Raw genomic sequence first — 57,671 nt, 5'->3', positions numbered from 1 at the left:
TTGTTGTAATTCGGTTATTTTAGGAATATCAGAACCATAAATATAAAGATGATTTTCGCGATCAGCAGTAGTGGTGGGTTTGTTACCGTGAATTGGCAGATGCTCAGTTATACATTCTTTTTTAGGTAATTTTCCTGTTTTGATAGCTATATCGATAATTTCCTCAGCCATTTTTCTGTAGGTGGTCCATTTTCCTCCTGTAATGGTAATTAAGCCGGTTTTAGAAACTAAGATTTTATGACTTCTGGAAACTTCTTTAGTACTTTTTCCTTCTTCTTTTGGTGCAGCCAGCGGACGTAAACCTGCAAAAACAGACAATACATCGGCTCTGTCTGGTTTTTTTGCTAAAAATCGTTGCGCTGTTTCCAGAACAAATTGAATTTCGCTTTCCAGAGCGACAGGTTCCAGACTATGACTTTTGATTAAGGTATCTGTTGTGCCTACGACAACCCGATTATGCCATGGAACGGCAAATAAAACCCTTCCGTCTTTTGTTTTCGGAATCATGAGTGCGTGATCACCGGGTAAAAACGATTTGTCAAATACTAAATGGATTCCCTGACTCGGAACGATATATTTTTTATATACTTTATCATTGAGCTTCATTATGGCATTTGTAAAAACGCCTGTAGCATTTATGATGGCAGAACCTTTTATGTCGTATTTGTTTCCGCTTTCCTGATCTATTGCCTGTACGCCAATAACCAATCCTTTATCATCTTTTAGCAGATTGATAACTTTTATATAATTAATGACACAAGCTCCTTTTTCTACAGCAGTTTGGGCGAGATTAATTGCTAATCGTGAATCATCAAATTGTCCGTCATGATAGAGTACACCGTTTACCAATCCGTTTTCCTGCACATTCGGCAGCATTTTGATTGTTTTTTCTTTTGAGATATATTTTGAAGCACCTAAACTTAAGCTGCCCGCCAGTAAATCATAAATTTTTAATCCGATTGTGTAAAAATATCCGCTCCACCGATTGTAATTCGGAATAACAAACGATTGATTTTTGACCAAATGACCGGCGTTTTGAGCCAGTAAACCTCTTTCTTTTAAAGCCTCCATGACCAGGCTTACATTTCCCTGTTCCAGATAACGAACGCCACCATGAACAAGTTTTGTACTTCTGCTTGAAGTTCCTTTTGCAAAATCGACTGCTTCGAGTAAGATTGTTTTGTAACCTCTGCTGGCTGCATCAAGAGCAGTTCCCAGGCCGCTTGCTCCTCCGCCAATGATTATAACGTCCCAATTTTGTTTTTTTTGTAGTTTTGATAATTGTTCGGAACGGTTCATACTTTGGCTTTTATGTTTGTTTTTGGGAAAATGATCTTTAGAGCAAACTTAGCGAAAGGAAATTAAAAATTGATGGAGAAAAATGTTTAACCGCAAAGTACGCAAGGTTTTTTATAAAGAAGACTTTTATAAAGCGGAAAGTTCGCAAAGCTTTGTAAATAAACTTTGCGAACTTTGCGTATATCTTAGCGTGCTTTGCGGTTAAATCAATGAGGAAGTTTGTCCTTAATCAATCCGTAAAACCAGGTTCCGGCAATGGCGCTTATTAAAGTAACTACTATTACTGTAGCTCCAGTACCAATTTGAGCAAAAAGCGGTCCAGGACAAGCTCCTGTAATCGCCCACCCGAAACCGAATAATAGTCCGCCGTAGATTTGTCCTTTGTTGAAAGTTTTGGGCTGAATTTCAATTTTTTCGCCATCAAGAGTTTTGATATTTAATTTTTTTATCAGAAATACGGAGATCATGCCAACTGCAACTGCACTTCCGATTACGCCATACATGAAGAAAGATTCTAAGTTGAACATTTCCTGAATACGGAACCAGCTGATGATTTCGGCTTTTACGAATACAACTCCGAAAAAGATGCCGACGATTAGGTACTTAAGGTTTCCCGATACGGATTCTTTTTGCTGACTTGCGTTGATTCCTTCGCTGTCTGTATTTTTATTTTCTAAATGATTCATTTTCTAAAATTTTAAAGTGAAAGAATATGCGGCAAAATCAAAAGTGCCATGACAAAACCGCCAATCATAAAACAGATGGTGGCTACTAATGACGGCCATTGCAGGTTTGATAATCCCATAATTGCATGTCCGCTCGTGCATCCGCCGGCATAACGCGTTCCGAAACCAACTAAAAATCCCCCCACTACAATCATAATAAATCCGCGAAGTGTCAATAAACTTTCCCACGAAAATAATTGTGAAGGAACTAAACCTGAGTAATCTGTGATTCCGTAAGTGGCTAATTTTGCTGACAATTCGGGTGTGATGACAACATCATTCGGATTGGATAGGAAAAAAGCACCAATCATGCCTCCCAGAAATATTCCGAGAACGAAGAATAAATTCCAGCTTTCTTTTTTCCAGTCGTATTTAAAAAACGGAATATTTCCCGGAATACAAGCCGCACAAATATGTCGCAATGACGAACTGATCCCGAAAGATTTATTTCCGATAATTAATAAAATTGGAACAGTCAATCCAATTAACGGGCCTGCAACATACCATGGCCATGGTTCTTTTATTATTTCAAGTATACTCATATTTGTTTTAAAATTAATGTGTTTTTTTTTCTCACCATATAAGTGATGTAAGTAAATATAAGTTGGAGCTTAATTGCTGAACTTATATTAGCTCATGTAAGCGTTTATTTTTTTTACCATATAAGTGATGTAAGTAAATATAAGTTGGAGCTTAATTGCTGAACTTATATTAGCTCATGTAAGCGTTTGTTTTTTTTTACCATATAAGTGATGTAAGTAATATAAGTTGGAGCTTAATTGCTGAACTTATATTAGCTCATGTAAGCGTTTATGTTTTTTTACCATACAAGTGATGTAAGTAATTATAAGCTGGATTTTAGATTGAGCCGAACTTATATGAACTCATATAATAAGTTTAACTAGCTTATACTTAAAACGCACCGAAATTAAATGAACTTATATAACTTATATGGTAAAAAAATATGTTCAGTCTTTATGCTTTCAAAATTTTGCTCTGACAAACGAAATCTGATTTTGGGACATTTGTTTTTGATATTGCTCCAAATCCGCCTTCAACTTCAGAGAAATTTCTGAAACCTCTTGCCTGCAAAATTGAAGCGGCAATCATACTTCTGTAGCCTCCTGCGCAATGTAAATAAAAATGTTCATTAGGGTCAATATCTTTTACCCAGTCATTAATAAAAGCCAGAGGTTTGCTATAAGCATCTTCGATATGTTCTGCTTCGTATTCGGTTTCTTTGCGAATGTCGATTATTTTGTCTTTTTGAATGTCTACTTCGTTTGCAAATTGTTCAGCTGAAATTCGGTTTACATTATCTGTTTCAAAACCAGCTTTTTGCCAGGCTTCAAAACCGCCTTTCAAATGTCCGATAATTGTATCAAAACCAACACGACTTAAACGCGTTACAGTTTCTTCTTCCATACCGATTGCAGTAACTAAAATAATGGGTTGTTTTACATTGGCAATTAAAGTTCCAACCCAGGGAGCAAAATCGCCGTTGATTCCGATGTTAATGGATTGTGGAATATATACTTTACTAAAATCAGCAGCACTTCTTGTATCCAGAATTAAAGCTCCGGTTTCTTCAGCAACAGCTTCAAAATCTTTTACGTCAATCTCTTTCAGGCCATTGTGTAAAACCGATTCGAAGGTTTCGTAACCCTGTTTGTTCATGGCAACGTTCATGCTGAAATAGGCAGGGGGAGGCAACAAACCATCGGTAACTTCTTTGATGAATTCGGCTTCAGTCATATTGGCGCGCAGAGCATAATTGGTCGCTTTTTGATTTCCGATAGTTGAAACCGTTTCTTTGCTCATGTTTTTTCCGCACGCACTTCCGGCACCGTGCGCAGGATAGACAATTACATCATCAGCCAAAGTCATGATTTTATTTCGTAACGAATGAAACAAAATTCCCGCCAATTCTTCCTGAGTCATTCCGGCTGCTTTTTGAGCAAGATCAGGACGGCCTACATCACCAATAAATAAAGTGTCTCCAGAGAAAATAGCATGATCTTTTCCGTTTTCGTCAATCAGTAAAAAAGTAGTACTTTCCATAGTATGACCGGGAGTATGCAACGCTTTTATAATAATTTTACCAACTTTAAATTCCTGTCCGTCTTTAGCGACAATACATTCAAATTCAGGTTTGGCATTTGGTCCGTAAACAATAGGTGCCTGGGTTTCTTTGCTCAAATCAAGATGTCCGGAAACAAAATCGGCGTGAAAGTGCGTTTCAAAAATATATTTTAACTTAACTCCGTCACGGTCTAAACGATCCAGATAAGGCTGAATTTCCCTAAGCGGATCAATAATGGCAGCTTCTCCGTCTGATGTTAGATAGTAAGCACCTTGTGCGAGGCATCCGGTGTAAATTTGTTCGATTTTCATGATTCAAGTAATAATAATGGGATAACAAAGGTAGTTTTGTTTTTTGGTATAGTAGGTGACTAATGTTACAGAAATATGAATTTTCAGAAAAGCGTTTGACGGTTTTTACCTAAACTTAGTCAAAATTATATGAGTAGATATAAGTTATTCACCTTCAAAATTTAAATGAACTTATATAACTTATATGGTGAAAAAAAATCTGCGTAATTTTGCATTTTCCTAAAATCGTTTTTATGAACACACAAGATTTATTAGATCAAATCGCTTTTATAAAGGAAATTGATAAAGTAAAATACATCCAGCGCAAAACAAAACTGTTTAACAGTGACCGATGTGAAAATGATGCAGAACACAGCTGGCATCTGGCTTTGATGGCAATTGTTTTGTCAGGACATTCCAATGAGCCAATAGATATTTTGAAAGTCGTAAAAATGGTTCTGATTCATGATATTGTGGAGATTGACGCAGGAGATGTGTTTATTTACGATACAGCAAAAAATCATTGTAATACTGATGAAGAACGAATCGCAGCCAATCGAATATTTGGTTTACTTCCTAAAATTCAGGCCAAAGAACTAATTGCAATCTGGGAAGAATTTGAAGCCGGAGAAACCAATGAAGCCAAGTTTGCAAAATCGATGGACAGATTAGAGCCTTTATTACAAAATACTTCTAACAATGGCGGTACCTGGAAAGAGTTTGGAGTGAATTATGATAAAGTTTATGAAAAGAAAAGCGTGATAAAAGAAGGTTCAAAATCAATATGGAATTACGCTGAAGGTTTGATTAAAGAAAGTGTTGAAAAAGGAATTTTGAAGAAATAATTTTCACCATATAAGTGATATAAGTTCATTTAAAATATTTACGTTCAACTTATATTTACTTATATCACTTATATGGTTTAAAACTTTACAAATAAACTTTTTTACAGGACAGCAATTCGGGTTATAATCGGTAAATTTGTGGAACTTCATAAATAAATTACCTTATGGAAGAAATGCTCTTTTATGACCGAATGCAATTTGCCTTCACCATTACTTTTCACTATCTTTTTCCACAGCTTACAATGGGTTTATCGCTCATTATTGTGTACTTCAAGTGGAAATACCTCAAAACCAGTAACGAACAATATAATCATGCCACGCATTTCTGGATGAAGATTTTCGCCCTGAATTTTGCAATGGGTGTTGTAACCGGAATTCCGATGGAGTTTCAGTTTGGAACCAACTGGGCTAAGTTCTCAGAGTTGACCGGAGGAATTATCGGGCAGACGCTGGCAATGGAGGGAATGTTCTCTTTCTTTCTCGAATCTTCTTTTCTTGGAATCTTTTTATTTGGAGAAAAACTTCTCGGACATAAATGGCATTTTGTAACCGGATTATTAATTATGATTGGTTCCTGGGCAAGTGGGTACTTAATTATCGCCACACATTCGTGGATGCAGAATCCCGTTGGCTATGAAATTTTGGAAAATGGAAAATTTGTATTGACGAATTTTAAAGCGTTGTTCCTAAATCCGTGGTTATGGCCTTCGTATCTGCACAATCAGGCAGCTTCTCTGGTAACAAGTTCATTTGTTGTGGCCGGAATTGGCGCTTTTTATATTTTAAGCAGAAAGAATGTTTCTTTCGGAAAAATGTTCCTAAAAACCGGAGTCATTTTCGGATTGATTTCGAGTCTTGTGGTTGCAGTTCCAACAGGAGATTTGCTGGCTAAGAATGTGGTGAAATACCAGCCTGTGACTTTTGCGGCTATGGAAGGAATTTTCCATACCGAAAAGAAAGGTTCAGAGATTGTCTTAATCGGGCAGCCCGATGTGAAAGATAAAAAACTGGATAATAAAATCGCAGTTCCCAATATCCTGAGTTTTCTTACTTATGGAAACTGGGATCAGGAAATTCAGGGACTGGACCAATTTGAAGAAGACCTGCATCCAACCAATATTTCAGGATTGTATTATGCGTATCATATTATGGTCGGACTCGGAACGGTTTTTATTGGTTTGATGGTCATTTCGCTTTTTCAGTTGATCAGAGGAAAATTGTTTGAAACCAAATGGCTTTTGTGGTCGCTCATGTTTATGATGCCGTTTCCTTATATAGCCAATACAACAGGTTGGTACACTGCCGAATTAGGAAGACAGCCGTGGCTGGTGTACAATTTAATGCGGACAGCATCGGGTGCATCTCCAACAGTTTCATCCGGAAATACCTTATTTACCTTATTGGGTTTTATAGGTTTATATCTTTTGCTCGGAATGCTGTTTTTGCTTTTGGTTGGGAAAATTATCAATAAAGGACCGCATCATGTGGAACTTTCAACAGAAAAAATATAAGTATGGAATTTTTTTGGTACGTAGTTTTAATGGGAATTCTGGCTGTCTATCTGGTATTGGACGGCTATGATTTTGGAGCAGGAATTATTCATTTGTTTTTTGCGAAAACAGAGAGGGATAAAAAAGTCATTACCAATTCGATTGGGCCTTTTTGGGATGCTAATGAAGTCTGGCTGATTGCCGCCGGAGGTGTTTTGTTTTTTGCTTTTCCAACTTTGTACGCCTCGTCTTTCAGCGGATTTTATTTGCCTTTGATTATGATTTTATGGCTGCTGATTTTCCGTGCAATTGGACTTGAAATGCGCGGGCAGGTACACAACCATATGTGGGAAGCGATTTGGGACAAAGCTTTCGGAATCGCGAGTTTGCTTTTGGCGCTTTTCTTCGGAATGGCGTTGGGAAATATCGTTCGAGGGGTAAATCTCGGAATGGTAGAAAATGGTGTTTCGACACAGGAAGCGCATTATTTCTTTTTACCATTGTGGAATGCAACTTTTAGCCCGCAGGCAAATGAATTGGGGATTATAGACTGGTTTACGCTTTTCCTCGGAATTGTGAGCGTCGTTGCTTTAACGATTCACGGAGCCAACTGGATAATCTATAAAACCAATTCTGCATTGAACCCACAACTTAAAAATGTGGTTTTTAAATTGAACTTTGTTTTGCTTATTTTGGTTTTTATTTCGCTGGGAATCTGGCATTTTATAGAACCAAAACCGTTTCATAATTTTATTGAAAACCCGATTTTGTGGTTTTTTCCAATATTGACTTTTATTGGAATTGCCGGATTATTCAAAGTGCGTTCGTTTCAAAAAGACGGTTACGGATTTCTGTTCTCAACCCTGTTTTTATTAGGCGGATTTGCTTCAACAGCGGTTTCTATTTTTCCGAATGTTTTGCCTTCAACTAATAAAGTGAATCCGTCATTGACGATTTACAATACAGCTGCCGGAGAATATGGTTTAAATGCCGGTTTAAGCTGGTTTTTTATCGCTTTGTTTTTGGTAATTGTTTATTTTATTATTCAGTACCGTGTGTTTAGTGGGAAAATGGATGATGTTGGGTATGGGGAGCATTGATTTTTTTAGTTTGCCTCGAATTCACGAATTTCAATAATATGAATAGCCTCCAGTTTTAACTGGAGGTTTTTGTATGCATTTGTATTAACGCTTTAGCCAAACTTTACGATTTTGGCTAAAGCCTTTTTTTGTATAGATTTGTTAACCTCCAGCTGAAGCTGGAGGCAATTAAGATCTTGAAATAATTGTATTTTCTGATTTTGCGTTAAGGATAGAAGCGATATCCTTTTTCTTGCTTCTGTAGCAAGGAAAAGATTTAGCGTATAGCCTGGCCGTAGGAAACGCCAAAAAAAACTAAATCAGCTTACTTAAAATTTAGTTTACTAAAAAAGAACACAAAAAAATACCTTATGATTCGTCAATCAATCTTACTTACAATTTTTATTATAGCCTCTGGTTTTAATCTTCATGAAAGGAATTCAAATATAGATCTAGTCAAGTCAAACATTTGGCATATTGCAGGTCCTGTAAACGAAAATTACGAAACAATAAACGCTGTCAGACAAAAAGAAGGTGTTGTAAGGGTAACGGCTAAAGAGAATCCGGTTGGCGAAATTGAGCTGAATGTACTGATAGCATCATCAGCATTGAATGATGGAGTTCCGACTAATTTATCCGATAATTCACGTTTTGTAAAAATTATTTATAAATCAACTCAGCTTATTAAATTACAGGCACGCGAAGGAAATGAAACAGGAACTGGCTGTGTTCATGGAGGATCTCACCCAAGAGTTGATTTACCTGCATCTCCCAACAAATTCAAAACCATAAAAATTCCATGGACCCATTTCAGGCAGGACGGATTGCCAGACGGAAAACTTTTGAATATCCACAATCTTTGTAAATTCAATTTTGTCAATTATCACCCGGTTTCAGGAACTGTGCTGGAAATAAGATCTGTATTAATTGAAAACTGATATCTTGTAAATTACAAGCCTGAAAATTTCTAATTTGCCCATGTGTGCGTTAGGGATTACTTCACAATGATTTTATTTTTTCATCGGAGTTCAGTGAACTTCGTTTGAAGCTTTATCTCCCGATTTAGAAAAACCAGGCTTTTTCAACCGTAGTTTTTGTTAATTGGGAATTTAGCCGATGAGCCTCCCGATAGCTATCGGGATAGGTAACGCCCAAGATATAGAAGTTCGATGATTAAGAATAGAAAGATTTTTTAGTTTCATCTTTGCCAAAATTTAGAACTTTGACAAAGACTACTCTACAAGTGAAACTAAATTCAAAATATTTAAATAAAAACTATTTAAATCCACTGGAAAAACTGAAGTTTAAAGAAAAACCTCTTTTGCAATAATATAAACGCCCATTACCAGAACAAACCACCCGAAAAGAGGCTTCAGTTTTGCTCCGTCTATTTTTTTAGAAAGCTGGCTTCCAATTAACATTCCAACAAGTGCCATTGCTGAAATACCGAATAAAAAAGGATAATTTATGGGTGTTCCAATGTATAAATCGCCTGCGAAACCTATGGATGAGTTGATGGTTATGATTAATAAGGAAGTTCCAACGGCCTGTTTCATTGGTAAATTGGCAAAAAACAACAAGGCAGGAATAATCAAAAATCCTCCTCCGGCACCCAGAAAACCCGTTACAATTCCGACCACAAAACCTATTAGGCTTAATTGCAGGTAATTGGTTTCGGTGTTTCTTATTTCGGGCTGTTCTTTTTTAATCATCGAAATAGCTGCCGTAATCATCAGTACTGAAAAGACAATCATAATAAGGAAGTCTTTTGAAACTGAATAGGACGCGATGGAGAATAATGTGGCTGCTATTTGTGGAAAAATAACTTCACGTATTATCAAAATTGAAACTACAGACGGGATTCCAAAATACAAAGCCGATTTGAGTTTCAAGTTGCCCATTGTGTAATGGCTGTAACTTCCGGACATGGCTGTCAGTCCAACAATAAACAGGGAGTACGAGGTAGCCTGCTCAGGATTTACCTTAAACAAATACACTAGTATAGGAATAGTAAGTATAGAACCGCCACCGCCAATTAAGCCCAGCGAAATCCCGATAATTATTGAAGCAAAATAACCTGCGTATTCCATTGCATTTGTTTTGATGCAAAGTTGGTTTGGAATTTAGAAACCTACAGTAACATTTATCACATAAGCACTAGTAAACACGAATTTCGCCAATTATCACTATTTTTTAGATGTCGTATAGACAGTAATGGAAATGCTTTGAGGCTCCCGACTCTTGTGAACGAACAAAAGTGTTCGCGCTAATTTGTGAAATTTGTGTTTAATAATTCTATCTGGTTTCGGTTTAGTTTGACCAGTCCGCGTTGTTCCATTTTTTTGAGCAATCTGGATACGACTTCTCTTGAGGTATTAAGTTCGGTTGCAATTTCCTGATGTGATAATTTGACTTCAGAGCAGCCACAGGCATCTGAATGACGTTTCAGGTAAAATTCCAAACGCTCATCCATAGAACGGAAAGCGATATTATCTACGACTTCCAGGACTTCTTCAAAACGGCTTCGGTAAGTTTCGATAACAAATTCGTACCAGGTGCGGTGTTCCATCATCCACTTGTCCATCATTTGAAGCGGAATCATCATTACTGAGACATCTTCTACAACTTTCGCCATAATCTTGCTCTTTTCGCTTTTTGCTGTACAAATCATCGAGATAGCGCAGGCTTGGCCAGGTTGTAAATAGTACATTAAAAACTCACCGCCGTCTTCGCCTTCTCGGTAGATTTTGATTTTTCCTTTAGTAATCAAAACTGTGTTTTTAATATATTGCCCCGTACGCATCAGGATAGTTCCGGTTTTAAAATCCTGCAGAATTCCATTTTTTTCAATGGTTGAAATAAGTTCGCTGGAGAAATTAGGGAATATTTTTTTTAATGAATTTTGCATTTCATAGTAATGATTTTGTTTCATCAGACGGATAATTGGAAAGCTTCCTTACTCTGATATACCTTAGTTTTGTATCTTAAATTTTATCAAAAGGATTAAAAAATATATTTTTTGTAAAGATAAGATATTGAATTGTTATAAAATATCAGAAAACTATTTTTAAGAAAGGAATTACTGAAATGAAAATATCCTATTTTCTGTCGCCATTACAGTATGTTTTTTTGAAAATAGTGAGTAAATTTGTAAAAAACTAAGTATTATACTTCTTCTAAAACGTTTTCTGTGAATAATAATCGAAATCGTATTTTGTACGTATTTTATTTAGTAAAAACATTTAATTTTACAAAAAACACAATGCTATGAATTTATCACAAGAAGATTGGGTTGCACAATTAGAGTCTGATGAAAATGCAGTTATACTTGATGTAAGAACTGAAGACGAGTTTAACGACGGCTATATTGAAAATGCTGTTAATATTGACATCAATAAAGGTCAGGCTTTTATTTATGAAATAGAAGAACTGGATAAAAACAAAAATTATTATGTGTATTGCCGCTCCGGGGCGAGAAGTGCAAAGGCTTGTCAGATCATGAATGAATTAGGGATAGATAATGCCTATAATTTACTTGGCGGAATCCTGGATTGGGAAGGTGAAACCGTAAACCCATAAAAATGAAAGAGGCGGCAGAGCCTCTTTTTTCATTTAAAGACGAATAAATAACCAAAATTAAAATTACCAGATTATGAGTTTTATACCCGAGGAATATCAAATGAAAGACCTTCTGAATCAGGATACTTATCTTGTAAACGGAGAATTAAAAAATTGGACAGGTCAGACAACACCTGTATTTTCTACCATTTCTTCTACAGAAAAATATGCGCCGACATTATTAGGATCTATTCCGTTCATGGCAGAAAAAGAAGCTGCTGAAGTTGTAGAAGCTGCTACTGCGGCTTATGATAAAGGACAAGGTTTATGGCCAACTATGAAAGTGATTGACCGTATCAAATGCATGGAGAATTTCGTTAAGCAAATGAAAGAAACCCGCGAAGAGGTGGTGAAACTTTTGATGTGGGAAATAGGAAAAAACCTTGGCGATTCGCAAAAAGAATTTGACAGAACCGTTGAATATATTCAGGATACTATTGACAGCTACAAGGAATTAAACGGACGCAGTTCCCGCTTTTCAAAAGTTCAGGGAGTAAACGCAATGATTCGCCGCGGACCTCTTGGGGTTGTGTTGTGTCTTGGACCTTATAACTACCCTCTAAACGAAACTTTCTCACTATTGATTCCTGCCCTGATCATGGGGAATGCAGTAATTTTTAAACCTGCAAAATTTGGGGTTTTATGTATTTCGCCATTATTGGAAGCTTTTAGAAGCAGTTTTCCAAAAGGAGTCATCAATATTGTGTACGGAAGAGGCCGTGAAGTAGCTTCTCCAATTATGAAATCAGGAAAAATTGATGTTTTGGCATTGATTGGAAACAGTAAATCGGCTATTGCTTTGCAGGATCAGCATCCAAATAAAAACAGACTGCGTTTGATTTTAGGTCTGGAAGCTAAAAATCCTGCGATTATTTTACCCGATGCCGACTTAGATTTGGCAATTCAGGAATGTATTACAGGTTCATTGTCTTTTAACGGTCAGCGTTGTACGGCTTTGAAAGTATTGTATGTTCATGAGTCTATAGCTGAAGAATTTAATAAACGTTTTTCTGAAAAAGTAGATGCTTTGGTATTCGGAAATCCATGGGAAAAAGGAGTTTCTTTAACTCCGCTTCCTGAACCTGAGAAACCGGAATATATTCAGGGATTAATTGATGATGCTACAGGTAAAGGAGCAAAAATCCTTAATGAAAAAGGAGGAAAGCACTCAGAAAATTATATTTTCCCTGCTGTTCTTTATCCTGTAAACAAAGAAATGAGAGTGTACCATGAAGAGCAGTTTGGACCGGTAGTGCCAATTATTTCTTTTAAGGATATCAGCGAACCTCTTGATGATATGGCCGAATCAAATTACGGACAACAGGTAAGTTTATTCGGAAAAGACATCAAAACTTTAGCACCGCTTATCGATGCTTTGGTAAACTTAGTGTGCAGGGTAAACCTGAACAGTTCCTGTCAGAGAGGTCCGGATGCATTCCCGTTCACAGGGCGTAAAGATTCTGCTGTAGGAACTTTGAGTATTCCGGATGCATTGCGCTCGTTCTCAATCCGTACTTTTGTGGCTTCAAAAGATATTGCTTATAACAATGAAATTCTTCAGGAGTTATTAAACAGCAAAGAATCTAATTTCATCAATACCGATTATATTTTATAATTTTTTTAAGGTTATATATTAATTTCAAAACCGTCTTTTTCTTTTTAGAATCAGACGGTTTTTTCTTTTCGATATGTTTGAATTGGCTCTCATTGTTTACTCTTTAAGATCTAAAAAAGTGTGTATTGTTTCGGGAAAGTGTGTAATAAATATACATTTATAAAAGTGAATTTTTGTTAAATGGCTTATTGTCAGCTGTAAATTCAAATGGCACACACCTTGCTCATTGAGATTGTAATTAATTTACTCAAGATAAAGAATTAAAAAATAATGCCATTTAGATAAAAATACAATCCAGAATGAAAAGCGAAACAATTACTTCAGGACAGCTTTACGACTCAGGTCTTAACGAAGCAAATAAAGAGCAGTACTCAATAAATAATAAAACGACTAGTGCAACTGGTATTGCAATACTTACAGGTACTTTTTTAATGATGATTACCGGAGGTTTTCTGGTTTTTAAATTCCAATCCGAGTTTGATCAGTTTCATATTGACAGAATAAATTCTGCATGGGGTTATCCATTTTTAATTGTGGCCACTATTTTATTTCTTTTTAAAGCCGGAGTTTTTCTGTACAAGTCATTTCTTTATTTTAAATACAAGCCTATAGAATCTGTTTCAGATGATTTACTGCCAACCTGTACAGTTATAGTTCCGGCTTATAATGAAGGGAAACTGGTGTGGGAGACTTTACTAAGTTTAGCAGATAGTGATTATCCAAAAGATAAAATGCAAATTCTGGCTGTTGACGACGGAAGTAAAGACGACACCTGGTATTGGATTCAGCAAGCCAAAATGCAACTTGGTGACCGGTTATCAATTTACCAGCAACCACAAAATAAAGGAAAACGTCACGCCCTTTACAGAGGATTTAAATTAGGTACTGGAGATGTTTTTGTAACGGTGGACAGCGATTCGATTGTAAAAAAAGATACGTTGCGAAATTTGGTAAGCCCTTTTATTCACAATGAAAAATGTGGTGCCGTTGCCGGAAATGTTCAGGTTTTGAACAATAAAAAAGCTTTGCTTCCCAAAATGCTTAATGTGAGTTTTGTAATGAGTTTTGAGTTTGTACGTTCTGTAGAAAGCGTATTGGGGTCTGTATTCTGTACTCCTGGTGCTCTAGCTGCGTATCGAAAAGCTTCCGTATTTGCCTGCCTTGAAGAATGGATCAATCAGACTTTTATGGGAGAACCTTCAGATATTGGTGAGGACCGTGCGATGACCAATATGATTTTGAAACAGGGATATAAGGTTTTATTTCAAAGAAATTCAGTGGTACTTACAAATGTTCCGGAAGGATATACCGGACTGTATAAGATGTTCATCAGATGGGGCAGAAGCAATGTAAGGGAAAACCTGATGATGGCAAAATACGTTTTCAAAAACTTCAGAACCGAATCTAAATTAGGAACAAGAATCTTATATTTAGACCAAACTGCAAAAATTATAATGTCTTTGCCATTTTTATTCTTCATGTTCTTTTTTATATCAATCCATCCGCTGTTATTTTTTAGTTCAACGCTTTTAAGTATATTCATAATATCAAGTTTTTCGGCTTTCTTTTATGCTAAAAAGTATAGCTTTTCTGAATCAATGTGGGCTTATTCATATAGTGTGTTTTATAGTTTTAGCCTGTTTTGGATTACTCCGTATGCTATTATTACTGCACATAAAAAAGGATGGCTGACCCGTGGTTTGTCTGAAAAGAAAGTAGAAGAATATGTTACTTTAGAACAATACAGTCCGTTAGCTAAATAAAGCAGAAAATAAACTAATTTAGAACCGTCTTTTCCGCATGGATCAGACGGTTTCTTTTTATTTTGTATATGGTAATAAAATCAATCAGGCCCTCAGACACCTGGCAAATCAGACACGAAGTTATGTGGCCGGGTAAGCCTTTAGAATTTGTTCAGCTGGATGAAGATGAATCCGGACTGCATTTTGGTGTTTTTACATGAGAAAAACTGGTTTCAATTGTATCTTGTTTTATTTTTGATGATGAAATGCAGTTTAGAAAACTAGCCACTTTGCAGGAGTTTCAGGGTCGTGGAATAGCCTCTGAATTGTTAGAATATATTTACGAACTGGCAAGGAAAAAAGATTTAAGAAGAGTTTGGTGCAATGCAAGATTAGAAAAAAAATATTTCTATGAGAAATTGGGTATGAAAGATACTTTTGAAATATGTATTAAATCAGGTCAGGAATATACAATCATGGAGATGTGGCTCTAATTTTATAAATGTGAAAAAAATCCTAATTGAGCCTGATTTATAGAAAACTTCAATTAATTATAGTAATTTAACCACAGACAAATTAATACTTTAGTTTACTATGGAGAATTCAAAAATTAAGGCTTTTATACCACTTTTATACCTTGTCTGGTCAGACGATCTTTTAACGCAAAAAGAGTTTTCGACTTTACAGGAATTTATTATTTCTCTAACCCTTCTTTCGCCCGAAGAACAGCAGTTTCTGCTTTCGAAAGTAGATATTTCGAATCCGCCTTCGCGAAATGAACTCACACAATGGAAATCGGATATTGAGAAAAGTATTAAAGATAAATCGGCTATAAAATCGATTTTTGATATCGCTGTAGCACTTTCGGACAAAGATTTGAATATTTCAGGATTAGAATTAAATTTCACAAAACTCGAAAATGATCTGGGAGTTTTAGGCGAAGAATTGATTCAGAACTTCAAAACGAAAGCAGGTTCTTTTACTGCCAGTTCCCAAACTCACGATAATTTTGATGTTCAGAAAATTACTGAGCTACTGGATGGTAACGAAGCTGCCATTATTAATAAAGTAAAATCGGTGATTTCAAGACCTGAATTTGCCTATGAAACTTCTACTGATATTAACATCTATCGTCAGACAGTTTACAATTGGTGTAAAATTTTAGCTGATGAAAACCTGGGCAATATGGCGTATCCAAAACGATATGGCGGAGGAGAGAATATCGCAGATTATTTTGCTATTATGGAAACCCTGAGTTATCATGATTTAAGTCTGGTGATAAAATTCGGAGTACAATTTGGACTTTGGGGAATGAGCGTTCAGTCGCTGGGAACCGAAAAACATTATTCAAAGTACCTTAAAGATATTGGCGAATTAAAAATCCCGGGCTGTTTTGCAATGACCGAAACCCATCATGGATCAAATGTAAAAGGACTTGAAACAACAGCAACTTATAATCATGCCGATTCAACTTTTACGATTCACACTCCCCATAAAAATGCTCAAAAAGAATATATAGGAAATGCAGCTGTTCATGGGCAGATGGCGACCGTTTTTGCCAAACTGATTATCGATGGTCATGATTATGGTGTAAATGCCTTTGTGGTTCCGCTGCGAGATACAAACGGAAATACTTTAAAAGGTATTACTATTGGCGATTGCGGTCATAAAATGGGACTGAATGGTGTTGATAACGGGACTATCAGTTTTGATAATGTGGTAATTCCGAAAGAAAATATGCTGGATCGTTTTGCTTCTGTAAATGACAAAGGAGAGTTTGAAAGCCCGATTCCGAGTGATAACAGGCGTTTCTTTACGATGTTAGGCACTTTGGTTGGAGGTAGAATCGGAATCCCGCGATCGGCTTTGGCAGCAGCCAAATCAGGACTTACAATTGCCATTCGCTACAGTGACCAGAGAAGGCAATTTGGTCCGGAAGGAGGTTTAGAAGTGCCTATTTTAAATTACAGAATGCACCAGCGCAGATTGATTCCGCATTTAGCAAAAACATATGCCGTCCATTTTGGATTGCAATATCTGACAAATCGTTTTTTAAACAAAACCGAAGCAGAAATGCAGGAAATTGAAGCTCTGGCTGCCGGAATGAAATCGTACTCTACCTGGAGTACAAGAGATATTTTGCAGGAATGCCGTGAAGCCTGTGGAGGAAAAGGTTATCTGTCTGAAAACAGAATTGACGCTTTGAAAAATGATACTGAAATTTATACCACTTTTGAAGGTGATAATACTGTTTTAATGCAGCTGGTAGCCAAAAATCGTTTAGCCGAATTCAGAAAAGCATTTGGAGAACTCGGATCTTTCGGCATCATCAATTATGTGTATGAAAATGCTAAAACGGCTTTCGCAGAAAAAAATCCAATTGTAACCAGAAGAACGGATGATGAACATCTGCTGGATTCAGAATTTCATCTACAGGCTTTTATACACAGGGAAAAAACAATTTTGGCATCTGCAGCAAGACGTATTAAAAAGTTAGTAGATGGCGGTTTAGAAGCTTATGATGCCTTTAATGTGGTACAGCATCAGATGATTGAAGTTGCTGAGGCGTATCTGGACCGATTAGTACTGGAGCAATTTCAAATTGCAGTTTCTAAAGTAGGAGATGAAAAAACAAAAGCAATATTGGCAAAATTAAATCAGCTTTTTGCGCTTTCGCAGATTGAAAAAAACAAAGCCTGGTTTTTGGAAGACGGATACATGGAGGCTGTAAAAACCAAATCGATTCGTAAAATGGTTAATCAGCTGTGCTGGGATATAAGACCGGATGCGGTTTCTCTGGTAAATGCTTTTAATATTCCGGAAAGCTGCCTGGCCGCGCCAATTGCCAGTTATAATTAAAATCGTTAGCATTTAATGTAAAATAAAAAATGAGCAATAGAGCAATTAAAATTTATATCTAAATTTAAAATAACCTATTAATAACTAATAATTCCTAACCCATTGACCATTTCATGACCGATATTAAACCGAAAAAACATTATGAAATTTTAGACGGCCTTCGTGGTGTAGCTGCGATTTTAGTGGTTGCTTTTCATGTGTTTGAAACATTTGCATTAGGAAACCGTTTTAAGCAAATTATCAATCATGGTTATCTGGCTGTGGATTTCTTTTTTCTTTTATCTGGGTTTGTTGTAGCGTATGCCTATGATGACCGGTGGGGGAAAATGACACAATGGGAATTTTACAAACGGCGCTTGATTCGTCTGCAGCCTATGGTAATTATGGGAATGGTCATTGGAGGCGCTTTCTACTACTTTCAGGCTTCAGATGAATTATTTCCGGAAATTGCAGAAACTCCGGTCTGGAAGTTGCTTTTGGTAATGCTGATTGGTTTTACTTTGATTCCGGTTCCAAAAACGATGGATATTAGAGGCTGGGGCGAAATGCATCCGCTTGACGGGCCAGCCTGGTCTCTTTTTTTCGAATACATAGCGAATATTTTATATGCATTGTTTTTTCGTAAATTTTCAAACAAAGTACTTGGTTTTTTTGTTTTACTATTTGCTGCGATGCTGATTAATTATACTGTTTTTGGTCCAAAAGGAGATGTTATTGGAGGCTGGTCCCTGAATCTGGAACAAATGAATATTGGGTTTACACGTTTGTTGTATCCTTTCTTCGCCGGAATTCTGCTGTCACGTTTAGGAAAATTAATTCACATAAAAGGAGCTTTCTGGATATGTAGTGCATTGATCACGATAATTCTGATGATGCCAAGAATTGGAGATGCAAACAGTCTTTGGATGAATGGTTTATACGAATCTTTTTGTATAATTCTGTTATTCCCTCTAATAGTTTCAATTGGTGCCGGTGGCGAAATAAAAAGTCCGTTCTCACTCAAAATCTGTAAAGCTTTAGGCGACATTTCATACCCACTTTATATCACACATTATCCGCTGATCTATTGGTACACAGCCTGGGTTGTAGATAATAAAGTCCCTTTGGAAGACGGATATCCAATGGGAATCGGCGTTTTAATTGCAAGCATTGTACTTGCTTATTTATGTTTGAAATTGTATGATGAACCAGTCCGTAACTGGTTGCAGAATAAATTTCAGAAACGAAAAATGATTTTATCTGAAAAGTAGTTTTAAATTTATAATCTAAGATGTTTTTTCAAATATAAAAATGGAAGAATTAGACGAAATACATAAAATGCCAATCTATCAAAAGGCAGAACAGATTTTTAAACTGACTGAAGGATTAGTTCAGATCATTCCAGAAGAAAATGTTTTTTTGCAGGAAACAACAGTTCGTTTTATGATTGAAAACGCATTTACGATTCCTTCAAAGATTGCAGGAGCAGAAGGAGGAGATTTGTACGATTTAAGAATGGAAAATGCGGCAATTATCCGCAAAGCTGCACGAGAATTATCTGTTTATGCAGGAAGTTTGCGTTATGAAGAAGTCGTTGCGAATACAGATTACATTGATTTATTAAGAACTACAATCGATGAATTTCGTTTGTTGTTTATTGATTGGGTGGCAGGATTTGATAAATGGAATTATATTAAAGACAGTTGGGGTTTGTTTAATCCGCCGGGAGTAGATGCACATGATAAAGATCCTGACAGTGATATCCCTTTTGATCCAGATGAATATTTTGAATCAGGAGATGAGGATGATGAATAATATAAAAGTGATGTTTTTTTTATTCATCCCTTTTATTTTAATGAAATTTATCTGTATAGGCATCCGGAAGTGTTTAAACATATATGATTGAGTATATTTAAAAAATATAACTATTGACTTTCAGCCATTCTTTACAATCATTAGTCCAAAACTGACTTGTGTCTTTTGCTCCTAATCCAAAGCCGTGGCCTCCTTTTTCATAAATATGTAGTTCGGCTGATACATTGTTCTTTTTTAAACCCAGATAATAATTGATACTGTTTTCAGGTAAAACAGCATTATCGTCTGAGGCATGGACTAAAAAGGTAGGGGGAGTTTGTGGTGTTATTTTTTTGTCGTTAGAAAAATTCTCAATAGCAGTCTGTGAAGGTTCTTTGCCTAATAGATTTGCCTGGGAACCTTGGTGGGTAATATTGCTATCCATTGAGATTACCGGATAAATCAATATTGAAAAGTCTGGGCGCGCACTATTATTAAATTTTGATTCATATACTTTGTCATCAAAATGTGTTGCCAGGGTTGAGGCTAAATGCCCTCCTGCTGAAAAACCTATTGTGCCAATTTTATTAGGATCAATATTCCATTTTGCTGCATTAGCGCGAACGTAACGAATGGCTTCCTGAGCATCCTGCAAAGGACCAACGGATTTGTTTTTCATGATTAAATCGCTGGGTAATCGATATTTGATAACAAAAGCAGTAATTCCAAGCGTGTTTAACCATTCTGCGACCTTAGTCCCTTCTTTTTCCATTGACAAATGTGCATATCCGCCACCCGGAAAAATAAGAATTGCAGTATGGTTAGGTTTTATTTCTTTTGGAAGAAAAACACTTAATGTGGGTGCAGTAACGTGACTTATACGTTGGATTTTACCTTCGTTTACAACTACTTTTTCCTTATAATCAGGAGTAGTTACTTCATTTGGTATTTTGTTCCAAAGAGGTAAGACTTCATTTTGACAATGTATTTTAGTAAAGATTCCAAATAACAAAAAGAATAAATAAAAACTCTTTTTAAAAGAAATGTTTAAGAATGTTTTCAATTTTATATGGTATTAAATTTTTAATTACTTAAGTACGTTGTGACGATATATGAATAGTTGAAATATTATTCAATTCACGGATTATTTGTTGAGAAATCAATAAAATAATTTGTGAATAACATATTTTAGATGCAATTATATCAATGTTTTAAGTGAACTTCAGGGAAGCTTGATTTAACAAAAGTATTATTTATTATGTAATATTATATGTGTTTTTTTGATATATCTATTTTATTTATAGTCTGAAATAATTTTTTAAGTAATTTATTTGGAATATAAGTATTTAAACTTATATTTGTGCAATCGATTACATTTTTAGGTTTTTATTATAATTAATTATACTTTTGAAATTTTATAATTAATTAACGAAATCGATTTACATAAATTAAAAAAAATACCAGTTTTTAAATTAATTAAACGGTTTTTATAAACCAAACAAACATAGTTACTATGAGTCAAACCAACAAATCTATTGGAAATTATCGCTGGAGTATATGCGCATTGTTATTTTTTGCAACAACCATTAATTATTTAGACAGGCAGGTTCTTTCATTGACATGGAAAGATTTTATCGCTCCTGAATTTCACTGGACTAATAATGATTATGGAAATATTACAGCACTGTTTTCTATTTTTTATGCTGTTTCTTTATTATTTGCAGGAAGATTTGTTGATTGGTTAGATACAAAAAAAGGATTCTTATGGGCAATCGGAATATGGTCTATTGGTGCTTGTTTGCATGCATTTTGTGGAATTGCAACTTCTGGAATCATAACAGGAGAATGGTTTGTGGGTTTTGAAGGTGCGAAAAATGCTATCCATACTGTAAACGATACAGCAATGGTTATTAACGTGAGCGTTACCTTATTTATTTTTGCCCGTTTTGTTTTAGCAGTTGGTGAAGCAGGAAACTTTCCTGCAGCAATCAAAACAACAGCAGAATATTTTCCTAAGAAAGACAGAGCGTTTTCAACAAGTATTTTTAATGCAGGAGCTACCGTTGGAGCTTTGGCTGCTCCAATAACTATTCCGTTCATTGCGGAGGCTTTTGGATGGGAAATGGCTTTTATTATAATCGGAGCTTTAGGTTTTGTATGGATGGGGTTTTGGGTTTTTATGTATGACAAACCAGAGAAACATCCAAAAGTTAGTGCTGAAGAACTGGCTTATATACAGCAGGATGATATTGCAGACAGTAAATTAGAAGGTTATGTGGCAGAAACTAAAACAAAAGTTTCTCTTGCTGATTGTTTCAAATACAAGCAGACCTGGGCTTTTGCTTTTGGTAAATTTATGACAGATGGTGTGTGGTGGTTTTTCTTATTCTGGACTCCTGCTTATTTGAGTTCTGTTTACGGAATGGATTCTACAGAAGCAGCTTTCCCGCTATTTGTTTTGTATATGATTACGTTATTGTCAATTATAGGGGGATGGCTTCCAACTTATTTTGTTGAAAGTAAAGGTATGAATCCGTATGAAGGAAGAATGAGAGCGATGCTTATTTTTGCTTTCTTTCCATTATTAGCTTTAGTTGCACAGCCATTAGGTTATATTAGTTACTGGGTACCGGTAATTATTATAGGTATTGCAGGAGCTGCTCACCAATCCTGGTCTGCCAATATTTTTACTACTGTTGGGGATATGTTTCCTAAAAAGGCAATTGCGACCATAACAGGAATTGGAGGTTTGGCAGGAGGTATTGGTTCAACTTTAATAAACAAAGGCTCTGGAGTTTTATTTGATTTTACTCAAAGAAACTGGAGTTTGGTCAACGGACAGTCTTTTTTAGAAAAATATCCTCAGTTTTTAAGTCCGGAAACAGAAGCTGCATTTTTAAAAGAAAAAGGTGTTGCTAATTTAGGTGATTTTTTAAAATTACTATCAGATTCAGGAGATACAGTAGTTAATGGTATAAACTCAGGATATATGATTATTTTTTCAATATGTGCAGTTTGTTATTTAACAGGATGGATTGTAATGAAAATTTTAGTGCCAAAATACAGACCAATTACGGATCTTTAAAAGATTTCATGCTAACTATTAACCAACCAAACCAAACCGCATTATGAACGAAACCAACGCAGCGATAGGAAAATATCGCTGGACCATCTGTAGCTTAGTTTTCTTTGCTACAACCGTAAATTATTTAGATCGAAATGTAATTAGTTATTTAAGACCTTTTTTGGCAGAAGCCTTTCATTGGACTCCGGAACAAGAGGTTATAGATTACTCAAATATAGAAATAGCTTTTAAAATCGCCTATGCATTAGGTATGCTGGTTGCAGGGGGGATTATTGATAAATTAGGTACAAAACTAGGTTACGCATTAGCAACTGGGCTGTGGAGTTTAGCGGCTGTTGGTCATGCACTTGCAACGGGTACTGGAGGATTTATAATTGCCCGTGTATTCTTAGGGATTACAGAAGCAGGTAATTTTCCTGCGGCGATAAAAGCAACAGCTGAGTGGTTTCCTCAAAAAGAGCGTGCTTTAGCTACCGGAATTTTTAATTCAGGAAGCAATATTGGGGCAATAATTGTTCCTTTATCGGTACCATTTATAGCTGAAAATTATGGTTGGCAATGGGCTTTGATAGCAACTGGTGTTATAGGGTTTATATGGCTGATTTTGTGGTTTATTTTTTATGAAGTGCCCGAAAAACAAAAGAGATTATCACAAGCTGAACTTGAATATATAAATGCTGATAAAGCTGATGTAATTGAAGCAGAAAATACTGAGAAAGTTTCCTGGCTGAAATTATTGAGTTTTCGTCAAACTTGGGCTTTTGCAATTGGAAAATTGCTAACTGATCCAGTTTGGTGGTTTTATTTGTTTTGGCTGCCTGATTTCCTGATGAAACAATATAAGCTTTCGGCTACTGAAATTATTTGGCCTTGTGCATTGGTTTATATAATTGGAAGTGTTGGTAGTATTTTTGGAGGCTGGCTTCCTTTAAAATTGATTGAAAAAAACTGGCCCGCTTATAAAGCTCGTAAAATAAGTATGCTGCTTTATGCATTTGCAGTTTTACCGGTTTTATTTTCGCAATATTTAGGAACTATAAATATGTGGTGGGCTATTTTGGTAATTGGATTAGCGGTTTCAGCCCATCAGGCCTGGAGTGCTAATATCTTTACAACTGTGTCTGATATGTTTCCTAAAAAAGCAACTGCTTCGGTTACAGGAATTGGGGGAATGTTTGGAGCTGTTGGCGGAATTTTATTAACTGCGTTAGTTCAAAAAAATATGTTTGTTTATTTTACCAAAATAGGTAAAATTGAAACAGGATATTTTATAATGTTCTGTATTTGCGGATCTTCTTATTTATTGGCCTGGCTTATCATGCATATATTAGTTCCAAAAATGAAAAAAGTAGAAGTGTAATTATTACACAAATAATTTTCATTTCTATTATGATATTTAAATATAAAAATATAATTTTGTGCAATCGATTACATTAAAAATTAAATTATGACAAAATATAGTTCCAGATACGCATCAAACCCAGAAGCTGTAAAAAAATATGACACTCAGGAGTTACGAAATGAGTTTCTGATTGATGATTTGATGCAGGAAGATGAAGTGGTATTGGTGTATTCTCATTATGACAGATACATTACCGGTTCTGCTGTTCCTGTAAAAGGAGATTTGATTTTAGAAACTATTGATCCTCTTAAAGCACCTTATTTTTTAGAGCGAAGAGAGTTAGGAATTATAAATGTGGGAGGAAGTGGCTCAGTATTGGTTGAAGGAACATCTTATGAGTTAGGTTTTAAAGATGCTTTGTATATCGGAAGCGGAAATAAAGAAGTTGTTTTTAAAAGTGATGACAAAAACAATCCTGCAAAGTTCTATATAAATTCTGCTCCTGCACACACAACTTATCCAACGGTAAAAGTCAGTCTTGCTGAAGCAAATAAACTGCATTTAGGAACTGTTGAAACTGCAAATCACCGTACTGTTAATCAAATGATTATCGGTAGCGTGGTTACGACTTGTCAGTTACAGATGGGGATGACTGAATTGAAGCCAGGAAGTGTATGGAATACAATGCCTGCACACGTTCACGATCGTCGCATGGAGGTTTATTTCTATCTGGATATTCCTGAAAATCAGGCCGTATGCCATTTTATGGGACAGCCTCAGGAAACAAGACATATCTGGATGAACAATCATCAGGCAGTAATTTCTCCGCCCTGGTCTATTCACTCAGGTTCCGGAACCAGTAATTATACTTTTATCTGGGGAATGGCAGGTGAAAACTTAGATTACGGAGATATGGATGTTTGTAAAATCACAGACTTAAGATAAGAATCATGACAAGTTTATTTGATATAAAAGGAAAAGTTGCCCTTATAACAGGAAGCACTCACGGATTGGGAATGGCAATGGCAAAAGGATTAGGTCAGGCCGGAGCTACTATTGTGGTTAACGGAAATTCTTCTCAGGAAAAAATTGACAATGCTGTAGCCGAATTAAAAAGTGAAGGGATTAATGCAGTCGGTTACAAATTCAATGTAACAGAGGAAAAAGAAGTTAGTGCGGCTGTATCTAAAATTGAAAGTGAAGTTGGACCTATTGATATCTTAATCAATAATGCCGGAATCATTAAAAGAATCCCTTTACTGGAAATGGAAGTTGCTGATTTCAGAGAGGTTGTGGATATTGATTTAGTAAGTCCGTTTATCGTTTCTAAGCATGTAGCTAAAGGAATGATCGAAAGAAGACAAGGAAAAATCATTAACATTTGTTCGATGATGAGTGAATTAGGAAGAAATACGGTTTCTGCTTACGCTGCTGCAAAAGGAGGTTTGAAAATGCTGACTAAAAACATGGCAACTGAATGGGCAAAATACAATGTTCAGATCAACGGAATCGGACCTGGGTATTTTGCTACTGAACAAACCAAACCAATCAGAGTTGACGGACATCCGTTTAATGATTTTATCATTAGCAGAACTCCGGCTGCAAAATGGGGAGATCCTGGTGATTTAGCCGGTGCAGCGATATTTTTATCATCTAAAGCCAGTGATTTCGTAAACGGTCACATTTTATATGTTGATGGTGGTATCCTTGCTACAATTGGAAAACCCTCAAACGAAGAATAATTCTCTATTATATTAAAAGACATGAGTTCTAATAAAACATACATAAACGATAATTTTTTACTTGAAAATAAATATGCTGAAGAGTTGTATCATAACTACTCCAAAAATCAGCCTATCATCGATTATCACAATCATTTGAATCCACAGTTTATTGCAGAAGATAAAATTTTCAATAATATTACAAATGTGTGGATAAACGGTGATCACTACAAATGGCGTGCAATGCGTACATTAGGAATCAATGAGCAGTTTGTTACAGGAAATGGTTCTGATAAAGATAAATTCCTAAACTGGGCAAAAACAGTTCCGTACACAATGCGTAATCCTCTGTATCACTGGACACACTTAGAATTAGCACGCTATTTTGATATTTACGATTTGCTGAATGAAAAATCAGCTGAAAGAATATATGAGGAAGCTTCTGCAAAAGTAAATTCAGCAGAATACAGTACACGCAATTTGCTTAAAAAAGTAAATGCTGAACTGGTTTGTACTACTGAAGATCCTATTGATACTTTAGAGTTTCATCAAAAATTAAACAGTAATCCTTTTGAAACAAAAATGAGTACGGCTTTCAGGCCTGATAAAGCAATTTTGATTTCAAATGATGGTTACAATGCTTATCTGGACACATTGGGGGATGTGTCCGGAGTAGCAATCAATACTTATGCTGACTTACTTTCAGCTTTAAGAATAAGAATTGATTTCTTTAATGCAAACGGATGTAAGTTAAGCGATCACGGTCTTGATCAGATTTATTTCGAAAGCTTTACTGAATCTGAAGTAAATGCAATCTTCAAAAAGAAAAGAGAAAACCAAACCATAACTCCGGAAGAAGCATTGAAGTTCCAAAGTGCTGTATTGTTGTTTTTATCTGAAACATATCATGAATTAGGGTGGGTTCAGCAATTTCACTTAGGAGCTTTGCGTAACAACAATGCCCGTATGCACAGAATTTTAGGGCCGGATACAGGTTGGGATTCTATCGGGGATTATCCACAGGCTCAAAAACTATCTGCTTTCTTAAATGCATTAGATAGTAAAGATAAATTAACTAAAACAATTATTTATAACTTAAATCCTGCTGATAACGAAGTAATGGCTACCATGATTGGTAACTTTAACGACGGAAGTGTGAGAGGAAAAGTACAGTTCGGTTCTGGATGGTGGTTTTTGGATCAGAAAGACGGAATGACTAAACAATTAAACGCCCTTTCAAACATGGGATTAATCAGCTGTTTTGTTGGAATGCTGACAGATTCAAGAAGTTTCTTATCTTTCCCAAGACACGAATATTTCAGACGTATTCTGTGTAATCTTCTTGGAGATGAAATTCAGAGAGGTGAACTTCCTGCTGATATGGAATGGATCGGGAAAATGGTTTCTGATATTTCATATAACAATGCAAAAGAATATTTTAAATTTTAATTAAATATCGACAATGAGTAAAATAGTTGCATTCGGCGAAATAATGTTGCGTTTTTCAACGGAAAGACATTTACGTTTTTCTCAGGCTAAAGCATTTACAGCGTCTTACGGCGGAGGTGAATTTAATGTTTGTGTTTCTTTGGCGAATTACGGAATTAATGCTGAATTTGTTACCAGATTGCCTGAGAACGAAATTGGTTACTGTGCAGTGCAGGAGATGCGTAAAATGAATGTTGAATCTAAAAGTATTGTTTATGGCGGAGAACGTTTAGGAACATATTATTTAGAAACCGGAGCAGGAACCAGAGGAAGCAATGTGGTGTACGATCGTGCGCACAGCTCTATGGCAACTATTCAGAAAGGAGATATTGATTGGAAGAAAGTACTGGAAGGGGCAACCTGGTTCCATTTTAGCGGAATCTCTGCTGCAATTTCACAAAGTGCTGCAGAGGCATGTCTGGAAGCGGTTCAGGTGGCACATGAATTAGGACTAACTATTTCTTGTGATTTGAATTACAGATCAAAATTATGGCAATATGGTAAAACTCCAAGTGAAGTTATGCCTGAGTTATTAAAATACAGTCATGTTATTTTAGGTGATATTGACACAGCATATTTTATGTTGGGGATTCCTAAAGTAAATCCGGATTATCAGGATGAAAAATCATTACCGGCTTTATATTCTAAATTATATGAACTTTGTCCTAATTTACAAACTGTAGCGACTACGTTGCGTTATTCAGTTAGTGCTTCACATCAAAGAATTGGCGGTGTTTTATTTGACGGAAAAACTATTTTTAATGCGGCTGTACAAGAAGTTACTCCAGTAATTGACAGGGTAGGTAGCGGTGATGCCTTTATGGGAGGATTGATCTATGGATTAGTTCAATATAAAGAGGATAAACAAAAGGCATTAGATTTTGCAGTAGCTGCTTGTTGCCTGAAACACACCATTGCCGGAGATTATAATTTAGTTACATTAAAAGAAGTTGAAAATATGGCAGGAGGAAATTCTGCGGGATTAGTATCAAGATAAATTAAGTATGGCAAAGTATTCAAGAATTGAAGTAGCTCAGACAATGAAAGATAATGGAATGGTTCCTTTGTTTTTTCATTCTGATATCGAGTTAAGTAAAAAAGTATTAAAAGCATGTTATGATGGCGGCTCCAGATTAATGGAATTTACCAGCAGAGGTGACTTTGCTCATGAAGTCTTCGGAGCTTTAAATAAATATGCTTTGGCAGAATTACCCGGAATGATTTTGGGTGTTGGTTCAGTAACCGATGCTGCTTCAGCTTCATTGTATATGAGTTTAGGGGCAAATTTTATTGTAACACCAGTTTTCAGAGAAGATATTGCTATTGTTTGTAATAGAAGAAAAGTATTGTGGTCACCTGGCTGCGGAACTCTTACAGAAATTGCAAGAGCTGAAGAATTAGGCTGCGAAGTGGTAAAATTGTTTCCTGCGGATACTTACGGACCAGAGTTTATTAAAGCAATAAAGGGACCATGCCCATGGACGACAATTATGCCTACAGGAGGTGTTTACCCAACTGAAGAAAGTTTGTCTTCATGGCTGAATGCAGGTGCTACATGCGTAGGACTCGGATCTCAGCTGATTTCTAAGGACTTGCTTGAAAAACAGGATTTTGAAGGTTTGAAAAATAAAGTAAGTGATGTTTTAAACATCATAAAAAATATTAGAAAATAATAAATAAGGAATAATCAGTTTGTTTCTTATTTGGAAAGCAGTTTTTTTTAGAGTTTTAAAGGTTGTAATTGAACATTACGCTTGAAATAAAACTTGTCACTCCTCACAGCAAGTTTTGTTTGTTTTTTACAAGTGTAATGTTTCTTTTACAATAATAAAACAGGTAAGGAATTAATGAAGTTATTTATAACACTTTTAGAGAAGGTTTAAATATGAAAAAATTAAATAGAGTAAATACAGGATTAGAAAAAAAATACCCAATTAAGGTAGTACAATTTGGTGAAGGTAATTTCTTAAGGGCTTTTGTTGATTACGCTTTTCACAAACTGAATAAAGAAGTTGGTTTTAGTGCGGGAATTGCAATGGTTCAGCCATTGAAAGACGGTATGGTAAACATGATTAATGATCAGGATGGTCTTTATACCTTGTTTATGAACGGAATCAAAAAGGGAGAAAAAATTCAAGATATTGAGTTAATAGATAATATTGTAAAAGGTATCAATCCATACACTGAATTTGCTGATTATTTAGCATTAGCTAAAGAAGAGGAACTTCAGTTTATAGTTTCAAACACTACTGAAGCTGGAATTGAATTTATCGGTACTGACACTCCTGATATGCAGCCACCTGTTTCATTTCCTGCGAAGCTGACTGTTTTGCTATACGAAAGATTTAAACATTTCAACGGAGATGCTTCTAAAGGTGTAACGATAATTCCTTGTGAATTAATTGATTATAACTCAGAAACTCTCAAAAAAATAATCTTGCAATATGTTGATTTATGGAAATTGGAAGATGAATTTAAAACCTGGGTTTCAGAAGCTTGTTCTTACCACAGTACTTTGGTTGACAGGATTGTTCCTGGATATCCAAGAGCTAATATTGAGGAATACAATAGCAAATTAAATTATGAGGATAATTTAATTGTTGCTGCTGAACCATTTTTCCTTTGGGCTATTGAAGGCGGAGATGATTTGAAAGCAAAATTGCCATTCCATAAAACAGATTTGAATGTCAAGATTGTTGACGATATCCGACCTTTCAAAATGATCAAAGTTCGAATCCTAAACGGTGCACATACTGCAATGGTTCCTTGTTCACTTTTGTTCGGTAACAAATTGGTAATGGAGACTGTCAATGGAGATTTTACCGGAAAATTCGTGGACAACGTTATTAGTGAAATTAGCGAAACCCTTGCTATGGACAAAAATGAAATAGTTGCCTACTGTGAAGAGGTAATGGATCGTTTCAAAAACCCATTTATCAAACACGCATTAGCTGATATTGCCCTAAATTCAATCTCAAAATTCAAAGTAAGAGTATTGCCAAGTTTATTAGGGTATTATAACACAAACGGAAAACTTCCTGTAAATTTAACTTTTTCATTAGCTTGTTTAATCCAATTCTACAAAGGAACCTGGAACAACGAGACATTGCCTGTAAAAGATACTCCTGAATTAGTTGAAGCATTCAAAAATGCCTGGCAATTAGGAACTTTGGATTCAGTTGTAGCTGCTGTGTTAGGTAATACAGAATTCTGGGGCGAAGATTTAACAAAAATTAAAGGTTTATCTGAAGCATTAGTAGTAGCTTTAAATGAAATTGAAGCTAACGGAATTGAAAAAGGCTATGCTAATTTTAGCTCGAAATTCTAATTAGAACCTTTTTAAAATTATTATCATGCAAAAAAAATTAATAAAAGTAAATCCAGCTGATAATGTAATTGTCGCTTTAACCGATTTGGTACAAAACGAACAAATTGCATTTGAAGGAACTACCGTCATACCAACAACTGATGTTAAAGCAAAACATAAAATCGCAGAAAAAGATTTTGCAATTGGTGATGAAATTATTATGTATGGCGTTTTGGTAGGAAAAGCTGTAAAACCTGTAGAAAAAGGAGGAGTGATTACGACCGAAAACGTTAAACATCAAAGTGAAGAAGTTTTTCGTAAAACTGGAAATTTAGGTTGGACTCCACCAAATGTTGATCGTTGGAAAAACAAAACTTTCAACGGATATCATCGTACTGATGGACAAGTTGGAACCAAAAACGTTTGGTTGTTTATTCCATTGGTTTTTTGTGAAAATAAAAATATCGAAAAACTAAAAGATATTTTCGAAAATGAATTATTGCCAAAAAAGGATGTTTCGTATAAAAATTTATTACGCTCTTTAATTGAAGAAAAAAGCGTTGAAGAGGTTTCCGATAAATATAGAAATGAAAATCTTTTAAATAATATCGAAGTAAAATTTATCAATCACCAAGGTGGTTGTGGCGGAATTCGACAAGATTCGGAATTGCTGGCAAAATTACTTGCAGGATATGTGAATAATCCAAATGTTGCCGGTGCTACTATTTTAAGTTTGGGCTGTCAAAATTTGCAGGTAGATATTTTTAAAAATGCATTAAAAGCGATTAGTCCAAATTGTGATAAAGAGATCTTGATCTACGAACAACAACAAATTGGGACAACTGATGAAATGTTTCAAATGGTGATTAAAGATTCTTATGAAGCCATTAAAAGAGCCAATAAAATAGAACGTAAACCTGCACCTATATCAAAATTAAGTATTGGTTTGGAATGTGGCGGATCTGACGGATTTTCTGGAATATCTGCAAATCCGGCTTTAGGAGTTGTTTCAGATATTTTCGCAGCTTTGGGAGCCAAATCCATTTTGGCAGAGTTTCCGGAATTATGTGGTGTTGAACAGGAATTGATGAACCGATGTGTGACCGAAGAGAAAGCAGACAAGTTTTTATCTTTGATGAAAGCTTTTGAAAAATCAGTTGTGGATGCAGGTTCAGGGTTTGATATGAACCCGTCTCCGGGAAATATTAAAGACGGATTAATTACCGACGCCATGAAATCTGCTGGCGCATCTAAAAAAGGTGGAACTGCACCTATTGTAGATGTTTTGGATTACGGCGAATACATTTCACAACCGGGTTTAAATCTTTTAAATACGCCAGGAAATGACGCGGAATGTACTACAGGATTAGTTGGAGCGGGAGCGACTGTTGTTTTATTTACAACAGGTCTAGGAAATCCGATGGGAAATCCGGTTGCACCTGTGGTAAAAATTGCTTCTAACACGGCATTAACCAACAGGATGTCGGATATTATCGATTTCAATGCCGGAACTGTAATCACTGGAGAAAAAAACATCACCGAAGTTGGTGAAGAACTAGTTGATTACATTATAGAACTGGCAAGTGGAAACGTTGAAACAAAAGCAGATCAGCTGAAACAAGATGTATTTATCCCTTGGAAAAGGGGGGTTTCTTTATAAAAATTTTTCACCATATAAGTTATAGAAGTAAATTTTATAAACTATACTTAGTAAAAAAGCAGCTCATTTATGTGCTGCTTTTTAGTTTTGAATACAACTTAAATTTACTTTTTAAGCAGCACTGTAATTAAATTGCGCGCAAAAGTAAAATAAACTTATATAACTTATATGGTGAAAAAAATTAAAAGGCAGTTCTTGTAGAAGATTTACGGATATGTAATTCAGGGGCTAGAACTACTTTTTTTTCTATTTTAATAGTATCAGTTTTGCCAACTTGTTCTAAAAACACACGAGCTGACATTCTGCCCATTTCAAGAGGTGATTGATCAACGGAAGTTATAGATAGTTCCATAAATTTAGTGAAAGGCTCGTTACTAAATCCGGCAACACAAAATTCTTGCGGAATGTTGATGTTTCGTTCTTTTAGTTCCTGAATTGCTCCTAAGGCAGCAAAATCACTCGAAGAAAATATAGCATCTGGAGGAGTTTCAAGTTCTAATAAAATGGTAATTGCGTTTTTTCCTGCTTCAACACTACTTTTACACTGGATAACATATTTTTCATTATATGGAATTCCATTGTCTACTAGTGCTTGTCTGTATCCTAAAAATCTATTTTTAAAAATTTCTAATGACTGATCTCCGGATAAATGTGCGATATATTTACATCCCTGATTGATTAATTGTTTTGTGACAATGTATCCTCCTTTAAAGTCATTGATGGTTACTGAGCTTACACCGTCTATGAGCTTGCTCCTGTCAAAGAAAATCAAAGGCACGTTCTTTTTTAATACATTTAAAAAAGCGCCATCATTTTCATTATTAACAGCGGTAACAGACATTAAAATGCCATCAACCTGAGCATCAATTAAAGCATAAAGATTTTCATTTTCTCTTTTTGGATCTTCATGAGTCTGACAAATAATAACCTGATAACCGTGGGGATAAAGCTCTTCTTCAATACCTCTGATTACAGATGCGAAAAAGTTACTGTCAACGCGAGGTACAATCACCCCTATATTGTTGCTTCTTCCACTTTTTAAAGCCAATGCAAGTTTGTTTGGTTTGTAACCCATCAAGTCAGCTGTTTCCTGAACTAATTCTCGTGTGCTTTTTTTTATTTTCGGACTTTTATTTAAAGCTCTTGAGACAGTAGCAGCAGTTATGTTTAATCTCTTGGCAATATCGTAAATAGTGATTTTTTCGCTCATTCAAAAAATATTCCTTTTGTTATTTGGCACAAAAATACCTTTTTTTTGAATAATCAAGTATAAAATGTTTTCGTTTGAAAAAAACTTATTATTATAAGAATAATATAGCTTTAATATAAGTTTTTTCTTTTTTCTTTTAAGGTTTATGGTAATTGCTTTATTGTAATTATAATTACAAAACCTTTAATAGAATTAAATAATACGCAGTCAATTATTGCTAAAATGTTAATGCAGGAATAGAATTTTTAATCCCATAGGAATTATGAATTTATTCTGGATGTGGATTTACGTATATGTAATTCTGGTGCTAATACTACCTTTTTTTCTATTTTAATAGTATCTGTTTTGCCAACTTGTTCTAAGAAGACGCGAGCTGACATTTTTCCCATTTCAAGCGGAGACTGATCAACGGAAGTTATGGATAGCTCCATGAATTTAGTAAAAGGCTCGTTACTAAAACCAGCAACACAAAATTCTTGAGGGATATTAATATTTCTGTCCCTTAATTCCTGAATTGCTCCTAAAGCAGCAAAATCACTTGATGAAAATATAGCATCTGGAGGTGTTTCGAGCTCTAATAGAATGTTGATTGCGTTTTTTCCTGCTTCAACGCTGCTTTTGGACTGAATAACATATTTTTCATTAAAAGGGATTCCGCTATCCAGTAAAGCTTGTTTGTAACCCAGAAATCTGTTTTTAAAAATTTCTAACGATTGATCTCCGGAAAAATGTGCTATGTTTCGGCATCCCTGATTGATTAATTGTTTTGTTACAATGTAACCTCCTTTAAAGTCATTGATGGTAACTGAGCTTACACCATTTATCTGTTTACTCCTGTCAAAGAAAATCAAAGGCACGTTTTTTTCTAATACATTTTGAAAAGCATCGTCATTTTCATTAGTAACAGCGGTAACAGACATTAAGATACCATCAACCTGTGCATCTATTAAAGTATAAAGGTTTTCATTTTCTCTTTTTGGATTTTCGTGAGTCTGGCAAATAATAACCTGATAACCGTGAGGGTAAAGCTCTTCTTCGATACCTCTGATTACAGATGCAAAAAAGTTGCTGTCAACACGGGGTACAATAACACCTATGTTGTTACTTCTGCCACTTTTTAAAGCCAGAGCCAATTTATTTTGTTTATAGTTCATTGAAGAAGCTGCTTCCAGAACTAATTGCTTTGTACTTTCTTTTATTTTCGGACTGTTATTTAATGCTCTTGAAACCGTAGCTGCAGTGATATTTAGTTTTTTTGCAATATCATAAATAGTTATTTTTTCGCTCATTCAAAAGTTACATTTTGATTATTTTAACACAAAAATACATTTTTTTTGCACACTGCAATATAAAATGTTATCGATTACCAATAAATCTTTTGCTTATAAATAAAATATCACAATAATAAAAAATTGTGTTTATTTTTATAGTAAGTGTAATTAATTCTTTAATAAAAAATAAATATTTGATTTTTTTAGAAATTAATTTGTTGGTTTGATTCTATTTTTCTACTTTCGTGTAATCGATTACATAGTTAATGAAATCTTAATTCCTAAATAGTAATACTGCAAAATGAGTGTATATAAGGCTTTGAAGGCGAATTTAGCATTGTTGGTTATAACAGGTGCCCTGGTTGTTATGTCCTGTGGTAGTAAAATATCAGGCAAATCAGTTGGTAATCCATGGGAAAAAATGGATTTAATTGTTAAAAGTATTCCTCAGGTAAATTTTTTAAATAAAGATTATAATATAAAAGATTTTGGTGCAGTTGCAGATGGTGTGACTTTTAATACAGTTGCTTTTGAAAAGGCAATAAAAGTTTGCGCTGTAAACGGTGGTGGGAGAGTGGTTGTTCCTGAAGGCAAATACTTAACCGGGCCTATACATTTAGATAGTAATGTGAATTTGCACTTGGAGGATAATGCAGAAATTTTGTTTAGTACAAATCCGAAAGATTATCCCATAGTTCACACTTCTTGGGAAGGAACAGAGTTGATGAATTATTCTCCTCTTATTTATGCTAAAAATAAAACAAATGTAGCTATAACAGGTAATGGTACTTTAAATGGTCAGGCCAATAGTACTAACTGGTGGGTTTGGTCAGGTGGTAAAAGCTACGGTTGGCAAAAAGGTATTCCTTCTCAGAACGATCCAACTAACCGGGAAGTTTTGGTTGATATGGCCGAAAAAGGTATTCCGGTTTCACAAAGAGTTTTTGGTGAAGGGCGTTATTTAAGACCTAATTTCATTGAATTCTTTGAATGTAATACTGTTCTAATAAAAGATATTAAAGTAATCAACGCTCCTTTCTGGATTCTGCACCCAATAAAATCTAATAACATAACTATTGACGGTGTTACGGTAAATAGTCATGGTCCTAATAATGACGGGTGCGATCCTGAATATTCACAAAACATAATTATTAAAAATTGTGTGTTTAATACCGGAGACGATTGTATCGCTATAAAATCCGGGAGGGATGCAGATGGAAGACGAGTTGCAATACCGAGTAAGAATATCATTGTACAAAACTGTAAAATGGTAGATGGTCACGGTGGTGTTGTAATAGGAAGTGAAATATCCGCTGGTGTAAATAATGTTTTTGTTGAGAATTGTGTTATGGATAGTCCAAATTTAGACAGGGCAATTCGTATCAAGACAAATTCCAGACGAGGAGGGATTATTGAAGACGTATATGTTAGAAATCTCGAAGTTGGAACGGTTAAGGAATGCGTCTTGAAGTTAAACATGTTTTACAATGTATACGGCTCTCAGACAGGAAATTTTATTCCGGTTATCAGAAATGTGAGTTTAGAAAATGTAAAAGTAAAAAAAGCAGGTAAATATGGCGTCTGGGCCGAAGGATATAAAGAATCTCCAGTGGAAAACATTACACTGAAAAATGTAGTTATCGAAAAAGCCGACTCCGTTTACTTATTGAAAAATATTAAGAATTTTAATTTTATAAATACCTATATCAATGACAAAAAAGTAGAATCAATTAAAAACTAAAAAAAAAATAACTATCAATTAACCATTAAAAACAAATTATGAATATTAAACAATTATTGAAAAAAAGAATAAAATACAATCTCGTATTTTTGTTCTTTCTTAATTTTCTGTTGGGTAATACTATGTATGCTCAGTCAACAGTTATAGAGGGTAAAATTACAGACGCTACCGGGCTTTCCCTGCCAGGGGTGAATGTTGTGGAAAAAGGAACTAAAAACGGTACGTCAACTGATTTTGAAGGAAGCTTCAAAATAAATGTTTCAAACAGTAAAGCTATTTTAGTAATAAGTTATCTTGGTTTTAAGACTCAGGAGGTAGCGGTAGCAGGAAAATCTAAAGTGAATGTTAGTCTTGCAGAAGAATCAAACACACTTACAGAGGTTGTTGTTGTAGGGTATGGTACTGCGAGAAAATCTGATGTTACAGGCGCTATCAGTACCATTAAACCAGAAACAATTACAGAAAGGAATACAACTAACCCTTTAGAAGCAATTCAAGGAAGTACGCCAGGGGTGCAAATTACATCTAGTACAGGTCGTGCTGGAGACGGATACAAAGTTGTAATTAGAGGTAGTAACTCTTTGTTGTCTGACGCTACTCCTTTATATGTGGTAGATGGTGTGCCTACTGATAATATTGATTTCTTAAATCCACAAGATATAGCCAGAATGGATGTTTTGAAAGATGCTTCTTCTGCTGCAATTTATGGTTCTAGAGGAGCAAGTGGAGTTATTATAGTAACAACTAAAAGTGGTGTATCAGCAAAAAGCGGTGTTAGTGTATCATTAGAATCATCTTATGGTACTAAAAACGCTGTACGATTACCTCAAATGATGTCGGGAGCTGAATGGTGGAAATTTCATCAGGTAGCATACATGAGTGCAACACCATTAACTCAAACTCCTTCACAACTTGCAGCATTGGCAGGGAATCAAAGCCCTTTATTAGTGTCGAGAGCTAATAGTGGTTATGATTTCGATTGGTATGATGCTGTATTAAAACCAGGTATGACCGCAAATAATTATATTAATCTATCCGGCAGAGCTGATAATGGCTTAAGCTATAATCTGGCATTTGGTATTCAAAATGATGAAGGGTTAATAGACAAAGATTCAATGGATAAATATTCTTTCAAGTTAGGAGTTAATCATAAAATAAATGACAAATTTTCAACAGGAGCGAATCTTACAATAGCTCGAGTTGAATCGGAGCTAGGAAGTGATTTGGCAATGCAGGAAGCATTTAGATTAAGTCCGCTTATGTCACCTTATGCGGTAGATGCAGCAGGAAATGAAACGAATGAATTGTTTTTTCAACCAGGTAAATTAACATATCCTGATGGATCATGGGCAATAAATAAAACAAGTTCAGTGAATCCATTGGTTGAAATTAAAAACTCTTCTCAAACTGAAAAAAGCTGGCAGACTATCGGAAATGTATATTTTCAATACCAGGCTTTAAAGTGGTTGTCATTCAAAACTACTTTTGCTGCTGGTGTCCTTAATGGTGTGAATAGTACAGCTTTTGGAGCTCAATCTAATGCAGGGGTTGCACTAACTAATAAAAATTCAGCTTCTATTAAGAATATTCAAAACTTCAATTATACTTGGGATAACCAAATTGATATGAAACATACTTTTAATGAAGATCACAGTGTAAGTGCGCTTTTATTACAAAGTTTTTATTCTAATACAGATGAAAATTCATTTATGTATTCAAATAACCAACCTTTTGATGTAGGTTCAAATAATATGGGATCTGGAGTACAAACAAGTTATCAAATTACCTCTTTTTATGCTAAAAACACTTTAAATTCATATGCAGTACGTGTAAATTATGGATATAAAGATAAATATTTAATTACTGCATCAAGTCGTTGGGATGGATCATCTGTTTTATCAGAAGGTAACAAATGGGAAAGTTTTCCATCAGTAGCTTTAGGCTGGAACATTAGTAAAGAATCATTTTTAGCAAACGGTAATATTGTTTCTAACTTGAAATTACGTGCGAGTCTTGGTTATACTGGTAATGATAATGTTGCACCGTATACTTCACAAGCTTTATTAGATCAACAAACATTTTATGCTAATGGAGCAAATGTAGTACCTGGGTGGCAATCTAAAAACTTAGCTAATACGACTTTGACTTGGGAAAAAACCAGAGAATTAAACTTTGGATTAGATTTTGGTTTTTTATCTAATAGAATTACCGGTAGTGTAGATGTATATGATCGCTTATCTGATAAATTGATTTATTTGCAAAAGTTACCTTATGAGACTGGTTGGAATAATACCTATTCTAATGTTGGATCAGTTAGTAACAGAGGGATTGAAGTTGGTCTTACAACTAAAAACATCAAATCAAGTTTAGTGGATTGGGAAACAACTTTTACCTTCACAAAAAATGAAAACATGTTAGAATCGATATATAACCAGGATAGAGTAAGTGATATTGGAAATAAATTAATTATAGGTTCAGAATTAAACCCTAACTACAATTATGTTTATGATGGAGTTTGGCAAGAAAGTGAAGCGGCAGAAGCAGCTACTTTTGGCAATATGAAACCTGGAATGGCAAAACCAAAAGACATTAACGGAGACGGTAAATTTGATGCAAATGACAGAACTGTAATTGGTAATGCAAACCCTGAATGGCAAGGAAGTATGTATTCCAAGCTGAAGGTTGGACAATTTGATTTTAATTTTTCTGTGTTAGCAAGTCAGGGACAGACAGTATTAAGTACTTTTCATCAAAACTTCGGGGATACAACTGATAGAGGGCGTCAAAAATTGGCCATGGACTATTTTATTCCAACAAACGGATCCGGAATAGAAGCGAACGCTAATAATACTAATCCACGTCCTGGTCCTGCTGCTACTGGTGCAGGTACTTTTTGGGCTTCAGGAATGGCTTTTTACAGAGAAGTTGATTATATAAAAATTAAAAATATCTCTCTTGGTTATACACTTGATAGTGAGTTGTTAAAAAAGATGAAGCTAAGTAATCTTAGAATCTATGTAAACGTTTTAGATCCATTTGTATTTACAGACTTTGATGGATATGATCCAGAATGGGCTGGCGCTTCTTTTGGAGTTAATCGTCCGGCATCAGTCACTACACAGTTAGGTATAAGTGTTAAATTTTAATAAGTTTTAAGATGAAAAAAACAATAATATTATTAGGGTTAATCGTTACTTTATTTAGTTCTTGCAACGATTATATTGAAGAAGAAAGTCTTTCAAATGTTCCAGCAGATCCTACTTATAAAACAGCTTCTGGATTTCAATTATTAATTAATTCGAATTACGCATCTCTCAAAAATATTTATGGTGGAGCGCCATGGTTATTTTGTTCTGGTACAGATATGTATGCAGAAGGTAGAACACCAGAACCAGCAGGTCTTGCAGATTATACACTTTTGATACCTTCTTCAGTGGGTGTTGAACAATTATATCAATCCTGTTATCAGGCAATTCAATCGGTAAACAAAACAATTTATTATTCAACAATGACGGAGCAAAATGCAAATGTTCCAACGTTAGTAGGTGAAGCAAAATTCATTAGAGCGAATGCTTATTTCTTGTTAGTGCAAACTTATGGAGGTGTGCCAATTGTTGATGATAATATCACTTCAGCTATGCTTACTTTTGATAGAAATACTGCTGAAGAAGTTTATACACATATCATCAAAGATCTTGAAGAATCTCTTGCCAGTGTAGGAACTGCTGCTTATGCAACTGCCGGTAAAGTAAATAAAAGAGCGGTAAATGACTTGTTGGCAAAAGTTTATTTAACAAGAGGATATGAGACATTTGGAACAGCTAGTGATTTTACAAAGGCTGCAGCTTATGCAGATGCAGCTATAGCTGGACAGGCTTTAAATATTCCTTTCGCTGATTTATTTAAAGCAACGACTACTTCAAATAATGATTTAAATGCTGAAACTATTTTTTCAGTACAATATTCTGTAGCTTCAACAAGCACTAGTCCTACTACACTTGGTAATAACCAATTTTATTATTTTGGACCATACTTAGGAGGGTCAGAAACGAATGGTGCTCCTTTGAGAAGTTATAATTTGTGTCCAACAGGATATGCTTTAGGACTTTATGAAAAAGGTGATACCAGATGGAATGCAACTTTTATGACCGAAATTTTTGAATATAAGAGGCCGACTGATGGTAAGATTGTATTATATACTCCTTATTATGATTCCTCAATTCCTGTAGCTGATTTAAAAGTTAGACATTTCTATGAGCCTAAATGGTTTACCGCCACAGATAAAACTAATTATTTGGCCACAGCAAAACTTTCTGCAAATTTTGTTTATCATCCTTGGGGCGAATATACTGCTGAACATACTTTAATAGATAACAGAGATTGTTATACTATCCCTGTTAAAAAGTTTGATGACCCTACGCCTACAACTCCTAATACTGCAGGAAATGTAAGTACAAGGGATATCATTTTAGCACGTTTAAGTGAAACTTACTTGATAGCTGCAGAGGCTTATTTAAAATCAGGTCAGCCAGGAATAGGATTAGATCGTCTAAATGAAGTAAGAAGAAGAGCTGGTGTAGTAAATGCTACAGCTGGACAATTTAATATCGATTATATCTTAGATGAAAGAGGAAGAGAGCTTTTAGGAGAATATAAAAGATGGTTTGATTTGAAACGTACTGGTACTCTTGTGGCAAGAGCTTCTGCTCATAACTATAAAGTTAAAGCGGCTAATTTTGTTGGAGTAGGCGGTCAGCTTAAAATATTAAGACCAATCCCACAATTGGCTTTAGATTTAAATCAGAACAAAGATTTTCCACAGAATCCTGCATACTTTTGATTTTGAATGAAATATTGTTTTTTTTGAATTAGTTTTAAAAAGGAGTTTGGCATTTTGCCGGACTCCTTTCTTAACTAAATTTAGGTACTGTTTTATTTATGAAAAAGATCTTTTTATCCGGATTGCTTTTTTTATCAAATACTATTTGCGCACAAAGCACTTATAGTATTGATTCTTCGTACACTATAACAAGTACCTATACTAAACTGATAAAAAAATATCCTTTTATAAAAGTTGCAGAAGAAGTAAAAAAGAAAAATGTCGCAGAAATTAGTGATGTTGTTTACCAGGATAAAAATAGAGCCTTACATTTAGATGCCTGTTTTATTGCCGTAAAAAAAAGAAACCCTGCTGTAGTCATGATTCATGGCGGAGGCTGGAGATCAGGTAATAAGAGTCAGATGAAAGCAATGGCACAGGAAATTGCCTCAAAAGGGTATTCTTGTTTTGCAATAGAATACAGATTGTCGCTTGAAGCTAAATATCCTGAAGGGATTTATGATGTTAAAAATGCAATTAAGTTTATAAAAGATAATGCAGGAAAATTCAATGTAGATCCAGACAAAATTGCTGTTTTAGGATGCTCTTCGGGAGGTCAAATGGCTGCTTTGATTGGTACTACAAATGGAAATTCATCTTTTGATGATACTTTGAATAAAAGTAAATCTTCATCAAAAGTAAATGCAATTATTAATATAGACGGCGTTTTAGCTTTTAAACATCCTGAATCGTCAGAGGGTGAAATGGCTGCTTTTTGGTTAAAAGGAACTTCGGCAGAGAATCCTGAAAACTGGAAAAATGCTTCAGCTTTAACTCATACAGGCAAATACACACCGCCAATATTATTTATAAATAGCAGTGTTCCCCGATTTCACGCAGGAAGAGACGACATGATTGCAATATTAACTCAAAATCATATTTATAGTGAGGTGCACACAATTAACGATTCTCCTCATTCCTTTTGGTTTTTCAATCCGTGGTTTAGTGAAACAGTTGTTTATACAGTTAACTTTTTAGATAAAATTTTTAAATAAACTACGTTGCAACCAAGAAGTAATTCGAATATTTATTCTCAAATTAAAATCTGAAAAAACATGATATTTTTTCTAAAAATTGATTTCTGTAAAAAGATACTGGTTCTGCTACTGCTTTGTTATGGTAAAACAATTGCACAGAATAGGGAGCAAAGTCAGGCTGTTATTTCTGATGAATTAAAATGGTCAGAAAGAATGGCACTGTCCATAATTAAAAGACATCCTGAAGCATGGAGAATTGATAATCACGAAGCTCCAAAATGGGATTATAAAATTGGTATGATTTTGACTGCCTATCAGAAGTTGTATAATAAGACAAACAATCCAAAATATTATGATTACGTAAAAGGATATGCGGATGTGTTTATTGATGAAGCAGGTACGATTAAAAAATTTGATCCTCAAAATCATAGTCTTGATAATATAAACGCAGGAAAAATACTTTTTGACTTATACTATAAAACAAAAGAAGAAAAGTACCTGACTGCATTAAAAACACTAAGAAATAATTTTGACGACTACCCAAGAACCCCATCTGGCGGATTTTGGCATAAAAAAATCTATCCTAACCAAATGTGGCTTGACGGATTGTATATGGGAGAACCTTTCTACGCAAGATATACCGCTGAATTTGAGGGTGGAGAGAAATTAAATGATGTTGCCCATCAATTCGAACTTCTTCATAAGTATACATTTGATAAAAAAACAGATTTGTATTTTCATGCATGGGATGAAAGCAAACAAATGGCATGGGCTAATAAAGAAACGGGAACGGCTCCTCACATTTGGTTGAGAGCACTTGGATGGTATGGAATGGCTTTAGTCGATGCGTTGGATTATTTTCCGGAAGAACATCCAAAGCGAAATGAATTGATTGTATATTTGAATGAATTAGCAATTGCGGTGAGTAAGTATCAGGATAAATCCGGGTTATGGTATCAGATTCCGAATTTGCAGAAGCAAAAAGGAAACTATCTAGAATCTTCAGGTTCATCAATGCTGGTGTATGCTCTTGCTAAAGGAGTACACAAAGGCTATTTGCCTGCAAAATATGAAAAAGTTGCCAATAAAGGCTTTGATGGATTAATAAAGAATATTATTAAAGTAGATAAAGATGGTGAAGTCCATATTACTCAGGTATGTGGAAGCGCAGGATTAGCAGGGCATCCTTATAGAGATGGTTCATTTGAATATTATATGAGCGAAAAAATCGTAACCGACAATTCTCATGGATTAGGAGCTTTTTTGCTGGCAGCAATAGAATTAGATAAATAAATTTCAATTAAGTCAAAAATAAATTACTATGTCAAATAAAACACTAAACAGTTTAAAAGTCGCAACACTTTTTGTTTCATTCGCATTTTTTAGTTGTAAAACCGCTTCTCCCGAACCTGCAAAAACTGCTGATTCGCAAAATCAGACTATAATTTCAAAAGACCTAAAGTGGTCTGATAAAATGGCGTTAACATTAATGAAGCGCCATCCTGAATCCTGGCAGATTGATGATGCAAAAGCCCCAAAATGGGACTATGTACATGGTCTTGTTTTGTATGCATTTCAGGAATTGAATAAAACAAATCCTGATGTAAGGTATTCTGCTTATATACAAGGATATTTAGATACATTGATTCAAAATGACGGTAACATCAAAACATATGAAATAGAAAAACACAATATCGATATGATTGTTGCCGGGCGTTTGCTATTTAATGCTTATGAGAAAACAAAAGAAGATAAATATTTAAAAGCAATGCAATTACTGCGTCAGCAGTTAACAGAGCAGCCTAGAACGCAATCCGGGGGGTTTTGGCACAAGAGAATCTACCCGAACCAAATGTGGTTAGACGGTTTGTATATGGGAGAACCTTTCTATGCTCAATATACAGTTACTTTTGAAGATGGAAAAAATCTTGATGATGTTGCGCATCAATTCGAACAAATTCAATTGCATGCAACAGACCCGGCAACAGGCTTATTGTATCACGGTTGGGATGAAAGCAAACAAATGCCATGGGCTAATAAAGAGACCGGAAATTCACCAAACTTCTGGTCAAGAGCTCTTGGCTGGTATGTAATGGCTCTTGTTGATGCGTTAGATTATTTCCCTAAGGATCATCCAAAACAAAAAGAGCTGGTTGGCTATTTGAATAATGTTTCGGAAAGTTTAGCGAAATTTCAGGATAAATCGGGTTTATGGTATCAGGTGACAGATAAAATGGGTAAAGAAGGAAATTATCTTGAAGCTTCAGGTTCGTCAATGTTTGCTTATGCATTTGCAAAAGGGGTTAATAAAGGTTATCTGCCTTCAAAATTCAAAAAACTGGCAAACAAAGCTTTTGACGGATTAACTACTCAATTAATGAAAGTTGATGCTGACGGAACTATTACCCTTACTCAGGCGTGTCAGGTAGCAGGACTTGGAGGAAATCCTTACAGAGACGGTTCTTATGAATATTATGTAAATGAAAAAAAGAAAGACAATGATCCTAAGGCGACAGGACCATTTATATTAGCTGCATTGGAATTAAACAGATAAAAGCAGAATACCTTTCAAATGAAATTTATAAAAATTACATCTCTTTTTCTTTCCCTTGCAGCAATACAAACCTTAACAGCACAGGAAAATAGCGAAAACAATTATTCGAATGTATGGGTTGCAGATCAGGGAAACGGAACTTATAAAAACCCTGTTTTATACGCAGATTATTCAGATCCTGATGCAATCAGAGTGGGTGATGACTATTATATGACAGCTTCATCATTTAATTGTATTCCTGGTTTGCCTGTTCTTCATTCAAAAGATTTGGTGAACTGGAAATTAATTGGACATGCGCTTTCAAAACAAAAACCTTTAGATGTGTACAATAAAGTTCAGCACGGAAACGGTGTATGGGCTCCATGTATTCGTTTTCATAAGAATGAATTTTATATTTATTATCCTGATCCCGATTTTGGAATTTATGTGGTCAAAGCCAAAAAAGCAGAAGGTCCCTGGTCTGAACCGGTTATGGTAAAAGAAGGAAAAGGGCTGATCGACCCAACGCCATTATGGGATGAGAATGGTAAGGCATATCTGGGTTATGCTTTTGCAGGCAGCCGCGCAGGAGTAAAAAGTGTGTTGATGGTTTGTTCGATGAATCCGGATGGTTTATCTGCAAATAATGATGATGTTATGGTGATCGACGGACATTTGGATGAAGCTACTATTGAAGGTCCTAAATTCTACAAACGTAACGGTTATTATTATATTTTTGCTCCGGCTGGAGGAGTAGCGACTGGCTGGCAAACGGTTATGAGATCCAAAAATGTTTTTGGTCCTTATGAAAAAAGAAAAGTAATGGATCAGGGAAAAACTCCTGTAAACGGCCCTCATCAGGGAGCCTGGATTCAGACCCAAACTGGTGAAGACTGGTTTATTCATTTTCAGGATCAATTTGCTTACGGAAGGGTTGTTCATTTGCAGCCTATGAAATGGAAGAACGACTGGCCGGTAATTGGAATCGACGAAGATCAAAACGGTACAGGTGAGCCTGTTATGGTGTATAAAAAACCGAATGTGGGTAAAAAAATATTTCCTGTTGCAACACCGCCTGAAAGTGATGAATTTAATAGTCCTAAGCTTGGGCTGCAATGGCAGTGGCATGCAAATCCGCAGATAACATGGGGACTTCCTACGTCAATGGGGTATTATAATTTAAATTGTATTCCTGTTCCTAAAGAGTATAATAACCTGTTTGATGTTCCCAATTTGCTTTTGCAAAAATTACCTGCAAATGAATTTACTGCTACGACAAAAATTACGTTCAATTCCAGATTCGATGGAGAATATATGGGCTTGGTCATTATGGGCTTGGATTATAGTTTTTTATGTCTGAAACAGGAGGAAGGAAAATTATTTCTTTCTCAAAAAACTGCTTTAAAGGCTGATAAAAAAGGAATTGAGTCCGAAAGTAACCGAATTGCAATAAAGGACAGAACACTATATCTGCAGGTAAAAGTGAAAGCGGGAGGAATCTGTAATTTCTTCTATAGTGAAGACGGACAAAAATTCAATCCTGTAGGTGGAAGTTTTACGGCGAGAGAAGGAAAATGGATTGGCGCTAAAATAGGATTCCTTGCACTTAGGGAAGGAATTATAAATGATGCAGGAAGCGTCGGGATAGACTGGTTTAGAATAAATAAATAACTAAATACTGAATAAAACTAAATTAACAAACTAAATTAATGAATCAACTTAAAAAAACCGCTTTACTATTTTTAATTACAAGTAGCTTTTGTGTAAATGCTCAGGAAAAAGCCAAAAAATGGCCCGATTTAATTGTAAAAAGTTACTCTGCCTGGTTCGGTTCTGAAGAAGGAAAAAAAATAGGTGAAAATGTCTTGCTTTACCAAAGAGATATCGGGGGCTGGCCTAAAAATATTCCGATGCTGAATGAATTGACAGAAGAAGAGAAAGCAAAACTATTAGCGCTAAAAACTTCAGGAAAAGATTGTACAATTGACAACAGGGCTACGACGCAGGAAATACTTTTTGTATCTAAAATGTATACGCAGACAAAAGATGAAAGATATAAGGATTCATTTTTAAGAGCTATTGATTATTTGCTTTCTGCACAATATCCTAATGGTGGCTGGCCTCAATACTTTCCATTAAAAAAAGGATACTATACACATATCACTTACAATGATAATTCTATGGTTGATGTTTTGAATGTATTGAGAGAAGTAGCAAATAAAACAGAATATTACAGTGTAAAACCTGCGCAGGAAACTGTGGATAAAGCTAAAATTGCTTTTGAAAAAGGAATTGATTGTATCTTAAAAACCCAATACAAACAAAACGGTGTCTTAACTGTGTGGTGTGCGCAACATGATGAAGTTACGTTTGCACCTGCTAATGCCAGAGCTTATGAACTAGCTTCATTGAGCGGAAAAGAATCTGCAAAAATAGTGCTGTTATTGATGTCAATTGACAACCCTTCACCGGAAATTAAAACAGCCGTTAAAAGTGCTTACGACTGGTTTGAAAAGACAAAAATCACCAATCTGAAAGAGGAGCGTATTTATGATGAAAATGGAAAAGTTATTGGTAAAAAAATGTATCCAATGGAAGATGTAGCTCCAATTTGGCCAAGGTTTTCTGAGCTTGATACGAATGAACCTTTCTTTTGTGACCGTGACGGAATTAAAAAGAAATTTATAACTGACATTAGCGAGGAAAGAAGAAATGGTTATTCATGGTATTCTAATGAGCCCAAAGAAGTCCTAAAAAAATATAAAAAATGGGCAAAAAAAAATAGTTTAGAAAAAACAGATTCAGAGTAATCTATTTTTCTTAGTGTAAATCAGGATCTGACCTGTAAACATATAAATCATGAATATTAGACTTCTCTTCTTTGTACTCTTTTCAGTAGTGGCTTTTGCTCAGGAAAATGATTTTCCGACAGCGAAAGTAAATTCAATTATCAATGACATTCAGTTACCAAAAATCACTTCGTATCAGATTAATGTAGCTAAATTAGGTGCAAAAGGGGATTCAGTTTCAAACAGTAAGCCTTTTTTCGATAAGGCGATGGCGTTGTGCAAAAAGAATAACGGTGGTACTATTGTGGTTCCAAAAGGAGTTTATTTTTTAAAAGGGCCAATTCATTTTGTCAGCAATGTAAATTTGAAGATTGAAAAAGGGGCAAAAATTAAATTCAGTGATACCCCGGAAGATTATTTGCCAATGGTACTAACCAGCTGGGAAGGAACAATGCTCTACAACTACAGCCCCTTAATTTATGCCTATGATTGTACAAATATTGCCTTAACCGGTGAGGGAACTATTGACGGTGAAGGAGGCAAAACCTGGAAAAGTTTCAAAGCACAAGAAGGGAAAGGCAAAGAGCTGAGCCGCGAAATGAATCATAATGGAGTTTCCCTAAAAGACAGAAAATTTGGAACAGGCTACTTTTTGCGTCCGCAAATGATCCAGTTTTTTAACTGTAAAAACATTTTGGTCGAAAATATTCGTATTGAAAATTCTCCTTTTTGGTGTTTGCATTTATTAAAATCAGAAAGTATAACTATTAGAGGAATAAGCTATAAATCATTAAATTACAATAATGATGGTATAGATCCTGAATATGCAAAAAACGTTTTGATTGAGAACGTGACTTTTAACAATGGTGATGATAATGTAGCCATAAAAGCAGGAAGAGATCATGAAGGAAGAGCGAATGCGGCTACTCCAAGTGAAAATATTATTATTAGAAACTGCAATTTCAAAGGGCTTCATGGAGTAGTTATCGGTAGCGAAATGTCTGCAGGTGTAAAAAATGTATTTGTTGAAAACTGCAAAACTGTTGGTTATCTAAAAAGAGGCATTTATCTCAAAACCAATGCAGACAGAGGCGGTTTTATAAAAAATATTTTTGTTCGAAATATTCAATTAGATGAAGTAGAAGATTGTCTTTACATCACGGCCAATTACCACGGTGAAGGAAAAGGATACCAGTCTGAAATTTCAAATGTGTCTTTTTCAGATATATCTTGCAACAAAGCATCTGCTTCGGGAATCGTCATCCAGGGTTTTGCGGATAAAAAAATCAAAAACATCTCTTTAAATAATATCGAAATTAAAAGGGCTAAAAATGCCATATCAAGTACAAATGCTGAGAATGTATTGATGAATGAAGTTTTCATCGGAGAAAAAGCTACAGTTCCTTCAGCGGCAAAATAGTTTAGTAAATAATAAAAAATGAAATATTATATTTTAATCTTGTGGCTTATTTCAGCTACTTGTTTTGGACAAAAAACCACAGTTTATACCATTGGAGATTCAACAATGGCGAACAAAAAAGACCCTGATAAAAATCCGGAACATGGCTGGGCACAGGTATTACAATCATTTTTTAAAGATGATATCGTTATCGATAACAGAGCTCTAAACGGAAGAAGTACCAGAAGTTTCATCGCTGAAAAGCAATGGGATGCGGTATATAACAAGCTTAAAAAAGGCGATTATGTTTTTATTGAGTTTGGACATAATGACCAGAAAAATATGGATTCCCTGCGTTATACCAATCCGCATACTGCCTACAGACATAATTTAATCCGTTTTGTAACAGAAAGCCGTGCAAAAGGAGCAATTCCAATTTTACTGACTTCAATTGCAAGAAGAAATTTCAATGAAAAAGGTGTGTTAATTGGTACTCACGGAGATTATCCTTTAGAAACAAGACTGGTTGCACAAGAATACAAAGTTCCGTTTATAGATTTAGAATATTATACAGAACTATTGGAACAGTCTTACGGTCCTGAGAAATCGAAACAACTTCATTTGCATTTTAAAGAAGGAGAAAATTCTTTTTATAAAGAGGCAAAAGCTGATGACACACATCTTTCATTAAAAGGTGCAACAGAAATCGCACAAATAGTGGTTAATCAAATAAAGCTTTTGGAAGACCCTTCTGTTGCAAAACTTAAGAAAGGAATTAAATAAGCTAATCTATCTTCTGTTAAAAGCAAAAAAACGTATCCGGAATATCTTTTTGGATACGTTTTTTTAGTTTAAAAAAAATCTACAGATGTTTAATACCTGATTATTTTTTTTGTAAAGGGCTTATGATCTGAACATTCTGAAAAACTATTGCCCCTTTTACCACACCTGCAATAGTGCTTCTTAAAGCGTCAATAATCTGCATTTTGAGTTCACTTTTCGGATAAATTAAGCTCACCTCTCGGGCTGGTTTTGGCTCTTTGAAGTTGCGAAGTTTTAATTTGTCTGAATCTTTTAAATCCATAGTGTGCAGATACGGAAGCAGTGTTGTACCTAAGCCTTCGTCTGCTAATTTTATGAGCGTTTCGAAGCTACCGCTCTGAATCTGAAAATTGTTTTGGTCAATATCAGTTCCGTTTTTGCATAAATTCAGGATACCATCTCTAAAACAATGTCCATCCTGCAAAAGCAGAATTTCATTGATATTTAAATCAGAAACTTCAATTTCTTCTTTTTGAAAACTCGAATGATGTTCAGGAATGTAGGCTACAAAAGGTTCAAAGTACAACACAATTTCCTTGATTTTTTCGTCCTCAAGTGGGGTTGCAGCAATAGCAGCGTCCAAATGGCCGTTTTTTAATTTTACAATAATCTCATCTGTATTTAATTCTTCAATTAAAAGCTTCACTTTAGGATATTTCTTTATGAAATTATTTAAAAACATCGGTAAAAGCGTAGGCATGATGGTTGGAATTATTCCAAGACGAAACTCGCCTCCGATAAATCCTTTTTGCTGTTCCACAATATCCTGAATTCGGTTTGCTTCATTTACTATATTTTTAGCCTGATTTACAATTTTATGACCAATATCTGTAAGCTGGATGGGTTTTTTGCTTCTGTCGAAAATTAAAATATTAAGTTCTTCTTCAATTTTCTGTATCTGCATACTTAACGTTGGCTGAGTAACGAAACATTTTTCTGCTGCTAATGTGAAATTTTTATGTTCAGCTACTGCCAAAACATATTGCAATTGAGTAATTGTCATTTGATAGTATTTTGTGATGCAAAAATAAGAAAATATAATTTTTAGCTATCTTTTTTTCGGATAAGTTGTTTTAAATTTGTAAAAAACATACTATAAAATGGAATAATATGAAGACAAATATTTTAGGATTACCAGTTAAAGAATCAGAATTACTAGTGAAAGAGCTTAATGTTTTATTAGCCAACTTCCAGGTTTATTATCAGAATCTAAGAGGAATTCACTGGAATATCCGGGGAAAGCGATTCTTTGATTTGCATGTTAAATTTGAAGAATTATATACAGATTCTCAATTAAAGATTGATATGATAGCAGAAAGGGTTTTGACAATTGGAGGAACGCCATTACACACTTTTGAAGATTATATTAAAAATAATAAACTTACGATTGGAAAGAATATTTCAAATGATGAGAAAGCAGTTCAGTTAATTGTAAATTCATTATCCGATTTGTTAAAAATTGAAAGAGATATTCTTAATCAGTCAGCTGAAATCAATGATGAAGGTACCAATTCTATGATGAGTGACTTCATTTCAGAACAGGAAAAAACAATCTGGATGATGAATGCGTGGCTGGAAAAAGAAATGTAAAACACTAAAAAGTTAGTTGTTTAAAAGGCTGGATAACCGATAATGGTTATTCAGCTTTTTTGTAAATGTTAAAATTCTATAAAATTTTTCCCATTAAGACTTTGAATTTACAGGTTTAAGAGTATTTTTGTTTATATGAAACAATTGGCTCGTATATTATTATTTATATTTATCGCCTTTTTAGCTACACCAACTGTTGTTGCGGTAATTAAGAAGAGTAATAATACGGCTATAAACCTAAATATTGCAGAAGAGGAGAAATCTCATAAAGAGGTTAAAATTGCGGTTTATACAGATGCTTTTGTTCATGAGTTTCTTTTATCAGTTTCTACAGAGTCAAAAATCATATTATCCGGTAATATTGTTAAACTGGATAATATTTCTCCAAGCATTTTCGCACCACCGCCCAACCTGGTTTAATACTTCCGGTTCAGACTAAACTGTATTCATGCGGATGCAGTAAATTTAACGTATCAATTTTTTAGTATTATGTCAAAAAAAATTAATCTTTTTGCCAACCTCAAGTCTGATTTTGCTTCAGGTTTAGTGGTTTTCCTGGTGGCTCTTCCATTGTGTTTAGGTATTGCAATGGCTTCAGGTGCTCCGTTGTTTTCCGGAATTATTGCAGGTGTTATTGGAGGTATTGTGATAGGTTCTTTGAGCCAGTCACATATTAGCGTATCGGGTCCCGCAGCTGGTTTAACAGCAATTGTTTTAACCGCTATAACTGATTTTGGGGCTTTCGACGTGTTTTTAATGTCTGTTTTTATTGCCGGATTAATTCAGTTAGCATTAGGATTTTTAAAAGCAGGAAGTATTTCAAATTATTTTCCAACAAATGTCATAGAAGGGATGTTGGCGGGTATTGGTATTATTATAGTCCTGAAACAAATACCTCATGCTTTTGGTTATGATGCAGATTATGAGGGGGATCAGGCTTTTATTCAAAATGATGGGAGCAACTCTTTCTCCTTTTTATTTGATGTGGTTAATCATATTCAGTTAGGAGCTGTCGTAATTTCATTAGTGTCGCTGGTTGTACTGATTTCATGGGATAGAGTTCCTTTTTTAAAGAGATTAAAATTGATTCCGGGAGCTCTTGTAGCCGTTGTACTCGGAATAATTTTAAACGAAATTTTTATTTCCACAGGAAGTTCATTAGCTATTGGAAAAGAACATTTGGTTTCATTACCGGTCCCAAAATCTTTTGAAGATTTTAAGTCTATTCTGATTACTCCAAATTTTGCAGCGGTTTCTAATCCACAGGTTTGGGTAGTAGGAGTTACAATTGCAATTGTTGCCTCAATCGAAACATTGTTATGTATTGAAGCAACAGACAGAATGGACGTCCAGAAACGTTATACCGATACCAACGTCGAGTTAAGAGCTCAGGGAGTAGGTAATCTGGTAAGCTCTCTTATTGGAGGTTTGCCAATGACATCAGTAGTGGTTAGATCGTCTGCAAATAATAATGCGGGTGCAAAATCTAAAATGTCTGCTATTATTCATGGAGTACTTTTATTAATCAGTGTATTGTCAATTCCGGCAATATTGAATAAAATTCCTTTGGCTACATTGGCTACGGTTTTGATTTTAGTGGGATATAAACTGGCTAAACCTGCAGCATTTATACATTTTTGGAAAAAAGGAAAATATCAGTTCATTCCTTTTATTGCCACTTTAGTCTTTGTTGTAGCTACAGATTTACTTAAAGGTGTAGCATTAGGAATCATCATTAGTATTATTTTCGTATTGCGAGGAAACTTAAAAAGAGCTTATATCTTTAAAAAAGAAGAATATGAAGATGGCGACATCATCCACATCGATTTGGCTCAGGAAGTTTCATTTTTGAATAAAGCAGCTATAAAACAGACGTTGAATGATATTCCTGAAAATTCAAAAGTAATTATAAATGCCCATGATACTGAATATATTGCACACGATGTCCTCGATCTGATTCGCGAATTTAAAGAAACACGCGCTATTGATGAAAATATCAAAGTAAAACTGAAAGGTTTCAAAGAAGCGTATGAGTTAGAAAATACACCTGATAATAATAACCATGTTTCTATCGAGCATTATTATGATGTGGCTAAAAGAGTTTTAGTTAAAAAAGAAGAAGTCAAAGAAGATTTTTAAAACAAATTAAATCAATAAAAGTATTTCTATGACTTGAGAAGTATCAAAATTTAGATAACTTTACATGGAAATGCCATTCAAAAAAAATTAAAAAAATGAAAGAATTTTATAAGCAGTTATTAGAAAACAATAAAAAGTGGGTTGAAACTTCATTAGCAAAAGACCCTAACTATTTTGCTGATTTGGCAAAAGGACAACAGCCACCATTATTATGGATTGGATGTTCTGACAGTCGTGTTCCGGCAAACGAAATCGTTGGCGCAAAACCAGGAGAAGTCTTTGTACACAGAAACATTGCTAATATGGTTGTTCACTCTGATATGAATATGTTAAGCGTTCTGGATTATGCAGTGAATGTTTTGAAAATAAAACATATTATTGTTTGTGGACACTACGGATGTGGTGGTGTAAAAGCAGCAATGGGTAACCAGTCTGTAGGGATTATTGATAACTGGCTGCGTCATATTAAAGATGAGTACCGCCTACATGATAAATATCTGAATTCTATTGAGGATGAAGATGCACGTTTTAATGCATTTGTCGAAATCAATGCTAAAGAGCAGGTATATAACTTAGCTAAAACTTCAATCGTTCAGGGAGCCTGGAAAAGTGGTCAGGACTTAATGCTTCACGGCTGGGTTTACGGATTAAATTCAGGTTTTGTAACAGATTTAAATGTAACCATCAGTTCAAATTCAGAACTGGATCAGGTTTACCAGTTCAATAATTTATAAAAACAAAAATCGCCTCAAAAGGGCGATTTTTTTATTCATTTTCGTCAAGATTTTCATTGAAAGCTGACGGTAACATCGTTGGTATGAACTTTATTAAAATTGGCAATAGCAGACTCCCTCCAGGAAGTAAAAAGATCGTAAGAGACGGAATAGTTTTGCAAATATCCAAAAGCTGTTTTTTTACTTTTTTCTTTTCTTTGGCGTCCAGATCCCTTGTCGTAGAATAAGCTAAAAGCACCATTAATTCTTTGCTTTGGACAATTTCCTTAACCAATCTGTTTTTGTTTCTAATAATCAGTTGTACAACCATGTGGGTCATCTGATCATAGAAATGTTTTACCGGATTTGAATAATTGAAATACGGTATTTTATTTTTATGCGTTGTTATAAAGGTGTTTGTGGTTGTAATACTACTAGTTACAAATTCATCCGGGACATTCATCATGGAACCTAACGAATATAAAAAGTAGGCTTCTTCATTTTCAACAATACCGTCACTCCATAAAGCCATTCCGGCCATGTCGATCAAATAATATTGCTCGAGTTTGTTTTTGAAATAATCTAGATTTAAGGTTTCTAAAGTTTCAACGGTAACTTTTGAGAATTTCGAATATCGTATAGAAGCTTCAAAAAGTTTAATCAATAAATCATCATGCTGAGATTTTATGGTTTTAGTTTTTAACGCCAAACCAACTATTCCCAAAACAGTTTCTTCAATTCTTTTAAGATATTTTTCAGGAATTTCTCCTTGTTCCAAATATTTTCTAAACGCAAGGACATCAATAAACAACAGCGCATTGGTTACCAAATGTGAGAAGTTTTTGCTAATGATGCTGTCATTGGTTTGTACCCTTTGATCAATTATATTTTCCAGCGAAAGCGAAGGAGTATCTTTTGGAAGCAGTATTTTAAATAAATTGAATCCTTCGGGACTCATTTCTTTATAAAATTTTAAAACCTCTGTCAGAAAATTAGCTGGTTCAGAATTCTTCTTTTCCAGACAGAAAACATTGTATAAGGTATTTAATAAGGCTGTTTTTGAAATCTCGGTTTTAAACCAGCCTTTTATCTGAATTGGAATTTGTGTATTAATGGAAATGATATGACCGTAAATAAAACCGGTTTCCCTTACTTTATAGTAAAACGAGTCAGCTGTTTCAAAAGGAATTGCTTCTGAAAATTTTTGTTCACTAAAAAACTTATCTATCCAGCCTGGTGCCGATGGGTTAATCATTAACTTTAATTTGAGAGTACAAAGCTATATCTTTTTCTTATGGAAAGATTATTTTTTAAATGAAATAACCACTAAATTTTGTGAAAATAGTGGTTATTGAGATTTTATGTTTTTTGATTATTTGATAATTCCGGCACAAGCAACACGTCCTCCCGCATCTCCTGTAGGCTGAGTAGTGAAATCGTCAGCTCCCTGATGAACAATCAATCCCTTTCCTAAGATATTTTTGGTTTCGTCATCACCTCCAATAGCCCATTCGTCTGTTGTCAGGGTAATAGTTCCGTTGCCATTTGCATCTGCTGTAAAATTCCCTATATCACCTTTGTGGTATTCTCCAGTTCCCCATTTTCCATGTTTTTTGAAGGTTGGGTTCCAGTGACCTCCGGCAGAACTTCCGTCAGCAGCAGAACAATCTGATTTTTCATGGATATGTATAGCGTGAACTCCTGGCTGTAAACCGGCTATTTTTGCTGTAAAAGTGACTTTACCGTTTTTCTCTGTAAAAGTTGCTGTTCCGGTAACTGTGCTATTGCTTTTTGGCTCTAAAGTCACTGTTAAATTTTTTGCATCGTTTGATTTGGTACTTGTCTTACAACCAATTATTAACGCTGCAATTATTGCGAAAGAAACAATTATTTTTTTCATAAGTGAGGCATTTAAATTAAAATTCAAGTAAATTTAACTTAAAACCTATGAAATTCGTTAACTGTTTACGTTAAAAAAATCTAAAACTATTTGTTTTAATTTAATTCACTTTAGAAGGTGAACTCGAAAATAATCTTTAAATTAGTAGTGGTATTTAATAAAAAATATCCGCTTTTATTTTTTCTAATTCATTAATATTTAAATTTTTAAGATATGTTAAAGAATATTTATATACTTACATTTTGCGGTTTTCTGTTAATTTCCTGTAATGTTTTCAAAGGCAAAAAAAAAGATACAGTTTCTAAACTGGAAGGCACGTGGGAATTAAACTACATTACCGGACCAAGAATTGCCTTTGATGGTCTTTATCCAAATAAAAAGCCAAGTATAAATTTTGACACTAAAGAAAATCTGGTCTCAGGGAATAACAGCTGTAATTCTTATACAGGAAAACTTAACGTAACAGATAACAAAATTGATTTTACAGAACCTATGGCTGCAACCAAAATGATGTGTCTGTACGGACAGGGAGAGCAGGTTTTTATGAGCACTTTATCAAAAGTGACATCTTATAGTGTTACTGACGACGGAAAAACTTTAAACCTTATTTCTGGTGATATCGCAACAATGCGATTTACAAAAAAATAAGCACTTTTTTCTTAAACTGTAAATATTTGATGTATGAAAGCTAAAATATTCATTTTTTTAGTAGTACTGTTTTCTTCAAGTTTTCCATTATTGGGACAGGAGAAATCTAAAAAAGAGCTTAAAGCAGAAAGAGAACTACAGAAACAAAAAGAAATTGAAGGACTTATCAATTCTAAAAATTTTGTTTTTGAAGCACAGAAAGTTATGCCTCAGGGAGGCAGGATGCTGAATTTAGATTACAATACCTATTTTTTGAAATTCAGCGAAGACAAGACTACCTGTGATCTGCCTTTTTTTGGACGAGGCTTTAATGTGCCATACGGAGGAGGAGATGGAGGTATAAAATTCGAAGGTGTTCCTGAAAATATCCAAATTGAAAAAAAGAAAAAGTCCTATAATATAAAAGCAGTTGTCAAAGGTAAAGATGATGTTTACAATCTCTTTTTATCTGTTTTCTTTGATGGAGGAGCATCTCTTTCAGTGAACAGCAATAATAGGGCATCGATTTCTTATGATGGTGAAATTCATGCACCAAAACCGGAAGAAACCAAAGAATAAAACGAGGCTGTAGCTTATTATTTGTCCTGAAAACCCTAATTTATGCCGGAAAAAATATTTAGTACTTTATTAGAAAAGCATCTTTTTATATTATTCTCTTTTTTGTTTGTAATTTCTGTTCATAGTCAGGACTTAGAGCCCAGAGTTTATGCTAATGTTCCTGAAAAATTAAATGTGGTTGCAATTGGATATGCTTTTATAGATGGAAATGTATTGACAGAGCCATCATTGCCTATTTCTGATTTTAAGCTTCAAAGCCATAATCTGGCATTCACTTATGTAAGAACATTTGGTTTAGCTAACAAACTGGCACGTGTACAGGTTGCATTGCCATATTCTTTTATGGATGGATCGGCAAATATTAGCGGATCACTTACGACAGGTTCAAGGACAGGTTTTGGTGACACAAAAGTTAGGTTTGGAATCAATTTGCTGGGATCTCCGGCTCTTGATAAAACCGAATTTAGGAACTATGAGCAAA

General features: G+C 34.9%; 50 protein-coding genes (2 of these 50 cut by a window edge). 38 read left to right on the top strand and 12 right to left on the bottom strand.

The genetic code is table 11. The features are described from left to right. From GXM17_RS10725 to GXM17_RS10710, 4 genes are all read right to left on the bottom strand, one after another. Positions 1-1,299, bottom strand: the 5' portion of a protein-coding gene (locus GXM17_RS10725; protein ID WP_163399332.1) for a glycerol-3-phosphate dehydrogenase/oxidase. 279 nt of this gene lie to the left of the window's left edge; only the first 1,299 of its 1,578 coding nucleotides appear in the window; it begins with the start codon at positions 1,297-1,299; its stop codon lies beyond the left edge, outside the window. Positions 1,300-1,505: 206 nt separating this feature from the next. Continuing rightward, the gene (locus GXM17_RS10720) at positions 1,506-1,985 is read right to left on the bottom strand and encodes a DUF6691 family protein (protein ID WP_163399331.1); all 480 of its coding nucleotides are present in this window, start codon (positions 1,983-1,985) and stop codon (positions 1,506-1,508) included. 11 nt (positions 1,986-1,996) lie between these two features. Next, the gene (locus GXM17_RS10715; RefSeq protein WP_163399395.1) at positions 1,997-2,560 is read right to left on the bottom strand and encodes a YeeE/YedE family protein; all 564 of its coding nucleotides are present in this window, start codon (positions 2,558-2,560) and stop codon (positions 1,997-1,999) included. Positions 2,561-2,999: 439 nt separating this feature from the next. Next, a complete protein-coding gene (locus tag GXM17_RS10710) occupies positions 3,000-4,418 on the bottom strand; it encodes an MBL fold metallo-hydrolase (protein WP_163399330.1) in 1,419 nt (472 codons plus the stop codon). A gap of 233 nt (positions 4,419-4,651) precedes the next feature. On the opposite strand from GXM17_RS10710, the gene GXM17_RS10705 reads away from it, so the two are divergent. The 4 genes from GXM17_RS10705 (at position 4,652) to GXM17_RS10690 (ending at position 8,749) form a co-directional block, all read left to right on the top strand. Continuing rightward, positions 4,652-5,242 carry an HD domain-containing protein gene (locus GXM17_RS10705; RefSeq protein WP_163399329.1) on the top strand — a complete coding sequence of 197 codons (591 nt, stop codon included), beginning with the start codon at positions 4,652-4,654 and terminating at the stop codon, positions 5,240-5,242. A gap of 164 nt (positions 5,243-5,406) precedes the next feature. After that, positions 5,407-6,753 carry a cytochrome ubiquinol oxidase subunit I gene (locus tag GXM17_RS10700; RefSeq protein WP_163399328.1) on the top strand — a complete coding sequence of 449 codons (1,347 nt, stop codon included), beginning with the start codon at positions 5,407-5,409 and terminating at the stop codon, positions 6,751-6,753. A gap of 2 nt (positions 6,754-6,755) precedes the next feature. Continuing rightward, a complete protein-coding gene (gene cydB / locus GXM17_RS10695) occupies positions 6,756-7,832 on the top strand; it encodes a cytochrome d ubiquinol oxidase subunit II (protein ID WP_163399327.1) in 1,077 nt (358 codons plus the stop codon). A gap of 350 nt (positions 7,833-8,182) precedes the next feature. Further along, positions 8,183-8,749, top strand: a complete 567-nt coding sequence (locus GXM17_RS10690; protein WP_163399326.1) for a hypothetical protein — start codon at positions 8,183-8,185, stop codon at positions 8,747-8,749. Between the two features lie 366 nt (positions 8,750-9,115). Here the strand turns inward: GXM17_RS10690 and GXM17_RS10685 are convergent, their stop codons facing one another. Beyond that, positions 9,116-9,901 (bottom strand): sulfite exporter TauE/SafE family protein, encoded by a 786-nt coding sequence (locus GXM17_RS10685; protein WP_163399325.1) that lies wholly within the window; start codon positions 9,899-9,901, stop codon positions 9,116-9,118. A gap of 176 nt (positions 9,902-10,077) precedes the next feature. Beyond that, a complete protein-coding gene (locus tag GXM17_RS10680; RefSeq protein WP_163399394.1) occupies positions 10,078-10,719 on the bottom strand; it encodes a Crp/Fnr family transcriptional regulator in 642 nt (213 codons plus the stop codon). 359 nt (positions 10,720-11,078) lie between these two features. On the opposite strand from GXM17_RS10680, the gene GXM17_RS10675 reads away from it, so the two are divergent. From GXM17_RS10675 to GXM17_RS10645, 8 genes are all read left to right on the top strand, one after another. After that, positions 11,079-11,390, top strand: a complete 312-nt coding sequence (locus GXM17_RS10675; protein WP_163399324.1) for a rhodanese-like domain-containing protein — start codon at positions 11,079-11,081, stop codon at positions 11,388-11,390. A gap of 73 nt (positions 11,391-11,463) precedes the next feature. Then, positions 11,464-13,044 carry an NADP-dependent glyceraldehyde-3-phosphate dehydrogenase gene (locus GXM17_RS10670; RefSeq protein WP_163399323.1) on the top strand — a complete coding sequence of 527 codons (1,581 nt, stop codon included), beginning with the start codon at positions 11,464-11,466 and terminating at the stop codon, positions 13,042-13,044. A gap of 299 nt (positions 13,045-13,343) precedes the next feature. Further along, positions 13,344-14,807: a glycosyltransferase family 2 protein gene (locus GXM17_RS10665; RefSeq protein ID WP_163399322.1), complete on the top strand. Its 1,464-nt coding sequence runs from the start codon at positions 13,344-13,346 to the stop codon at positions 14,805-14,807. Between the two features lie 68 nt (positions 14,808-14,875). Next, positions 14,876-15,007 carry a hypothetical protein gene (locus tag GXM17_RS21895; protein WP_280115298.1) on the top strand — a complete coding sequence of 44 codons (132 nt, stop codon included), beginning with the start codon at positions 14,876-14,878 and terminating at the stop codon, positions 15,005-15,007. A gap of 6 nt (positions 15,008-15,013) precedes the next feature. Continuing rightward, positions 15,014-15,280, top strand: coding sequence for a GNAT family N-acetyltransferase (locus GXM17_RS21790; RefSeq protein ID WP_341872904.1), 267 nt, complete (start codon positions 15,014-15,016; stop codon positions 15,278-15,280). 100 nt (positions 15,281-15,380) lie between these two features. Further along, a complete protein-coding gene (locus GXM17_RS10655; RefSeq protein ID WP_163399321.1) occupies positions 15,381-17,645 on the top strand; it encodes an acyl-CoA dehydrogenase family protein in 2,265 nt (754 codons plus the stop codon). Between the two features lie 113 nt (positions 17,646-17,758). Further along, positions 17,759-18,895 carry an acyltransferase family protein gene (locus GXM17_RS10650; protein ID WP_163399320.1) on the top strand — a complete coding sequence of 379 codons (1,137 nt, stop codon included), beginning with the start codon at positions 17,759-17,761 and terminating at the stop codon, positions 18,893-18,895. Positions 18,896-18,935: 40 nt separating this feature from the next. Beyond that, on the top strand, positions 18,936-19,439 hold the full coding sequence (locus tag GXM17_RS10645) for a hypothetical protein (RefSeq protein WP_163399319.1): 504 nt from the start codon (positions 18,936-18,938) through the stop codon (positions 19,437-19,439). A gap of 97 nt (positions 19,440-19,536) precedes the next feature. On the opposite strand, the gene GXM17_RS10640 is transcribed toward GXM17_RS10645, so the two are convergent. Further along, positions 19,537-20,481, bottom strand: a complete 945-nt coding sequence (locus GXM17_RS10640) for an alpha/beta hydrolase (RefSeq protein ID WP_163399318.1) — start codon at positions 20,479-20,481, stop codon at positions 19,537-19,539. Between the two features lie 450 nt (positions 20,482-20,931). Between GXM17_RS10640 and GXM17_RS10635 the strand changes: the two genes are divergently transcribed. From GXM17_RS10635 to GXM17_RS10595, 9 genes are all read left to right on the top strand, one after another. Beyond that, positions 20,932-22,503 carry an MFS transporter gene (locus tag GXM17_RS10635; RefSeq protein WP_163399317.1) on the top strand — a complete coding sequence of 524 codons (1,572 nt, stop codon included), beginning with the start codon at positions 20,932-20,934 and terminating at the stop codon, positions 22,501-22,503. Positions 22,504-22,546: 43 nt separating this feature from the next. After that, positions 22,547-23,863, top strand: coding sequence for an MFS transporter (locus tag GXM17_RS10630; RefSeq protein WP_163399316.1), 1,317 nt, complete (start codon positions 22,547-22,549; stop codon positions 23,861-23,863). Positions 23,864-23,950: 87 nt separating this feature from the next. Beyond that, complete coding sequence (gene kduI, locus GXM17_RS10625; protein ID WP_163399315.1) at positions 23,951-24,790, top strand: 5-dehydro-4-deoxy-D-glucuronate isomerase; 840 nt, start codon at positions 23,951-23,953, stop codon at positions 24,788-24,790. A gap of 5 nt (positions 24,791-24,795) precedes the next feature. Continuing rightward, positions 24,796-25,587, top strand: a complete 792-nt coding sequence (locus GXM17_RS10620) for a gluconate 5-dehydrogenase (RefSeq protein ID WP_163399314.1) — start codon at positions 24,796-24,798, stop codon at positions 25,585-25,587. 21 nt (positions 25,588-25,608) lie between these two features. Beyond that, the gene (gene uxaC / locus GXM17_RS10615; RefSeq protein ID WP_163399313.1) at positions 25,609-27,015 is read left to right on the top strand and encodes a glucuronate isomerase; all 1,407 of its coding nucleotides are present in this window, start codon (positions 25,609-25,611) and stop codon (positions 27,013-27,015) included. Between the two features lie 13 nt (positions 27,016-27,028). Beyond that, the gene (locus tag GXM17_RS10610; protein WP_163399312.1) at positions 27,029-28,051 is read left to right on the top strand and encodes a sugar kinase; all 1,023 of its coding nucleotides are present in this window, start codon (positions 27,029-27,031) and stop codon (positions 28,049-28,051) included. A 7-nt stretch (positions 28,052-28,058) separates the two neighbouring features. Continuing rightward, positions 28,059-28,727, top strand: a complete 669-nt coding sequence (locus GXM17_RS10605; RefSeq protein ID WP_163399311.1) for a bifunctional 4-hydroxy-2-oxoglutarate aldolase/2-dehydro-3-deoxy-phosphogluconate aldolase — start codon at positions 28,059-28,061, stop codon at positions 28,725-28,727. A 212-nt stretch (positions 28,728-28,939) separates the two neighbouring features. Beyond that, positions 28,940-30,382: a tagaturonate reductase gene (locus tag GXM17_RS10600; RefSeq protein ID WP_163399310.1), complete on the top strand. Its 1,443-nt coding sequence runs from the start codon at positions 28,940-28,942 to the stop codon at positions 30,380-30,382. A gap of 25 nt (positions 30,383-30,407) precedes the next feature. Then, complete coding sequence (locus tag GXM17_RS10595) at positions 30,408-32,021, top strand: UxaA family hydrolase (RefSeq protein ID WP_163399309.1); 1,614 nt, start codon at positions 30,408-30,410, stop codon at positions 32,019-32,021. 181 nt (positions 32,022-32,202) lie between these two features. On the opposite strand, the gene GXM17_RS10590 is transcribed toward GXM17_RS10595, so the two are convergent. Together GXM17_RS10590 and GXM17_RS10585 are read right to left on the bottom strand one after the other, a co-directional pair. Next, entirely contained in the window at positions 32,203-33,231 is a 1,029-nt protein-coding gene (locus GXM17_RS10590) for a LacI family DNA-binding transcriptional regulator (RefSeq protein WP_163399308.1), read from the bottom strand. Positions 33,232-33,491: 260 nt separating this feature from the next. Further along, positions 33,492-34,520 (bottom strand): LacI family DNA-binding transcriptional regulator, encoded by a 1,029-nt coding sequence (locus tag GXM17_RS10585; RefSeq protein ID WP_163399307.1) that lies wholly within the window; start codon positions 34,518-34,520, stop codon positions 33,492-33,494. Between the two features lie 283 nt (positions 34,521-34,803). Here GXM17_RS10585 and GXM17_RS10580 point away from each other — a divergent pair, with 283 nt between their 5' ends. The 10 genes from GXM17_RS10580 to GXM17_RS10535 all read left to right on the top strand — a co-directional run bounded on the left by GXM17_RS10580 (position 34,804) and on the right by GXM17_RS10535 (position 49,603). After that, positions 34,804-36,243 (top strand): glycoside hydrolase family 28 protein, encoded by a 1,440-nt coding sequence (locus GXM17_RS10580; protein WP_163399306.1) that lies wholly within the window; start codon positions 34,804-34,806, stop codon positions 36,241-36,243. A gap of 38 nt (positions 36,244-36,281) precedes the next feature. Next, complete coding sequence (locus GXM17_RS10575; RefSeq protein WP_163399305.1) at positions 36,282-39,389, top strand: SusC/RagA family TonB-linked outer membrane protein; 3,108 nt, start codon at positions 36,282-36,284, stop codon at positions 39,387-39,389. An 11-nt stretch (positions 39,390-39,400) separates the two neighbouring features. Continuing rightward, positions 39,401-41,083 (top strand): RagB/SusD family nutrient uptake outer membrane protein, encoded by a 1,683-nt coding sequence (locus tag GXM17_RS10570; protein ID WP_163399304.1) that lies wholly within the window; start codon positions 39,401-39,403, stop codon positions 41,081-41,083. Positions 41,084-41,181: 98 nt separating this feature from the next. Then, positions 41,182-42,117, top strand: coding sequence for an alpha/beta hydrolase (locus tag GXM17_RS10565; RefSeq protein ID WP_163399303.1), 936 nt, complete (start codon positions 41,182-41,184; stop codon positions 42,115-42,117). A 60-nt stretch (positions 42,118-42,177) separates the two neighbouring features. Next, complete coding sequence (locus GXM17_RS10560; protein ID WP_163399302.1) at positions 42,178-43,392, top strand: glycoside hydrolase family 88/105 protein; 1,215 nt, start codon at positions 42,178-42,180, stop codon at positions 43,390-43,392. Between the two features lie 28 nt (positions 43,393-43,420). After that, on the top strand, positions 43,421-44,653 hold the full coding sequence (locus GXM17_RS10555) for a glycoside hydrolase family 88/105 protein (RefSeq protein WP_163399301.1): 1,233 nt from the start codon (positions 43,421-43,423) through the stop codon (positions 44,651-44,653). A gap of 18 nt (positions 44,654-44,671) precedes the next feature. Next, positions 44,672-46,303 carry a glycoside hydrolase family 43 protein gene (locus tag GXM17_RS10550; RefSeq protein WP_163399300.1) on the top strand — a complete coding sequence of 544 codons (1,632 nt, stop codon included), beginning with the start codon at positions 44,672-44,674 and terminating at the stop codon, positions 46,301-46,303. Positions 46,304-46,341: 38 nt separating this feature from the next. Further along, entirely contained in the window at positions 46,342-47,442 is a 1,101-nt protein-coding gene (gene pelA / locus GXM17_RS10545) for a pectate lyase (RefSeq protein WP_163399299.1), read from the top strand. Positions 47,443-47,491: 49 nt separating this feature from the next. After that, entirely contained in the window at positions 47,492-48,841 is a 1,350-nt protein-coding gene (locus tag GXM17_RS10540) for a glycoside hydrolase family 28 protein (protein WP_163399298.1), read from the top strand. An 18-nt stretch (positions 48,842-48,859) separates the two neighbouring features. After that, positions 48,860-49,603 (top strand): rhamnogalacturonan acetylesterase, encoded by a 744-nt coding sequence (locus GXM17_RS10535; RefSeq protein WP_163399297.1) that lies wholly within the window; start codon positions 48,860-48,862, stop codon positions 49,601-49,603. 100 nt (positions 49,604-49,703) lie between these two features. Here GXM17_RS10535 and GXM17_RS10530 read toward each other — a convergent pair whose 3' ends face one another. Next, complete coding sequence (locus GXM17_RS10530) at positions 49,704-50,645, bottom strand: LysR substrate-binding domain-containing protein (protein WP_163399296.1); 942 nt, start codon at positions 50,643-50,645, stop codon at positions 49,704-49,706. Between the two features lie 107 nt (positions 50,646-50,752). Between GXM17_RS10530 and GXM17_RS10525 the strand changes: the two genes are divergently transcribed. The 4 genes from GXM17_RS10525 to can all read left to right on the top strand — a co-directional run bounded on the left by GXM17_RS10525 (position 50,753) and on the right by can (position 54,105). Further along, a complete protein-coding gene (locus GXM17_RS10525; RefSeq protein ID WP_163399295.1) occupies positions 50,753-51,232 on the top strand; it encodes a Dps family protein in 480 nt (159 codons plus the stop codon). Positions 51,233-51,367: 135 nt separating this feature from the next. Then, positions 51,368-51,652, top strand: coding sequence for a hypothetical protein (locus tag GXM17_RS10520; protein WP_163399294.1), 285 nt, complete (start codon positions 51,368-51,370; stop codon positions 51,650-51,652). A gap of 69 nt (positions 51,653-51,721) precedes the next feature. Next, the gene (locus GXM17_RS10515; protein WP_163399293.1) at positions 51,722-53,371 is read left to right on the top strand and encodes a SulP family inorganic anion transporter; all 1,650 of its coding nucleotides are present in this window, start codon (positions 51,722-51,724) and stop codon (positions 53,369-53,371) included. Positions 53,372-53,466: 95 nt separating this feature from the next. After that, positions 53,467-54,105, top strand: coding sequence for a carbonate dehydratase (gene can, locus GXM17_RS10510; RefSeq protein WP_163399292.1), 639 nt, complete (start codon positions 53,467-53,469; stop codon positions 54,103-54,105). 31 nt (positions 54,106-54,136) lie between these two features. On the opposite strand, the gene GXM17_RS10505 is transcribed toward can, so the two are convergent. Together GXM17_RS10505 and GXM17_RS10500 are read right to left on the bottom strand one after the other, a co-directional pair. Next, entirely contained in the window at positions 54,137-55,339 is a 1,203-nt protein-coding gene (locus GXM17_RS10505; protein WP_163399291.1) for an LETM1-related biofilm-associated protein, read from the bottom strand. 117 nt (positions 55,340-55,456) lie between these two features. Next, the gene (locus GXM17_RS10500; RefSeq protein ID WP_163399290.1) at positions 55,457-55,984 is read right to left on the bottom strand and encodes a superoxide dismutase family protein; all 528 of its coding nucleotides are present in this window, start codon (positions 55,982-55,984) and stop codon (positions 55,457-55,459) included. A gap of 213 nt (positions 55,985-56,197) precedes the next feature. Between GXM17_RS10500 and GXM17_RS10495 the strand changes: the two genes are divergently transcribed. The 3 genes in view from GXM17_RS10495 to GXM17_RS10485 are tightly spaced (at most 42 nt apart) and all read left to right on the top strand, a layout consistent with a single transcriptional unit that may run on beyond the window. Further along, a complete protein-coding gene (locus tag GXM17_RS10495) occupies positions 56,198-56,632 on the top strand; it encodes an META domain-containing protein (RefSeq protein WP_163399289.1) in 435 nt (144 codons plus the stop codon). A gap of 33 nt (positions 56,633-56,665) precedes the next feature. Then, positions 56,666-57,190, top strand: a complete 525-nt coding sequence (locus tag GXM17_RS10490; protein ID WP_163399288.1) for a DUF4251 domain-containing protein — start codon at positions 56,666-56,668, stop codon at positions 57,188-57,190. Between the two features lie 42 nt (positions 57,191-57,232). Continuing rightward, positions 57,233-57,671 carry the beginning of a transporter gene (locus GXM17_RS10485; RefSeq protein WP_208796434.1) on the top strand. The gene runs 482 nt beyond the window's last position, so 439 of the gene's 921 nt are visible here — the first part of the coding sequence; it begins with the start codon at positions 57,233-57,235; its stop codon lies off the right edge, out of view.

It is taken from the genome of Flavobacterium fluviatile (assembly GCF_010645065.1).
GTDB classification, from domain to species: domain Bacteria; phylum Bacteroidota; class Bacteroidia; order Flavobacteriales; family Flavobacteriaceae; genus Flavobacterium; species Flavobacterium fluviatile.
Note: the sequence above shows the minus strand (reverse complement) of the source record. Positions and strands in the feature narration are given on the sequence as shown.

Excerpts from the sequence above, each read along its gene's own strand:
- GXM17_RS10645 (WP_163399319.1), top strand. The coding sequence starts at position 18,936 with ATGGAAGAATTAGACGAAATACATAAAATGCCAATCTATCAAAAGGCA.
- kduI (WP_163399315.1), top strand. The coding sequence starts at position 23,951 with ATGACAAAATATAGTTCCAGATACGCATCAAACCCAGAAGCTGTAAAA.
- GXM17_RS10490 (WP_163399288.1), top strand. The coding sequence starts at position 56,666 with ATGAAAGCTAAAATATTCATTTTTTTAGTAGTACTGTTTTCTTCAAGT.
- GXM17_RS10520 (WP_163399294.1), top strand. The coding sequence starts at position 51,368 with ATGAAACAATTGGCTCGTATATTATTATTTATATTTATCGCCTTTTTA.
- cydB (WP_163399327.1), top strand. The coding sequence starts at position 6,756 with ATGGAATTTTTTTGGTACGTAGTTTTAATGGGAATTCTGGCTGTCTAT.
- GXM17_RS10680 (WP_163399394.1), bottom strand. The coding sequence starts at position 10,719 with ATGCAAAATTCATTAAAAAAAATATTCCCTAATTTCTCCAGCGAACTT.
- GXM17_RS10575 (WP_163399305.1), top strand. The coding sequence starts at position 36,282 with ATGAATATTAAACAATTATTGAAAAAAAGAATAAAATACAATCTCGTA.
- GXM17_RS10690 (WP_163399326.1), top strand. The coding sequence starts at position 8,183 with ATGATTCGTCAATCAATCTTACTTACAATTTTTATTATAGCCTCTGGT.
- GXM17_RS10495 (WP_163399289.1), top strand. The coding sequence starts at position 56,198 with ATGTTAAAGAATATTTATATACTTACATTTTGCGGTTTTCTGTTAATT.
- GXM17_RS10505 (WP_163399291.1), bottom strand. The coding sequence starts at position 55,339 with ATGATTAACCCATCGGCACCAGGCTGGATAGATAAGTTTTTTAGTGAA.
- GXM17_RS10670 (WP_163399323.1), top strand. The coding sequence starts at position 11,464 with ATGAGTTTTATACCCGAGGAATATCAAATGAAAGACCTTCTGAATCAG.
- GXM17_RS10635 (WP_163399317.1), top strand. The coding sequence starts at position 20,932 with ATGAGTCAAACCAACAAATCTATTGGAAATTATCGCTGGAGTATATGC.
- pelA (WP_163399299.1), top strand. The coding sequence starts at position 46,342 with ATGAATCAACTTAAAAAAACCGCTTTACTATTTTTAATTACAAGTAGC.
- can (WP_163399292.1), top strand. The coding sequence starts at position 53,467 with ATGAAAGAATTTTATAAGCAGTTATTAGAAAACAATAAAAAGTGGGTT.
- GXM17_RS10630 (WP_163399316.1), top strand. The coding sequence starts at position 22,547 with ATGAACGAAACCAACGCAGCGATAGGAAAATATCGCTGGACCATCTGT.
- GXM17_RS10585 (WP_163399307.1), bottom strand. The coding sequence starts at position 34,520 with ATGAGCGAAAAAATAACTATTTATGATATTGCAAAAAAACTAAATATC.
- GXM17_RS10655 (WP_163399321.1), top strand. The coding sequence starts at position 15,381 with ATGGAGAATTCAAAAATTAAGGCTTTTATACCACTTTTATACCTTGTC.
- GXM17_RS10665 (WP_163399322.1), top strand. The coding sequence starts at position 13,344 with ATGAAAAGCGAAACAATTACTTCAGGACAGCTTTACGACTCAGGTCTT.
- GXM17_RS10600 (WP_163399310.1), top strand. The coding sequence starts at position 28,940 with ATGAAAAAATTAAATAGAGTAAATACAGGATTAGAAAAAAAATACCCA.
- GXM17_RS10500 (WP_163399290.1), bottom strand. The coding sequence starts at position 55,984 with ATGAAAAAAATAATTGTTTCTTTCGCAATAATTGCAGCGTTAATAATT.
- GXM17_RS10595 (WP_163399309.1), top strand. The coding sequence starts at position 30,408 with ATGCAAAAAAAATTAATAAAAGTAAATCCAGCTGATAATGTAATTGTC.
- GXM17_RS10550 (WP_163399300.1), top strand. The coding sequence starts at position 44,672 with ATGAAATTTATAAAAATTACATCTCTTTTTCTTTCCCTTGCAGCAATA.
- GXM17_RS10610 (WP_163399312.1), top strand. The coding sequence starts at position 27,029 with ATGAGTAAAATAGTTGCATTCGGCGAAATAATGTTGCGTTTTTCAACG.
- GXM17_RS10555 (WP_163399301.1), top strand. The coding sequence starts at position 43,421 with ATGTCAAATAAAACACTAAACAGTTTAAAAGTCGCAACACTTTTTGTT.
- GXM17_RS10685 (WP_163399325.1), bottom strand. The coding sequence starts at position 9,901 with ATGGAATACGCAGGTTATTTTGCTTCAATAATTATCGGGATTTCGCTG.
- GXM17_RS10720 (WP_163399331.1), bottom strand. The coding sequence starts at position 1,985 with ATGAATCATTTAGAAAATAAAAATACAGACAGCGAAGGAATCAACGCA.
- GXM17_RS10675 (WP_163399324.1), top strand. The coding sequence starts at position 11,079 with ATGAATTTATCACAAGAAGATTGGGTTGCACAATTAGAGTCTGATGAA.
- GXM17_RS10700 (WP_163399328.1), top strand. The coding sequence starts at position 5,407 with ATGGAAGAAATGCTCTTTTATGACCGAATGCAATTTGCCTTCACCATT.
- GXM17_RS10570 (WP_163399304.1), top strand. The coding sequence starts at position 39,401 with ATGAAAAAAACAATAATATTATTAGGGTTAATCGTTACTTTATTTAGT.
- GXM17_RS10565 (WP_163399303.1), top strand. The coding sequence starts at position 41,182 with ATGAAAAAGATCTTTTTATCCGGATTGCTTTTTTTATCAAATACTATT.
- GXM17_RS10710 (WP_163399330.1), bottom strand. The coding sequence starts at position 4,418 with ATGAAAATCGAACAAATTTACACCGGATGCCTCGCACAAGGTGCTTAC.
- uxaC (WP_163399313.1), top strand. The coding sequence starts at position 25,609 with ATGAGTTCTAATAAAACATACATAAACGATAATTTTTTACTTGAAAAT.
- GXM17_RS10515 (WP_163399293.1), top strand. The coding sequence starts at position 51,722 with ATGTCAAAAAAAATTAATCTTTTTGCCAACCTCAAGTCTGATTTTGCT.
- GXM17_RS10560 (WP_163399302.1), top strand. The coding sequence starts at position 42,178 with ATGATATTTTTTCTAAAAATTGATTTCTGTAAAAAGATACTGGTTCTG.
- GXM17_RS10650 (WP_163399320.1), top strand. The coding sequence starts at position 17,759 with ATGACCGATATTAAACCGAAAAAACATTATGAAATTTTAGACGGCCTT.
- GXM17_RS10540 (WP_163399298.1), top strand. The coding sequence starts at position 47,492 with ATGAATATTAGACTTCTCTTCTTTGTACTCTTTTCAGTAGTGGCTTTT.
- GXM17_RS10590 (WP_163399308.1), bottom strand. The coding sequence starts at position 33,231 with ATGAGCGAAAAAATCACTATTTACGATATTGCCAAGAGATTAAACATA.
- GXM17_RS10605 (WP_163399311.1), top strand. The coding sequence starts at position 28,059 with ATGGCAAAGTATTCAAGAATTGAAGTAGCTCAGACAATGAAAGATAAT.
- GXM17_RS10580 (WP_163399306.1), top strand. The coding sequence starts at position 34,804 with ATGAGTGTATATAAGGCTTTGAAGGCGAATTTAGCATTGTTGGTTATA.
- GXM17_RS21895 (WP_280115298.1), top strand. The coding sequence starts at position 14,876 with ATGGTAATAAAATCAATCAGGCCCTCAGACACCTGGCAAATCAGACAC.
- GXM17_RS10705 (WP_163399329.1), top strand. The coding sequence starts at position 4,652 with ATGAACACACAAGATTTATTAGATCAAATCGCTTTTATAAAGGAAATT.
- GXM17_RS10530 (WP_163399296.1), bottom strand. The coding sequence starts at position 50,645 with ATGACAATTACTCAATTGCAATATGTTTTGGCAGTAGCTGAACATAAA.
- GXM17_RS10525 (WP_163399295.1), top strand. The coding sequence starts at position 50,753 with ATGAAGACAAATATTTTAGGATTACCAGTTAAAGAATCAGAATTACTA.
- GXM17_RS10535 (WP_163399297.1), top strand. The coding sequence starts at position 48,860 with ATGAAATATTATATTTTAATCTTGTGGCTTATTTCAGCTACTTGTTTT.
- GXM17_RS10620 (WP_163399314.1), top strand. The coding sequence starts at position 24,796 with ATGACAAGTTTATTTGATATAAAAGGAAAAGTTGCCCTTATAACAGGA.